The following is a 50,180-nucleotide window of genomic DNA, read 5'->3' as shown; positions in this document are numbered from 1 at the left end:
TGGTGGAGCTGAGGGGGATCGAACCCCTGACCTCCTCATTGCGAACGAGGCGCTCTCCCAGCTGAGCTACAGCCCCACGCCGCGACGGCGGCCGGACAATGCCGACCCACCCCAGCGAAGTCAAGGCCGGCCACGCCCGAGAGTCTCGAAGGACGCGGCACGGACTCGGCGCGCCGCGCACGACCTCAGAGCAGCCGCCAGATCCTGATCTCAGGCCGCCGATTCGGGTGCGCTCGGCCGTGGTCCTTCGCCGCGGGCGAGTTCGCCTCGTGGAATCTCGCCCCTTGGAATTTCCGCGCGGACGGTATCGCCGAGCATCTCGATCCGGCCGGTGATCTGTCCGCCATCTTCGACCTGCAAACGGCGGCAGCGAGCGGTACCGAGCACCCGCCCGGAGGCGCGAATGATCAGGCTGCCGCGCGCGGTCAGGGTGCCGTCGATGGTGCCGGCGATTTCCGCCTCCTCGACCTCGACCTCGCCCTTGAACACGCCACCAGGGGCGATCGCGAGTTCGGTCGCGTGGATCATGCTCGCTTCCACCGTGCCCTCGACCACCAGCCGCTCGGCGTCCTGCACCGTGCCCTGGACGCTGATCCCACGGCCGACGACGAGCGTGCGGCGTTCACCGCTCTCCTCGCGGCCGAGCCGACCGGCCGGCCGCGTCATCGCGCCGGCGGCAAGCCCGCCAGCAAGCGCACCCTGGCCTCCCGCCGGAGGCATGGTCGTTGGCGGCGGCGTGAGGGGGGTACGGCTCATGGGCGTCTCCTTCGAGGGGGCAGGGCGGAATGGCGGCACACCGATGCCGGGATCGGATGGCTGGCCGGTGAGGGCGGCGAGCGGGCCGGAGCCCGGCTCAGCCCGGCCGGCAGGCGGCGTGGTTTGCCCGTGCATCTGCCCGGCCAGAGCGGATCCAGCTTGGGTCGCGGCATGGGACTCCGTTTGACGGGAATCGCGCTTGGTGACACTGGCCGTCGGCACATCCTCGGGCTTGCGGCGTTTGAACACGGTAGCTCCCCCCTGGGGCTCCTATCGAGCCCCTCTGGTTGGCCATGCGAGATCTCCTGGCTATCATGGAGCCATAGCGCACGGCAACCCGGGTTGTGCCCTCGCCGAGGCGATGCTACCGCCGAACTTCGCCGGCTTTCGTGCCGGCCCGTCCTCTCGATCGGAGCCTGCCATGTCTTCCGCGACGCCTGTCGCCAACCCCTCCCCGTCTCTTGATCTCCTGTGCATCGGTAACGCCATCGTCGATGTCGTGGCCCCCGTCGCGGAGGATTTTCTCGGCCAGCACGGCATGACCAAAGGCGTCATGCAGTTGATCGACGCCACCGCCGCCGAAACGCTCTACGGCGCGATGCCACCGGGGATCGAAAGCAGCGGTGGCTCGGCCGCCAATACCGCGGCGGTCGCGGCCGGGCTTGGGGCGCGGGTCGGGTTTCTCGGCAAGGTCGCCGCCGATCAGCTCGGTGCGGTGTTCCGCCACGATATCATCGCCGCCGGCGTGCGCTATCCAACGCCGCCGCTCGCCGCGGGAGCACCGACGGCGCGTTGCCTCATCCTCGTGACCCCAGACGGGCAGCGGACGATGAACACCTTTCTCGGCGCCTCGGTGACGTTCAGCGAGTCTGATCTCGACCACGCTCTGATCAAGGCGGCGAAAACTCTCTATCTTGAGGGGTTTTTGTTCGACCCGGCACCGGCCCAGGCCGCCTTCCGCGCCGCCGCCAGCCTTGCGCGCGCGGCCGGCAATCAGGTCGCGCTCTCGCTCTCCGATCCGTTTTGCGTCGCCCGCCATCGCGACGCCTTCCGGGCGCTGCTGCCGACAATCGATATCCTTTTTGCCAACGAGGCGGAGATCACCAGCCTGTTCGAGACCGATGATTTCGACCGCGCCGCGGCGGCAGCACGGCAGGCGGTGCCGCTCGCGGTCCTGACGCGCAGCGAACGTGGCAGCCTGATCGTCCAGGGCGCGGAGCAGGCGATGGTGCCGGCGGCGCCGGCGGAGGTCGTCGATACCACCGGCGCTGGCGACGCCTATGCGGCGGGCTTCCTGACTGGCCTGAGCCAAGGGCGCGGTCTTGCCGCCAGCGGCTGGCTCGGCAGCCGCGCCGCGGCGGCGGTGATCGGCCATTACGGCGCCCGCCCGCGGATCGACCTCGCCGGCCTCGCGCAGGCCAGCCACTAGACGATAGACAAAGGTCATTGGCAGCGGCGGGACAGAGGGCGGGAAAGGATACGGTATGGGCGCGAGCGGATTTCCGATTGATCTGATCCTATTCGGGATGATCGCGTTGTTTCTCGTGCTCCGGCTGCGCAGCGTGCTTGGCCGGCGCACCGGCTTCGAGCGCCCGGCCTCGCCGCCGAGCCTCGCCGAGGGCGGCACCGTGATCGAGGGCCACGCCGAACCCGTCACCCCGCCGCCGGCGCCGACCCGCGGCTTTCCCCCGCCCGACAGCCCAGCGGCGCAAACGCTCGCGCAGATGCGCGGCATCGATCGCGGCTTCGACCCGATGGCGTTCCTGATCGGCGCCGAGGGCGCCTTTCGCCTCATCGTCACCGCCTATGCGAAAGGCGATCGCGCGACGCTGGCGCCGCTGCTCGGCCCGCAAACCCGCCAGGTTTTCGAGGCCGCGATCAGCGCCCGCGAAGCCGCCGGCGAAACCGTCGAAACCGAGATCAAGGCGCTGCTCGCCGCGACCATCACCGATGCCGCGCTCGCCGGCACACGCGCCAGCATCACCGTCCGCTTCGTCTCGGACCAGGTGAACCTGACCCGCGGACCAAACGGCGAAATCGTCCACGGCAACGAGGCGGTGACCGAGATCACCGATCTCTGGGTCTTCGAGCGCGATCTCACCAGCGCCGACCCGACCTGGCGGCTGACAGCAGCGCAAAGCCACTAATTCCCGGGGATTGCGATGAGTGAAGGCGAGATCTTGCGGCGCCGATCCTGGCTGGTGGCGGGACTGACCTTGTCGCTCATGCTGGCTGCCTGCGTTGCGCCGCCGCCGCCGTCATCGTCGTCCATGACGCTGGCGCCGGTCACCTTCGCCGATCTCCCGGGCTGGGCGCAGGATGACAGCGCCGCCGCCCTCACCGCTTTCATGCGGAGCTGCGCGCGGCTGGCCGTGATGCCGCCGGATCAGCGGCTCGGCGGCGAAGGGCTCGCGGCGACGCGCGGCGGTCGGGCGGAAGCCTGGCGCGGGCTCTGCGAACAAGCCCGTCACGTCTCTGCGGGAGATCAGAACGCGGCCCGGCAGTTCTTCGAAACCGGATTTCAGCCTTATCAAATCGGCGATGCAAGCCAGGGCGATGCCCTCTATACCGGCTATTATGAGCCGACCTTGCACGGTGCGCGCAGCCCCGGCGGCGCTTTTCAGACGCCGCTGCTCAGCCGCCCGCTCGATCTCGTCACCGCCGATCTCGGCGAGTTCGCCCCTGATCTCACGGGCCACCATATCGTCGGGCGGGTCGTCAATGGTCGGCTCGCCCCCTACCCGACGCGCGCCGAAATCGATGCCGGGGTGCTCGCCAGCCAGCGCCTAGATCTCCTTTGGGTCAATAGCCCGATCGATGCGTTTTTCTTGCAAATCCAGGGCGCCGGCCGCATCGCCCTGCCCGATGGCACGCTGGTGCAGGTGGCCTATGCCGGACAGAATGGCCGGCCCTACGTGCCGATCGGCCGCCTGCTTGCCGCGCGCGGTGAGATCAGCGCCGATCAGATCTCCGAACAAACCATCCGCGCCTGGCTGACCGCGCACCCGAAAGCGGCGCAAGCGGTGATGGAGGAGAACCCCAATTACGTCTTTTTCCGTGAATTACGCGATTATCCCGCCGATCTCGGCCCGCCCGGCACGCTCGGCGCACCGCTGACACCAGGGCGCTCGCTCGCCATCGACCGCGCGTTTATCCCGCTCGGCGCGCCCGTCTTCATCGCGACCACCGACCCGCTGAAACAGGCGCCACTCGCGCGGCTGATGGTCGCGCAGGATCTCGGCGGCGCCATCACCGGGCCGCTGCGCGCCGATATCTTTTTCGGCTGGGACAAAGACGCCGCCGATCGCGCCGGACGGATGAACGCGCGCGGGGCGGAATATCTGCTGCTGCCGCGCTGATCGGGGAATTTATTATCAGGCCGCGGGGGCAATATCATGGCACCGGCCATCATCGGCTGCGCGTGAAAGCGCGGCTCAAAACCGGCCAATAGCGTTCGCCGTCCCCCGCCGCGATGGCGCGCTCGAGAAGCTGCGCCGCGTTTTCCGCGCCGGCGACGGGGAGACCCTGCCCTCGCGCGAGATCGAGGGCGTAACCGAGATCCTTGCGCGCATAGAGCGCCGAAAACGCGCGTTCAGGAAACTCGCCCGGCAACAGCGCCTTCATCCCGTGATTGCGAAGCGCGAAACTATCGGCCGAACCCCGCGCCAGAGCCTCGAACAGCAACGCACCATCGACACCCTCGCTGCGCGCGATGGCGAGCGCCTCCGAAAGCGCGACGACGGTTTCGGCGAGCACCATGTTGTTGAGGATCTTCACCACCTGGCCGGCGCCGGGCGGGCCGCAATGGGTGATGTCGGTCGCGAAATTTTCGAGGAGCGGTCGCAAGGCCGCGAAAATCTCCGGCGCCGCGCCGACCATGACGCTGAGCTCACCCCGCTCGGCGGCGGCCCGGGTGCGCGCGACCGGGGCATCGGCGAACCCGGCGCCGCGCGCGGCGAACCGCTCGGTGAGATCGCGCGCCAGCGCCGGCGGCGAGGTGCCGAGATCGACGATGATCTGCCCGCGCTGGGCCTGCGCCGGCAATCCCTCATCGCCCGCGCACAGCGCCGCGACCTCGCGCCCGCTGGGAAGCGAGAGAAACACGAAATCGGCCTCGCGCATCACATCGGCAACCCCGACGGCGGCGCACACGCCATGGGCGGCGAGACGCGCGAGCGGCGCCTCCCGGGTATCGAAGCCGATCACCCTCCGCCCAGATTTCTGCACGAGATTGCGGCAAATCGGCTCGCCCATGACGCCGAGGCCGATGCAGCCGATCGTCCCGGCGGCGCTCATGGCGTGCCCCGGGATGCAACCAGGGCGCAACCGCCCTCGCTCGCGGGGCGAAACGCGGCGCCATCCGCCATCGCTGCGATCTCACGATAGACGTCGAACGGCGCCTTCGATTCGGCGGGCGATTTCACCTGCATCAGATACATCGCGCACATCAGGCGCCCATCGGCGCGAATGGTGACGTTGGTATTGTTCATGTCATTGACCGGGGTCTGGTGCATGCGCGCGGCGGTCGCGACGGGATCGCTGGTGCCGCCATCCTTGACCGCCTGCAGATAATGGCGAACGCCGCTATAGACGCCGGCTTGCAGCATGCTCGGCGGCTTTGGCTTATGGGTCATGAAGCGCTGCGACCAGGCCCGAGTCGCGGGCGTGCGGTCCCAATAGAACGCGGTCGTCAACACCAGACCTTGCGCCGTCGGCAGACCGATCGCAAGCACGTCGGTGATGAACATCACCAGCGCCGCGAGGCGCTGGCCGCCGCGGGCGATGCCGAATTCCGATGCCTGCTTCACGGTGTTTTGCGTATCGGTGCCAGCATTGCAAAGGCCGATGACTTTGGCGCCCGAGCTTTGAGCGGCGAGCAGATAGGAGGAAAAATCGGTGGCGCCGAGCGGGTGGCGAATACTGCCGAGCACCTTGCCGCCGCTTTGCTCAACGAAGCGCTGCGCATCGCGTTCCATCGCGGCGCCGAACGCGTAATCGGCGGTGATGAAGAACCAGCTCTCGCCGCCATTCTGCGTCAACGCCGTCGCGGTGCCCTTGGCCTGCGCGTAGGTGTCATAGCTGAAATGAAAGCCGAACGGCGAGCAGGCTTTCCCCGTGAGATCGGATGTCGCGGGGCCGGTGATGATGAAGATGCGTTGCTTTTCGCGGGTGACCTGCTGGATCGCGAGCCCAGCGGCCGATGACGCGCCATCGGCGATGACATCAACGCCCTGGCGATCGATCCATTCACGGGTTATGCCGGCGGCGAGATCGGGCTTGTTCTGATGATCGCCAGAAATCACCTCGATTTTCCGCCCGAGCACGGCGCCGCCGAAATCCTCCGCCGCCAATTGTGCGGCGATCACCGAACCAAGACCGCCATTATCGGCGTAAACACCATTGGGATCGTTCAAAACGCCGATCCTGATCGGACGTTCTTCGGCCGCGCGCGCGATACGCGGCGCGGCCATCATCGCGGCGCCGGCAAGCAATGTGCGCCGTCCGAAAGCGCTCATTGCCCGGTCTCCGGCTGGGCGCGGATGCGCTCGAGCACGGGCAGGATATAGCGGCGGAATTGCGCCGGGTTCTCGCTCATCGGGAAATGCCCCAGTTCGCTCATGATGGTGATCTCGGCGCCGGGAATTTGCGCTGCGGTGCGCTTGGTATCTTCGGGCGTGCAGGAAAAATCATAGTCTCCGGTGAGGAGATAGAGCGGACAGGTTCGGGTATCGATGCCGGCAACCCGGCCGCGAAGGTCGCCGTCGACACGGTAGAAATAGAGATCACCTTGAAAAATCCCCGGCCCACTCTGGAGATAATGCCAGAGTGTCTCGTGGCGCGCGGCCTCCGGGCTGGTCGGCGCGATCAGGCCGGAAACCAATGCCGCGCACACCGCGCCGCCATGCACGTCCGGCCGGTTGAGCCACGCGGTATCGTACCACGGCGTCTGGAAATCCGCCGCTTCGAGGCCGATGAGAGCGCGGAATTCGTGCGCATGCGCGATCGCGAGTTCGAGCACGATGCGCCCGCCGATCGAGCATCCCATCGCGACCGGGCGATCGAGGGCAAGCGCCGCGCAAAATGCGCGAATGGTCGCGACATAATCCGCCGTGGTTAGGCGATAAGTCTCGCGCTCATAGCCCTCCGGCGGGTTCGATTTGCCGTGCCAGGGAAGATCGAAGGCAAGAACACGGAAATGCCGGGATATCGCTTCATCGACCATGAGATGGCGCCATTGCCGGCCATCGGCGCCAGCGGTGTGCAGGCAGAGCAGGGGAATGCCGCTGCCCGCCTCCTCGAAATAAAGCCGCTGCCGGCGCCCGGCGATGCTGAGGTTGAGATAGCGGCCGATGATCGGCTCGATCGTCGCGCTCTCCGCCATGTCAAGCTCCTGCGCGCCGGCGCGGCAGAGCGAGAAGATCCTTCATCACCTGCAGATGCGCCATGAATGGATGCAAATCGCCCTCGATGGTCATCTCGCCGCGTTTGGTGAGGGCAAAAAGATCGTGCCAGCCCGGCGGCGGCACCGCCTGCCAGAACCGCGTCCACGCTGCCGCTGTACCGCGCACCGAAAAATCGAACGAACGCATCAAATGCGGCCCGCGCGCGAGATGCACGCTCATCCCCGGTGCCACGGTCAGGAGAAACGGGATCGCGGCGATGCCGATCAGGCAGGTCGTGCAAAATGCCATGCCGCGCCGGCGAAGATCGTCGTCTTCCGTGAGCAATGCGGGCAATGCCTCAAAGCGCCGTGCCAAGGCTTCCGCATCCGCGTCCCCCGCCTGCATCATCGCCCCTCCCCTTTTCTTCTCGTCATGAGCGTAGATTTTCGCGCTCTTTTCCGTCAAGCCGCGACCACGCGCCCGGCGCCGACATAGGCCGCGACCACGCGCGGATCGTCGCGCAATTCCGCCGCCGGCGCCGCGGCGACGATCGCACCGTCTGCAAGCACGATGGCGCGATCGGCAAAGCGCAAGGCAGCGCGCGCATTCTGTTCGACGACCAAGACGCCGACCGCAGCCAGACCAGCCAACGCCGCATAGAGTTCATGGACGATCCTTGGTGCAAGCCCGGTCGAGGGCTCATCGAGCAGCAACAGCCGTGGCCTGCCCATCAGGGCGCGGCCGATCGCGACCACCTGCTGCTCGCCCCCCGAAAGTAGCCCGGCATCGCGGCCGAGCAGATTGCCAAGACGCGGAAAAATCGCCAGCACTTCCTCACGCCGCCGCCGCCGCTCCGCCGCCACGACGCGCGCCGCCCCGAGTTCGAGATTTTCCGCAACACTCATCAGCGGAAAGAGCTGGCGTCCCTCCGGGCAGTAGCCGAGACCGGCACGCGCGCGCGCGGCGATCGAGGCGCCGTCGAGCGCCGCGCCGGCAAAGCGGATCCGCCCCGCGCTCAGCGGAATCTGGCCCATGAGGGCGCGCAGCAACGTGGTTTTGCCGGCGCCATTGGCCCCGACCACGGCAAGACGCTCGCCGGGCGCGAGCGCGAAGCTGATCGCATGCAGGATCGTGACCCGACGATATCCCGCCGAAATCGCCGCGACCTCGAGCAGCGCCCCCGCGTTCATCATGCAACCGCCATGTCGTCGCTGCCGAGATAGGCGGTGATGACCACCGGGTCGCTGAGCACCGCGGCAGGCACGCCTTCGGCGATGGTCTCGCCATTGTCGAGCACCTGCGCCCGCGAAGCCAGCGTCGCGATCGCCGGCAGCACGTGCTCGATCGCAACGATCGCGGTGCCGCGCTGCGCCGCCGCGCGCAACACCGCCTGCACGCGCGCGATTTCCGCCGCCGTCATCCCCGCCATCGCCTCATCGAGGAGCAAAACCGCCGGCGCGAGAGCCAGCGCCCGCGCGATCTCGAGCAAACGCTGGCGCCCCGGCGGCAACGCATCTGGAAACTGCTCGGCATCCTCCGCGAGGCCGATCGCAACCAGCAGCGCGCTCGCCGCGGACATGGCGTCCCGCCAGCGGCGATGGCGCGAGCAGGCGGCGAGCAGAACCGTCTCGAACACGGTGAGATGGGGAAAGAGCCGGCTGGTCTGAAATGTCCGCGCGAGGCCGGCGCGCGCCAGGAGATGCGGCGGCATCGCGCAAAGCTCGCCGCGAAAGCGGATCTCGCCACTGCTCGGCGCGGAAAATGCCGAGATCATGTCAAAGAGCGTGCTTTTGCCGGCGCCGTTCGGGCCGATCACGGCGAGGATCTCGCCCGGCGCGACCACGAGATTGACGCCGGTAACGGCAACGACGCCGCCAAAGCGCTTGCCGAGCGCGCGGCAAGCGAGAACCGCGCCGGCGCCATCGCTGGCCGCGGCGACGGGCGCCGGCGGCGGCGCGGCCACCGGCGCGAACGCGGCGAGCCTCGGCCGGCGGAGCCAGCGGCTGAGCGGCGGGAGAGAAGCGAGGCCACCCGGCATCGCGACCGCAAGCAAAAGGGTGAGCGCGCCGAGGATGATCTGCTGCTCGGTCGGAAATCTTGCCCAGAGCGCGGTGCTGAGCAGCGAGATCACGACCCCACCCAAAACCGGCCCCCACACCGTGCCGATGCCGCCGGCGAGCACCATCAGCACGGTCTGCAATTCGATCGTGCCGGCAAAACCGCTGGCGGGATCGATATAGCCGACATTGCGGGCATAAAGCGCGCCGGCGGCGGCGGCGAGGCCGGCGCTGAGACAAAATGCCGCGACCTTGACCCGTCCGGTATCGACCCCGGCGGCGGCAGCGGCGATCGCATCGTCGCGCAGAGCGGCAAGCCGCAGCCCGAAACGCGCGCGGCTGATCGCCACCGTCAGTGCGATGGCGCCGGCCGCCAGCGCCACCATCGCCATCGCCGTCGCCGCCGGCCCCTCCGCGGTCGGGATCGAGGTGCCCATCGGCCCGCCGGTGATCGCGAGCGCGTTGACGATGATCTGTAGAACGCGCGCCAGGCCGAACATGCCGAGCGCGAAGAAGATGCCCGAGAGCCGCAGCATGATCCGCCCGAGCGGCCAGGCGAGGAGGGCGGCGATGAGGGCCGCGAAGAGAATGGCGAGCGGCCAAGGCAGCGCCCAGTTCAGCATCGCGAGCGCGGCGGTATAGGCGCCGAGACCAAAGAACGCGACCTGCCCGAACGAGATATAGCCCGCCATGCCGCCGATCAGGTTCCAGCCCACCGCCAGCGTCACCGCGAGCGCGGTCGAGAACAGCACCTGCACGATATAGGCATTGGCACCGGTGGCGATCAGGAAGCCCGCGAGCGCAAGCCCGGCAAGGGCCGCGCTCTCGATCAGCAAGCGTGTCATGGCGCGCTCATATTCGCCCGACGCGGCCGAGCAGGCCTTGCGGGCGAAACAGCAGAACGGCGATGAACAGGAGATAAATCACCGCGCTCGCGATGTCGGGGCCGAGATAGTATTGCGACATGACTTCGGTGAGACCGAGAATCTCGGCCGCGATCCAGGCGCCGAGGTAATTGCCGAGGCCGCCGAGCGCGATCAGCGTGAAGGATTGCACGGTGAGATCGCCGCCGCTCGCAATCTGAAACGGCACCAGCGCGATCACCAACGCCCCGGCCGCGCCCGCCATCGCCGCCCCGAGGGCGAAAGCGGTGATGCGGATGCGCCCGATCTCGAGCCCGCAACTCGCGGCACCGAGGGGCGATTGCGCGGTCGCGCGGAGCGCCTTGCCGGCCATCGTCCGATGCAGCCAGAAATGAACGAGAAGGGCCGCAACGAAAGCCGCGAGCGAGCAGGCGAGCAGCCCCTCCGGGATCGCGAGTGGGCCGAGCCGGAGGGCTCCCTGCAAAAACGGGATCGATTGAAACTGCCCGCCCCAGAGCAGGAAACTCGTGTTCGAGACCACGTAGGAAAGCCCGAAGGTCGCAAGCAGGGTGCGCAATTCGCCCTCGGCGCCGCCGAGCGGAATGCGCTCGAGAACGCCCCACTGGATCACGGCGCCCAGCGCGAACAGAGCGAGGGCAACCGGCAGCAGGGCGGTGATCGGTGTCAGCCCGGCATGGGCGAACAGCGTGTAAGCGAGCAGGCCGCCGAACACGATCAGATCGCCATGCGCGAGATTGACCACTTTCATCACGCCATAGATCAGGTTCAGCCCTTCCGCCATCAGGAGATAGACGCCGCCCCAGAGCAGGCCGAGAATGACGAGCGCTGTGATGCTGGCCACGGCGCGCCGCTACCAGGCGCCATGCGGCAATTCCGGCGCGACGGTGGCCTGATCGGCGGGCCAGACCAGCGCCTGCTGGCCGTTCTGCCATTGCAGGACGTAGCTGGTATAGCCAATCTGAAGGCCGGTCGGGCTCAACTGAAAATGCCCAGCGACGGTATCGACCGACGTCGCGAGCAGGGCCTCGCGGATCTTATCCTGATCGAGACTGCCGACCTTGCGCACCGCGTCCGCCAGCACCTTGAGGCTCGCATAGGCGACGGCAGCGTGATAATCCGGTGCGCGGCCGAATTTCTCCTGAAATCCGGCAACGAATTCGGCATTGCCGGCGGTGTGCAGGCTCGGGAAATAGAGGGTCGTGCCAAACACGCCATTCGCCGCGTTCCCGAGACCGCGGCCGAATTCCGGCTCGACCGGGCCGATGCTGAAGGCAAACATCTTGGCGTTGATGTTTTGCGCCTTGGCCGCGCGCACGATGCCTTCGGAATCCGCGAGATAGGTCGCGCCGACGATCACGTCGGGATGGGTCTCGGCGGCTTTGAGAACGAGGGCGCTGAAATCGCTGGTGGTCGGCGGGAAGCTTTCCTTGAAAACGACGCGCATGCCCTTCGCCGTCGCCTCTTGCTCGATGCCGCGGGCGAGCTGTTGCGGAAATTGCGTGTTCTGGATGAGGAGAGCGATGGTCTTGTAGCCACGGCTGGCGGCGAGATCGATCGCCGGGCCCATATAGCGCGGGGTCTGCGTGATCGCCTGCACGAGATAGGGGAATTGCCCCTGAAACGCATCGACATTGGCCCCGAGCGAGGGCATCACTTTCTTCGCCCGTGTCACCAACGGCGCCACCGCCGACATCAGATCGGTCTCGTACGGGCTGAGCAGCAGATCGACGCGATCGGCATAGATCAGTTTCTGGTAGAGCTGCACCGCGGTCGAGGGATTGCCCTGATCGTCATAATTCACGATCTCAACCTTGCGCCCGAGCAGGCCGCCAGCTTTGTTGATCTCCTCGGCGGCGAGCCGATAGCCTTGCAATTCGAAAACCGCGGGCGGGGAATAGGGGCCGGTCTCGGTGATCGAGCAGCCGACCCGGATCGGCCCGTCTTCTGCCCGCGCCGCCGGGGCTGCGAGCGCGAGACACGCGGCGGCGAGAAAAGCGGCGCCCGCCCGACCCCATCCCTGCCTCGTCATGTTCAACCCTCCCTTGGTTCGCGCCGGTTTCGTCCGGCGATCATGATGATGGCGGCATCGCTCACGCGCCGCCGGCGGTCGAGACAATCTCCGCCCCGCGTTGGCGCCGGCCGAACGCCGGCTCCTTGTGCGGGATCGGCGGCAGCGCCCAGGCGCCGGTCGCCGGCGGACGCACCTCGGCATCGACATGAACATCGAGCACATAGGGCTTTCCGGACGCGATCGCCGCCGCCAGCGCCGGCGCGAGATCGCCGATCTTGGTGATGGTGACACCGGCGACGCCATGGGCGCGGGCGAGGGCGGCGAAATCGGGGTTGTAGGGGGCGCGGTTCTCGCCGGCATAAAACGCGGTGCCGATTTCGCGCCCGCCAAACAGGCCGTATTGGATGTCGCGGATAGCGCCCCAGGCGAAATTGTTCCAGATCACCCAGATGCAGGGAATATCATATTCGACCGCGGTGCAGAGCACATGCGGCGTCATGGTGAAGCCGCCATCGCCGCACACTGAGACGCAGACCCGCTCGGGAGCTGCAAGCTTGGCGCCAAGAATGCCGGAGACGCCAAACCCCATCCCGGAAAATCCCCAAGGATTGAGCATCGTCTGCGGCTGGCGGGCTTCCCAGAACTGCATGAACCAATTGTGATGAACCCCCGAGTCGAGCGAAATGATGGCGTCATCAGGCAACACCGCGCGGATCGCCGCGACCACCGGCTCGGGGCGGAGCGGCGTCGTGTCGAGCGCGAAATTGGGGCGGGTGAAGGCCTCCCATTCCGCGCGCCAATGGTCGATCTCGGCGAGCCATTCGCGCCGCTCGGGCCGCGCCTCGCCGCGCCGCTCGCACTCGGCCAGCATCTGGCGAAGAAACACCTTGGCATCGGCGATGATGCCGAGATCGGCGGGATAGTTGCGGCCGATCTCGCTGACATCGACATCGACATGGATGAGCTTGGTCGCCGGGAAATTCCACGAATATCCTTCCATCCACGACGATGCCGAGCGATCATCGAAGCGGGCGCCGACCGTGAGCACGAGATCGGCGTGGCGGCCGGCCTGATTGGCGGGATAGGCGCCGTTGCGGCCGATGAAGCCGAGCGAAAGCGGATGGCCCATCGCAAGACAACCCATGCCGTTGGGGGAGGCGATCACCGGAATGGCAAGACGCTCGGCGAGCGCCGTGAGTTCGCCGGACGCCTCGGCGAGCGTCACGCCATGGCCGATGAACAGCACCGGCCGCCGCGCCTGCGCCAGCATCGCGACAGCCCGCGCGACATCCTCGGGATCGGCGCCGGCGCGGCGTGCGCGCGGCGCCGGGTCCGGCTCGGGCGTGATGTCGGCCTCTTCCTGAAAGACGTTGAACGGCACATCGACCTGCACCGGCCCCGGCCTGCCGCCGAGCATGGTATCCATGGCGAGGCGGAGCGTGTGCGGCAGCATATCGACCCGCGTCGGCTGAAAGCTGCGCTTGACGACCGGCCGGCAGACCGAGGGGAAATCGGCTTCCTTATGGCGATAGAGTTCCTGGAACGGGCCGCGGTTGAATTGCTGGGTCGGGACGTCGCCGGTGATCGCGAGAAAGGCCGAAGAATCGGCGAAGGCATTGGCGAGCGCCATGACCAGATTGGCCGAACCCGGGCCGCAGGAGGTGAGCGTCGCGGCCGGGTGGTGTTTGACGCGGAAATAGGCGTCCGCCATGTGGCCGGCGGTTTGCTCATGGCGCGGCGAGATCAGCGCCACCTTGTCGCGCACGCCGTGCAGCGCATCGAGCATGCCGACATTGCCATGCCCGCAAATCCCGAAAACATGTTCGATCTTCTCGCGAACGAGAAATTCGGCGATCAGATCACCGCCCTTCCTGCGTGGCACGGCTGTCCCTCCCCTCGGCTGCGGTTAGCGGCGCGGCGGATCATCCGGCATTATTGGAATCTTTGCAAGATGGTGAGATGTGATTAAACTCCGCCGACCCCGTGAGGACAGAATGGCCGATCCCGCCCCGCCCGCCGAAGAGAAAGCCGAGCGCAACGGCATTCAGTCGATCGAGCGCGCTTTCGCAATCCTCGAGGAAATCGCCCGCAACCGCGCCGGCGTCAGCCTCGCCGAATTGAGCAAGCGGCTCGGCCTTCACAGCTCCACCGCGTTTCATCTCGTCCAGACCATGGTCGGGCTCGGCTATGTGCGCCAAATGCCAGACAGCCGGCGCTATCGCATCGGTCGGCCGATTTTCGCCCTCGCCAGCGCCTGTCTCGATGATATCGAACTCACCACCCTCGCAACGCCAGTGCTCGAAGCGCTTTCGGCCGCCACCGGTGAGACCGCGCATTTCGCCGTCCGCTCCGGCGGCGGCGAAATCGTCGTCGTCGCCAAAACGCCGGGCGCCGGCGCCTTCCAACTCACCGACCGGGTCGGCGTGGTGCGCCCGGCGCACGCGACAGCGCTCGGCAAGGCCTTGCTCGCGGCCCTGCCGCCGGCGCGGTTCGAGCGCTATCTCGCCCAGGCCAAGCTCACCGCGCTCTCACCCAAAACGATCACCGACCCGGAATGGCTGCGGCGCGAAATCGAGCGCATCCGCGAAGACGGAATAGCCTTCGACGATGGCGAATTGGACGCTGAAATCCGCTGCCTCGCCGCCGCGGTGCATGACTTCACCGGCAGCGTGATCGGCGCCATCGGCGTCTCCGGCCCGCTCTGGCGGCTTTCGCTCCCCGTCCTGCAACGCCACAGCCAGGCGGTCAAAGAAGCCGCCGCCAGCCTCGCGCACGCCATCGGGGCATCGAAATAAGAAAAACTGTTCTTTTTTGAAAAAAAGAACCAAAAAAACTTTTGTCCGTTGGGCAGTGCCTGCGGCACTCCCCGCTCCGAGATAACGGAACAAAAGTCTTTTTGCTTCTTTTTCTTCAGAAAAAGAAGTGTTTTACTCTTTTCTAACCTCGCTCTCGCAAAGCGCGCGCGCGACGAGATAGGCGAAGGTGAGCGCTGGGCCGAGGGTGATGCCGGGGCCGGGATAGGCGCCGTCCATCACCGAGGCCATGTCGTTGCCGCAAGCATAGAGCCCAGCGATCGGTGTGCCGGCGTCATCGAGCACCCGCGCCGCGGCGTCGGTCGCGAGCCCAGCGCTGGTGCCGAGATCAGCGGGGTAGAGGGTGATCGCGTAGAATGGCGGGGTCGCGAGCGGCGCAAGGCAGGGGTTGGGCCGCCGTTCGGGGTCGCCGAGATGGCGCTGATAGGCGTCGTTGCCGCGCCCGAAATCTCCATCCTCGCCGCGCGCCGCGTCTGCGTTGAAGCGGGCGAGGGTCGCCGCAAGCGCCGCCGGAGCGAGGCCGAGCGCCCGCGCGAGCCCGGCGATATCGGGTGACGCGGTGAGATAGCCGCGCCGGATCCAGCGCCGCGGGCGGGGAAACACCGGCGCGATCGGGCCGAGCCCGTAGCGGCGCAGAAACGCGTGATCGCAAATCAGGAACGCCCGCGCGAGGCCGGCGCGTAGCATGGCGCGGACGAATTCGTGATAAGAAAGTGCTTCGTTGACGAAACGCCGGCCGTGCTCATCGACGACGAGGCTGCCGGGCTTGCCGCGATCGGTGACGGTGTGGGGGAAAATCGCGGTGCTGCCGTCATCGCGGGTAAAGATCGAAACCGGGGTCCAGAACGCCGCATCGGCGCCACGCCGCGCCAACGCCGCGCCGACCGCGCGCGCCAGACGAATGCCATCGCCGCTATCACCGGCGAAAGCCGCGGAAAAACGCCGCGCCGGCGCCGGCAGGAACGCCGCCCGCAGCACTGGATCATGCGAAAACCCGCCGCTCGCGAGCACCACACCGTGCCGGACAGAAAGCGTCTTCCCGCCGGCGACCACGCCTTGCACCCGTCCTTCGGCGAAAATCAGCTTTGTTGCCGGAGTATCGAGGCGGAGATCGACGCCAAGGCGGAGCAGAGACAAAAGCAGCCGCCCGGCGAGCGCGTTGCCGAGCACGAGCCGGGTGCCGCGCGGCCAGGCCAGACGCTGCCCGGCATAGGCTGCGAGCCGACGCGCAACCACCAGCGCCGAGCGCAGCGAGCGGGTCACGCGGCGGAAATGCACGAGATCGCTGCGCTCGATCATCATGCCGCCGAACGGCGTGAATTCCGGGATCGGCGGGCGGAGCCGCACGAAATGCCGCCCCAACGCACGGCCATCGAAGGGCACCGGCTCGAACACCCGCCCGCCCAGCGTCGCCCCCGGGAGATCGGGGTAATAATCGGGATAACGCGCGACCGGCTGAAAACGAAGCTCGGTGCGGGCCGCAAGCGCGGTGATGGCGGCGGCGGCGTGGGCGAGGAAGCTTTCGCGCCGCGCGTCCGTCTCCTCGGCGCCGATGACGTGATCGAGATAGGTCCGGGCAGCGGCGGTATCCTCCGGCGCCCAGACCATGCCGCCCGAGGTCGCGGTGGTGCCGCCGACAGACGCGGTTTTTTCGAGCAGCACCACCGAAAGCCCCTCGGCCGCGCACAAGGCGGCTGTCGCCATGCCGGCGGCGCCGGCGCCGATCACCACGACGTCAATGCGATCGGGGGCGTCCCCCGGCATCAGGCGAGGCTGGGCGTCGGGAGCCAGGCGGCAGCCGGTTCGTTATGGCGGAGTGTGGGCAGATCGGCGCCCGCCGTGCTGCCGGCGAGCTTGCCGAACACGGCGCCGCTCATGAGCCCGGTGCCACCGGGATAGTTGAAATAAAAGAGGCCGCCGACCAGTTCGCCCGCCGCATAAAGCCCCGGAATCGGGCGGAGATCCTGATCGAGCACGCGCGCCCCGGCATCGATGCGCAGGCCGCCGAAGGTGAAGGTAATGCCGCAGCCGACCTGATAGGCCTCGAACGGCGGGTCTTCGAGCGGATTGGCCCAGTTGCTCTTGGGCACCGCCAATCCCTCGGTGCGGCGCCCGTCCTTGACGTTGGGATTGAACGGAATATCGCGGCGCACGGCGGCGTTATAGCCGCGGATTTCGGCCAGAAACGCCGCCTCATCGACGCCATCGAGCTGGCGGGCGAGCGCCTCCAGCGTCTCGGCGCGGCGCTTCGTCACTTGGCGAATGCGGTATTCGTCGCGCAACAGGTGCAAAACCTTGGAGTCAAAAATCTGCCAGGCGAAATTGCCAGGTTGGGCGAGAATGACGCGGCCATATTTGGCATAGGTGTAGTTGCGGAAATCGGCGCCCTCATCGACGAAGCGCTTGCCGTCGGCATTCACCATCACGCCGAACGGGTAGGAGTGTTTCTGAAACCCGTCGCCGACCGCGAGATCGCCGAATTCCGGGGCGTTGAAATCCCAGCCCACGGCGTGGCAGCCCGACCAGTTGCCGGCCGGTGAAGCGCCGATCGCAAGCGCCATCTTGATGCCGTCGCCGCTGTTGAAGCGCGAGCCACGCACCTTGGCCAATTCCCAGCCCGGGCCGAGATAGCGCGTGCGCATCTCGGGATCGGCCTCGAAACCGCCGCTGGCGAGGATGACGGTCGTGCCGCCGAGCGGGTAGCGCCGCTCCGGCGTCTTGACCTCGACGCCGCGCACCGCGCGGCCATCCGAGAGCAGCCGGACGGCGCGGCTCTCATAGCGGATATCGATCCCCTGCGTCTGGCACGCTTTGGTCAGCGCCGCGACCAACCCCGGCCCGCCGCCCCAGGCTTCCACCGTGAGGCCACCCCAGAATTTGAATTTTCCGTCGACCTTGAACGCCTGGCGGCCATAGATCGGCTGAAACCGCACGCCTTTGTCGCGCATCCAGCGGAGCGTCGGAAAGCTCGACCGCACCAGCGTCTCACAAAGCGCAGGGTCGGTGCGGTTTTGCGTCACGCGGAACATGTCGTCGAAGAATTGATCCTCGGGATAGGTGCCGAAATCGGTGCGGGCGATCTCCTCCTCGGTGAGATCGGGCATGACGGCGCGGAGATCCTCGATGCCGCGATAGGCAAAGCGAATGGCACCGGCGGTAAAGGCGCTGTTGCCGCCGGCCTCGGCCGCCGGCGCGCGCTCCAGCACCACGACGCGGGCGCCACTCTCCGCCGCCGCTAACGCCGCGCAGAGTGCCGCATTGCCCCCCCCGACAACGACCACATCGACCCGTTCCTCGCTCACGCGCCCTCCATCCCTTCTGCTCTCTCAGCCCGTATCTCGTAATATCGGTTGACATTTGTCAATGCCGCAGGTTTTCTCGCCCGCCGGAGGAGGCGCGATCATGGCACGCATTCTGGTCACCGGCGGCGCCGGGTTCATCGGCGCCGCCCTCTCTGCCGCGCTGGCCGCCCGCGGCGATCAGGTCATCGCCTTCGACCGCAGCGACAGTCCGGCGCTTGCCCGCAATCGCGCGTGCTTCCCAGAGATCACTTTCCGCCCCGGCGAAATCACCGAATGGCCGCATCTCGCCGCCGCGTTCCTCGGCCATCGTCCCGAAGCGGTGGTGCATTGCGCGGCGATCGTTGGTGTCGTCGCCGCGCAGGCGAGCCCGGCGGCGACGTTTCGGGTCAATGTCGAAGGCGCGCTCAGTGTTTTTGCGGCGAGCCGCCTGTTTGGCGCGCGCCGGGTGATCAACCTCTCGACCGAGGAAATCTACGGCCCTTTCCAGGCGCCGGAAATCGACGAGACGCACCCTTGCGCTCCGGTCGGCGCCTACGGGATTTCGAAATTCGCGGTCGAGCAATTGGCCCGCGATGACGTGCGCCGGCACGGTCTCCCGATCCTCCATCTCCGCACCTGCTGGGTTTATGGCCCCGGCCTGCCGCGCCCAAGGGTGCCGAAAACCCTGCTTGACGCGGCGCTTGCCGGCCGTCCCCTGCATCTCGCCAAAGGCGCCGATTTCCGGGTCGATCACGTCTATATCGATGATCTCGTCGCCGGCCTTCTTTGCGCCCTCGATGCGCCGCGGCCGCGCTTCGATGCCTATCACATCGCAAGTGGCGCCGCGCCGACACTCGGCGAGATCGTCGCCATCGTCCGCGATCTCGTCCCCGGCGCCGAGATCTCGGCCGGCCCCGGGGGCTATGACTTCGCCCCTGGCGTCTCGGTGGTGCAGAAGGGCGCACTCGCGGCCGGTCGCGCCCGTGACGATCTCGGCTATGCGCCGCGCTTTGACATGCGCGCCGGCTTGGCCGCCTGGATCGCCGCGCGGCACGCCGGCGAGGATTGATGTTTTCGAAAAACCAGAGGGGAAAAGACCATGGAACGTCACGCCAGCATCCGCAACATCGCCGAGACGCCCTGGCGGGAACTGCCCGGCCATCATGGCGGCGCGCTCTCGAAGCTGCTCGTCCACCCCGAGACCACGGGCGCGCGCCAGATCGATCATCGCATCTCGTGCTACGCGCCGATGGCGCGCGTTGCGGTGCATGCCCACAAGGTTCAGGAGCAGGTCTATCACGTGCTGGAGGGCGAGGGGCTGATGGAAATCGCCGGCGAGCGCCGCGTGGTGCGCCGTCACGACGTGATTTTTCTCCCTCCCGGCGTGCCGCATGGGCTCGAAAATACCGGCACCGGCAACCTCGTTTTCCTCGTCGTCACCGCCCCGGTCGTCGACGAACCCTGAGCGAACTGGCATTTGCGTGACGCGCGACGATGCCGGGCCGGTCACTCCCGCGTCATCACGTTGGGCAGGCGATCAAGAGGTTTCGCGGGATTCGGGTTGAGGGAGCGCTGCTGCCTCGCCTGCGGCATCCTCGTGCTCGCGGTGCGGTGCCGCGTGTTTGGCGTCGGCGGCCGGTGATTTTTCCGCACTGGTGGCAAGCAGACCCTGGGCGAGGGCGATGCGACGAAAATGAACAGAGAGCATTCCGATCCTCCGGTGCGCGTCGATCCCGCGCATTGAAGACCAGAAAGAGTAACCAAATCGTCTCCATCGGATGTCAAATTGGTCATTCCGCCGCCGCCCGGCGATTGTCTCACTGGCGCAAGATGGTACGCCCGGCATAGCGGCCGGCGCGGCCGAGTTCGGCTTCGATGCGGATCAACTGGTTGTATTTCGCTAGCCGGTCTGAGCGCGAGAGGCTGCCGGTCTTGATCTGGCCGGCGTTAGTTGCGACCGCGAGATCGGCGATGGTGGTATCCTCGGTCTCGCCCGAGCGATGGCTGATCACCGCATGATAGCCGGCGTGCTGGGCGATTTCGATGGTCTCCAGCGTCTCGGTCAGGGTGCCGATCTGGTTGAGTTTGACCAGGATCGCATTGCAGATGCCGCCCTGGATGCCGCGCCGCAGCCGCTCGGGGTTGGTGACGAAGAGATCGTCGCCGACCAGTTGCACCCGCTTGCCGAGGGCATCGCTCCCCTGTTTCCAGCCCGCCCAGTCATCCTCGGCGAAGGGATCCTCGATCGAGGTGATGGGATAGCGCGCCATCAGCGCTTCGAGATAGGCGATCATCCCGGCGGCATCGAGGGTCTTGTCCTCGCCGGCGAGGTGGTAGCGCCCGTCCTTGAAGAATTCGCTGGCGGCACAGTCGAGCGCCAGCGCGATTTCCTCCCCGGCGCGGTAGCCGGCCTTCTCGATCGCCCGGCTGATGAAGGAAAGCGCCTCGTCGGCGGAGCGGAGATTGGGCGCGAAGCCGCCCTCGTCGCCGACATTGGTGTTGTGCCCGGCGTCAGCGAGGATTTTCTTGAGGGCGGCGAAGACTTCGGCGCCCATGCGCACCGCGTCGGCGAGCGAAGGCGCGGCAAGCGGCTGGATCATGAATTCCTGGATGTCGATCGGATTGTCGGCATGTTTGCCGCCATTGACGATGTTCATCATCGGCACCGGAAGCGTCCGCGCAAAGCTGCCACCGAGATAGCGCCAGAGCGGCAGACCGTGTGCCGCCGCCGCCGCCTTAGCGGTTGCCAGCGAGACCGCGAGCATCGCGTTGGCGCCAAGGCGCGATTTGTTGGGGGTGCCGTCGAGATCGATCAGAGTCTCGTCGATGAGGATCTGCGCGGCGGGATCCATGCCGGCGATGGCGTCGAAAATCTCGCCCTCGACATGCGAGACCGCCTGGCGCACGCCCTTGCCGCCGAAGCGCGCGGGGTCGCCGTCGCGCAACTCCGCCGCTTCATGCACGCCGGTCGAGGCGCCGGAGGGCACGGCAGCGCGGCCCAAAATCCCGTCATCGAGGACGACATCGACCTCGATGGTCGGGGTGCCGCGGCTGTCGAGGATTTCCCGGGCGGTGATATCGGCGATCGCGGCCATGGCGTATGCTCCCTACGGTTCTCACGCCCTTGCCCGATACGGCGTTGGCGATCAGCAAACAAGGGGCACGCCGGCACCGACCCAAAGGACAAAAATTTTTGGTTCTTTTTTAAAAAAAAGAACCTTTGTTTTCGCCTCACGACGCCTGCGCGCTCGCCTCGCTGCGTGTCGCGCCAACGCGGGCGGCGAGCGCCCCGGCCATGAAGGCGTCGAGATCGCCATCGAGCACCGCGTCGGGGTTTGATTTTTCGACCCCGGTGCGGAGATCCTTCACCATCTGATACGGCGCGAGCACGTAGCTCCGGATCTGGTGGCCCCAGCCGATATCGGTTTTCGCGCTCTCGACCAACGCCGATTGCGCCTCGCGCTTCTGCAACTCCGCCTCGTAGAGCCGGGCGCGCAGCATATCCATCGCTTTGGCGCGGTTGCGGTGCTGGCTGCGGTCGGTCTGACAGGCGACGACGATGCCGCTCGGGATATGGGTGATGCGGATGGCGCTCTCGGTCTTGTTGACGTGCTGGCCGCCGGCGCCGGAGGAGCGATAGGTATCGACCTTGAGATCGGCTTCGTTGATCTCGACGGTGATGGTGTCGTCGATCACCGGATAGACCCAAACGCTGGCGAAGCTGGTTTGGCGGCGCGCATTGGCGTCGAACGGGCTGATCCGCACCAGGCGGTGAACGCCGGCCTCGGTTTTCAGCCAGCCATAGGCATTGGCGCCGGAGACCTGCAGCGTCGCCGATTTGATGCCGGCCTGCTCGCCGTCGTTGCGGTCGATGATCTCGGTTTTGTAGCCGCGCTTTTCCGCCCAGCGCAGATACATCCGCAGCAGCATCTCGGCCCAGTCCTGGGCTTCGGTACCGCCGGCGCCGGCATTAATTTCGACATAGGCGTCATTGCCGTCGGCTTCGCCAGAGAGCAGGCTCTCGATCTCGCGCTGTTTCGCGTCCTCGGCGAGGGCGCGAAGCGTGCCTTCGGCCTCGGCGATCATCGCGGCGTCTTGCTCGGCTTCGGCGAGTTCGAGCAATTCGCGGGCATCGTTGGTTTCGCGCTCGATGCGGCGGACGCTATCGACCCCGGCGGCGATATGGTTACGCGCGCGCATCAAGCTTTGCGCAGCGGCGGCGTTTTCCCAGAGCGCCGGGTCTTCAGCGCGGGCGTTTAGTTCGTCGAGGCGGGCGAGGGCGGCATCCCAGTCAAAGATGCCTCCTCAGCAGCGCGAGCGACTGCTGGATCTGCTGGACCAAGGCGTCGGTTTCGGCGGACATCGGGGCTCCGTTCGTTCGTTCGGGGGCGTTGTAATGGCCGCGGGCGCCGGCGGCAATCCCGCGACCGGCGCCTATCCCGCCTTGAGCAGGCGGGCCGCGGCCGGCGCAAAATAGGTCAGAACACCGTTGGCGCCGGCGCGTTTGAAGGCGAGCAGGCTTTCCATCATGGCGCGGTCATGATCGAGCCAGCCATGGCCGACCGCCGCCATGATCATCGCGTATTCGCCCGAGACCTGATAGGCGAAGGTCGGCACCCCGAAGCGGTCCTTCACCCGCCGCACGATGTCGAGATAGGGGAGACCGGGCTTGACCATCACCATATCGGCGCCCTCGGCGAGGTCGAGCGCGACCTCGCACAAAGCCTCGTCGCTGTTGGCGGGGTCCATCTGGTAGGTTTTCTTGTCCCCGATCAGCGCCCCGGCGGAGCCGACGGCGTCGCGGAACGGACCATAAAAGGCGGAAGCGTATTTCGCGGCGTAGCTCATGATCCGCGTGTGGATCAGGCCGTCGGCATCGAGGGCGGCGCGGATGGCGCCGATCCGGCCATCCATCATGTCAGAGGGCGCGATGATGTCGATCCCGGCCGCCGCCTGCACCACCGCCTGGCGGGTGAGGACGGCGAGCGAGGCGTCATTGGCGACATAACCCTCACGGATCACGCCGTCATGGCCGTGATCGGTGTAGGGGTCGAGCGCGACATCGCCGACCAGGACGAGGGCCGGGAATTCGCGCTTTAAGAGCCGCGCCGCCTGGCACATCAGATTGTCGGGGTTGGTCGCCTCGGTCCCTTCGGCGTCTTTTTTCTCGGGCGGGGTTGCCGGAAACAGCGCGACCGCCGGGATGCCGAGATCGACCGCAGGGGCGACATGGGCAATGAGGCGATCGAGGCTGACCCGCGCAACCCCCGGCATGGAGGCGACCGCCGTGGTCTCGCCGCGCCCCTCGATCACGAAGACCGGCCAGATCAGGTCATCGACCGCGAGCCGGTTTTCCGCAACTAGCCGTCGCGTTCCCGCATCCAGCCGGTTGCGCCGCATGCGTCGCGCCGGAAACTGCCCGAGCGTCATGGCCTTCCCCTCGCTCTCACCTTCCCCGAGCGGTTCTATCAATTCTCCGGCCGATAGACCAGGAGGGCGGCGGTCGCGGTGTTGGACATACCGTTGGGGCCAGGCAGTGACTGGCTGAGGACGTAGCCGGCGATGTCATGGGGCAGCGTGCCGGGGAAAGCGCCGGCGGGAGCGACGATGAACAGGCGATCGCGGTCGGGGACGAAAAGCCCGGTGCGCGCGCCCGGGAGAGAGGCGACCGGCGGCGCCGCGAAATAGCCGCCGGGCTGGCCGTCCTGAATGGTGAACACCGAGATTTCGCCCGAGCCGCAGGAGGCGTAGATGCGCTGATGGTTGGGGTCGAAGAACACGCCATCGGCGTCGCGGCAGGCGGGTGAGGTGCCGAGCACCTCACCCTTGTTGCGGTCATAGAGCACCATCAGCGGCGGATTGCGAAAGATGGTGGCAAGCAGCGGCCCCTTGGGGTCGATGGCGAGGGAATAATTATCGGCCCCGCGCAGATTGCGCCAGCGGCCGAGGATCTTGCCGCCATCGATATCGACGACATCGATCTCCTGCGCATCCGGGATATTGACGAAAATATGCCCGTTGGCGGGGTCGAGCGCGAAACCCTCGGGATGGGCGGGGAGATGGACATCGGCGACCTGCTTTCGCGTGCGCGCGTCGATGATCGCAAGGCCGCCACTGCCATAGCCGACGACGACGTGATCGTTGCGCGGGTCAATCAAGATGTTGTCGGCGTCCCCAGCGAGCTTGAGGCGGCCGATTTCCTTGGCGTTGTCGCCGCGATAGAGGCGCACGCTGCCGTCGCCGCCATTGGCGACATAGAGCGTATCGGTGGCGGCGGAAAATCCGACCCCCTGCGGCCGGTCGAGCCCGCTGATGCGGCGGACGACGTGGCGCTTCTGCCAATCGACGACATCGACCGTGTTGTTGCCGAATTCCGCGATATAAAGCAGTTGCCGCTTCGCATCGAGGGCGAGATGATCGATCCGCCCGAGGGTGTTGGGTAGCGGAATCGTCGCTTCGAGGGCCAGCGGCTGGCTCGCCGAGGAAACCGGGTGAGCGGCAAGCGCCAGCCCAAGAACCGTGGTGGCCCCGAGAAGGCGGGAAAAAATTTTGATCATTGTCGATTGAACCCCTGAAGCAAGCCCTGTTGGATCTAGCTCTTATCCTGTCCCAGCAAAAAAGACCGCACCACGCCAATGGTTTCGGCATCCATCAGCGCCGGCGCATGCCCGGTATCTTTCACCACATGCGGCATGGCCCCGGACTGGACCATCCGCTCGAAGGTTTTCGGCAGCAGGAGATCGCTGTTTTCGCCGCGTATGGCAAGCACCGGGATGTTAATCTTCTCCCACCATGGCCAGAGCTCGGTATCGATCGCAAGCGAGGTGCGGATCGGCTTGGCGATGCCGGGATCATAGTGCAGAGCGACCCGTCCATCCGGCAAATGCCGAGCTGAGGTCTTGGTCAAATGCTCCCAGTGCGCGTCCGAAAGCGGGCCGAAGCCAGCATGGACATGGCGGAGATGGGCCTCGAGCGCGAGCAGATCGGGGAATTCCGGGCGCACGCTCATGTAATCACGAATGCGCGCGATCGCCCGCCCCGGCACCATCGGCCCGACGTCATTGAGCACCATGCGCGAGATCGGCGCCCCCGGCGAAGACGCGATCATCATGCCGCAAATACCGCCCAGAGAGGTTCCGACCCACATCACCTGCTCGCCAAGCGTTGCGAGCAGATGGGTGAGCGCGATGACATAGGATTGCGGCTGATAAAGGCTCGCATCCGGCAGCCAGTCCGAAGCGCCGCGGCCGGGAAGGTCGGGGCTGAGCACATGAAACCGGTCGGCGAGGCCGGCGGCCAGCGCATCGAAATCGCGCCCGCTGCGGGTCAGGCCGTGGACACAAACCACTGTCGGGTGCTTGCGGCTGCCAACCTCGTGATAGCGCATGCGATAGAAGCTGCCGGCGAGAAAATAGCGGATTTCCCCCAAAAGGGGCCGCATTAAACCACCCCTTCGGCGCGCAGCCCGGCGATCGCCGCGTCATCGAGGCCGAGCAGTTCGCCGAGCACCGCCGCGGTATGCTCGCCAAGGAGCGGCGGCGGCAGCCGGTAATCGACCGGCGTCACATCGAGCCGCACCGGGTTGGCGATCACCTTGACGCGATCGTTTTCGGCGCCCGGACGCGCCATTTCGACGACGGCGCCGCGCGCGATCACCTGCGGGTCGGCGAACACCTCGGAAAGCCGGTTGATCGGCCCGCAGCCGATCTTGAGCGCTTCCAGTTTGTCGACCCACCACGCGGTCGGGTGCGCGGCGAGCACCGGGGCGAGACTCTCCGTAACCAAAGCGCGGTTTTCGACCCGCGCGGCGTTGGTTGCGAAACGCGGATCGGCCAGCAGCGGCGCGAGCCCGAACGCCTGGCAAAAACGCTGGAAGGTCGGGTCATTGCCGATCGAGAGCACGATGTGGCCATCCTCGGTCGCGAAAACCTGATAGGGGACGATGTTGGGATGCTGGTTGCCGAGGCGCGGCGGGTTCTCGCCGGTCGCAAGATAGTTCATGCCCTGATTGGCGAGCCAGGCGACATGGGTGTCGAGCATGCCGATATCGATCTGCTGGCCGATCCCGGTCTGCTCGCGATGGCGAAGCGCCGCGAGGATGCCGATGCAGCCATAGAGCCCGGCGAAAAGATCGGCAACCGGCACGCCAACCTTCTGCGGCAACCCCTCGGGCTCGCCGGTCAGGCTCATGACCCCGCCCATCGCCTGGATCAGGCTGTCATAGCCGGGGCGCGGCGCGTAGGGGCCGGTCTGGCCGAAGCCGGTGATCGAGCAATAGATCAGGCGCGGGAATCGCTCGTGGAGCTGGGCATAGCCGAGGCCATATTTGGCGAGCGCGCCGACCTTGAAATTCTCGACCAGGATATCACAGCGCGCGATCAGGGCGAGCGCCAGTTCCTGGCCTTTCGGGGTCGCGATATCGAGGGTGACGGAGCGCTTGTTGCGGTTGACGCCGGTGAAATAGGCACTTTCGCGACTGCCGGGCATGAAGGGCGGGGCGAAGCCGCGGGTGTCGTCACCGCTCCCGGGTTTTTCGATCTTGATGACCTCGGCGCCGAGATCACCGAGCATTTGCGTCGCTGTCGGCCCGGCGAGGACTCGGGTCAAATCGAACACGCGCAAACCCGCCAAGGGACCGCTCGCCGCCATGGTCGTCATCCTCGCTTCTCCGCCTGCAAACCGGCCGCCCCGTGGCGCTCGCCCTTGCAGGGCGCCGGCACTCGGTTCATCTTCGGCCGCCGTTTATAGAGACCCAATCACGGGAGGAAAACCCGATGCTCGACCAGCCCATGCCCACCCCGTCTGCCCCGACACTCGACCAGAACGCGTTGGCGCGCGCTCTTTCCGGCCATCATTTCATCGGCGGGCGGTTCGTCCCGGCCCAGTCCGGGCGTAGTTTCGCGGTGCATAATCCCGCGACCGGCGCCGAGATCGCCCGCGCCGCCGAGGGCGATGCCGCCGATGTCGACGCCGCGGTGGTGAACGCGGCGGCGGCGCAAAAGGACTGGGCGAAGCTGCCGGCGCGCAAACGCGGCGCTCTCGTCAGCCAATGCGCCGCTTTGATCGGCACGCATGCGGAGGAACTCGCGCGCCTGATCGCGCTCGAGACGGGCAAGGCGCTCCGCACCGAAAGCCGGGTCGAGGCGAATGTGGTCGCCGATATTTTCAGCTTCTTCGGCGGCCTCGGCAGCGAGCTGAAGGGCGAGAGCGTACCGTTCGCGCCGGATGTGCTTTCGGTCACGGTGCGTGAGCCGCTCGGCGTGGTCGGCGCGATCATTCCGTGGAACGTGCCGATGCTGCTGATGGCGCTCAAGATCGCCCCGGCCCTGGTCGCCGGGAACACGGTGGTGGTGAAATCGGCGGAGGAAGCGCCGCTCGCCGTCTTGCGTGTCTGTGAACTCATGAACCGCATCCTGCCGCCGGGCTGCTTTAACATGTTGTCGGGCTTTGGCCCGGAATGCGGCGCGCCGCTGGTCGCCCATCCCAAGGTGCGGAAAGTCACCTTCACCGGCAGCGTCGAGGTCGGGCGCATCGTCGCCGTCGCCGCCGCCGAGAAGCTGATCCCGGTGACGCTCGAACTCGGCGGCAAAAGCCCGATGCTGGTCTTCGCCGATTGCGATTTCGAGAAGACCGTGATGGGCGCGATCACCTCGATGCGCTTCACCCGCCAGGGCCAGAGCTGCACCGCGGCGAGCCGGATCTATGTCGAGCGGCCGATCTTCGACCGCTTCGTCGCCGCACTCGCCGAGAAGGTGAACGCCATGGTGATGGGCGATCCGCTCGATGAGAAAACCGATATCGGCACCATCATCAGCGAGGGGCAGTTCGAGAAGGTCAAGAGCTTCATCGCCGAGGGGGCGGCAACGCCAGGCGCCAAGGCGCTGGTCTGCAGCGCCCTGCCCACCGACCCCGCGCTGAAAAAAGGGCTTTTTCTGCAGCCGCATATCTTCACCGGCCTCACCCGCGAAAGCCGCCTGGTGCGCGAAGAGATTTTCGGCCCGGTCACCTGCGTTTTTCCCTTCGATGACGCGGAAGCAGTGCTCGCCGAGGCCAATGACAGCGAATACGGCCTCGCCGCCTCGCTCTGGACCAATAATCTCAAACGCGGCCTCGATCTCGCCCATCGGCTGGAAGCCGGCCTCGTGCAGATCAACCAGAACCTCGTCGTCCAGGCCAATCTTTCCTATGGCGGGGTGAAAAGCTCGGGGTTGGGCAAAGAAGCCTCGCTGGAAGCGATGCAAGAACACTTTACCCACAAAAAGACGATCATGGTGAATTACGGGTAACCTCAGCATAAGACCAAAATCGTTCTTTTTTGAAAAAAAGAACCAAAAAACTTTTGCCTGTTGGGCAGTGCCGTAGGCACTGCCCATGCTTGGGCATTGGCCGCTCCGAGAAACCGGGACAGAAGTCTTTTTGCTTCTTTTTCTTCCAGAAAAAGAAGTTTTTTATCTTTATTTGAAACCGCTGCGCGAGGGACGATGAACAAGGCACTGCGGCTGACGCGGCGGCTGATCGGCGGGGGCGCGAGCGTGCTGCTTTTCGCGCTCGTCATCGCCGGCGGGATGGCGTGGCATACTTTGCCGCCGGCGCGCGAAACGCTGCGCATCCCGGCACTCAACGCGCCGGTCGCGGTGAGCTTCGACAGCCACGGAATCGCGCGCATCGAGGCCGCGAGCGAGGCCGACGCCGCGCTCGCCCTCGGCTATGTCCATGCTCGCGACCGGCTGTTTCAGATGGAGCTGATGCGGCGCACGGTTTCCGGGCGGCTTGCGGAATGGGTCGGCCCTGCCGGCCTCGGCAGCGATCGCTTGATGCGCACCCTTGGTCTGCGTCAGGAGGCGGCGGTGGAATATCGCACGCTGCCGCCGGCGGTGCGTGCCGATCTCGACGCCTACGCCGCCGGCGTCAATGCCTGGCTCGATGCGCGCGGGCGCTATGCTTGTCTCGAATGTATTTTCTTCCGCCATCTCGATCCCTGGACCCCGGTCGATTCGCTGCTGTGGGGCCATCTCATGGGCTGGTATCTCGCCGCCAATGAGCGGGTGGAACTCGCCCGGATCGCGCTTGCCGCCAATCCCAAGCTGACGCCAGAGCGCATCCGGGCGCTATGGCCGGCGCAAGCGACCGCCGGGAGACCCGATGCGGCGGCGCGCGACGTGCGTTTCGCCGCGCTTGCCGGCCGAGTGCTCGCGGCGATGCCGCTGCTTCCGGCGCCGTTCAATGCGCCGGCCGAAGAGTCGAACGCCTGGGCGGTCGATGGCGCCCATAGCGCGACCGGGGCGCCGCTGCTCGCCGGCGATCCGCATCTCGGGTTTAGTTTCCCGGGCCTCTGGTATCTCGCGCGCATCGCAACCCCGGCAGGTGTCTGGACGGGGGCGACGGTTCCCGGCGTGCCGTTCCTCGTCCTCGGCCAGAACGGCCATATCGCCTGGAGCTTCACCTCCAACAGCGCCGATACCGAGGATGTGTTCGTCGAAACCCCGATCGATCCCGACCATTATCTCGGCCCGACCGGCCCGCTCGCGTTCGGCCTGCGCGAGGAGCGGATCAAGGTGCGCGGCGCGCCAGACGTGGTGCTGACGGTGCGCGCGACCCGCCACGGCCCGGTGATCAGCGATCTCATTCCCGGCGAGACGCGCCTTCTCGCCGTCGCGATGGCCAATCTCGCCGGCCTCGGGACCGCAGCCAGCGGGCTCTACGCCCTCGATCACGCGCAATCGGTCGAGGAAGCGGGCGAAGCGGCGCCGCAAATCAGTGCCCCGGTGCAGAATTTGATGGTCGCCGATCGCACTCGGATCGCCCTTTTCGTCACCGGCCGCGTCCCGATCCGCCGCCACCCCGAGGATTTCCCGCCGCAAAACGGCGCCGATACCGCCCATGACTGGATCGGCTGGGCTTCGGGCTTGGCGCTGCCGCATAGCATCGCCCCGGCGAGCGGCCACCTCGTCAACGCCAATGAGGAGATCGCGCCGCTGCCCGGCGGCGCCTTCCTCGGCGAGGATTGGCCAGGCGATTGGCGGGCCCGGCGCATCCGCGCCCTGCTCACCGCCAAGGGAAAGCTCTCGGTCGCCGATTTCACGGCGATCCAGGCCGACACCACCAGCGCTTTCGCCGCCGAAATCCTGCCGACGCTGCGGGCGCTGGCGCCGCCGCCGGGCCTGGCCGCAACCGCGCTCGCGCTGCTTGCCGAATGGCAGGGGCAGATGGACCTGGCGCGGCCGGAGCCCCTGATCTTCAACGCCTGGATGCGGCGCTTCGCCGCCTTGGTGCTCAGCGCGGCGGGCGTTACGCAAGGCGATCCGGCGGCGCCTTTCCTCGAATTCACCGCCTCCTTGTTCACGCCGGCGGGGGCTGCGACCTGGTGCGGCGGCGATTGCACGCCGCTCCTGCTGCGCGCTCTCGAGGACGCGACCGGCAATCTCGCCCGCGCCTATGGGCCCGATCCGCGCGCCTGGCGCTGGGGGGTCGCGCATCAGGCGGTTTTCGCCCACCCGCTGCTCTCGCGAATGCCGGGGCTCGGGCGGCTTGCGACCTTTCGCATCGCCGATGGCGGCGATAATGCGACCATCGACCGCGCGGCGATGGCGCCGGAGAGTCTCGATGCCGTCCACGGCCCCTCCTATCGCGGCGTCTATGACCTCGCGAACCCGGACAATAGCCGCTTCATCATCGCCCCCGGCGAGAGCGGAAATCTCCTCAGCCGCCACGCCGCCGATCTGCTCACGCCCTGGCGCGACGGTGCTGCGATCACCCTGCCCGCGACGCCGGACGCCATCACTGCGCGCCTTACCCTCACGCCGTGAGGGAAAAAGAGGGAGCGTTAGAAAAGACTTCTTTTTCTGAAGAAAAAGAAGCAAAAAGACTTTTGTCCGTTCGCGTTACGGCGCCACCGGCAGCCAGGGCTGGACGCTCGGCGCCTGCGGCGGCACGCCTTTCTGGATCAAGCAATTCTCCAGCGCCTGATTGCGGTCATAAACCGCGCCGAGGCCAGCACCGGAAACCCCCATCAGGCCATAGGTCGCGTTCGGCGCATCCCGCGTGCTGTTGGCATACATGTCCTGTTTATAGAGCGCATCGGGATTTTGCTGCATATAGGCCTTGTCGACCTGCTGGCGACATTCCTCGATCGCCGCCTGCTCGGCGGGACTTTGCTTTTGGGTGGCGCAGCCGCCGAGCCCGAGTAGGAGAAGAAAAGGCGTCATCACGCGCAGCGAAGTGACCATGATGTGAAGATCTCCGAGGGATACGCCCCTGCCCATGCGTGCAAAATGGACCTTGGCGCGTCGTTCCGCCAGCCCGATGATGCGGTGTCCCCAAGAATGCGGCGCACGCCTCGCCGCGGAAGGAGTCCCCGATGTCCGATCCCGCCGATCTCACCGCAAGCCAAGCGCTCCACCGCATCAATGCGGGAAGCCTGACCCCGGCGGCGCTGCTTGATGCCTGCCTCGCGCGCGCGGCGCAGCACGAGGCGCGGCTGCACATCTATGCCTATCTCGACCCCGCGCCACCCCCCCGGCGGCCAATGCCGGGGCCACTCCATGGCCTGCCGCTCGGGGTCAAGGATGTCTTCGACACTGCCGACATGCCGAGCGCCTATGGCTCGCCGATCTGGCACGGCCATCGCCCGCGCGCCGACGCCGCCGCCATCGCTTGGGCGCGGGCGAGTGGTGCTGTGGTGATCGGCAAAACCGTGACGACCGAATTCGCCTATCGCCATCCCGGCCCCACCGCCAACCCGCATGACCCGGCGCGCACCCCCGGCGGCTCGAGCAGCGGCTCGGCGGCCGGGGTCGCGGCCGGGTATTTCCCCTTCGCGCTCGGGACGCAAACCGCCGGTAGCGTCATCCGCCCGGCGGCCTATTGCGGCGTCGTCGGCTTCAAGCCGAGCTTCGGCACCATCAACCGCGCCGGGCTCAAGCCGCTCGCCGAAAGCCTCGATACGATCGGCGTCTTTGCCCGCAGCGTCGCCGATGGCGCGCTGCTCGCGGGAACGCTGAGCGGGCGGGCGCTCGGCGATCCCGAGCGCAAGCCGGAGCGCGCGCCGCGCATCGGGATCTGCCGCTCGCCCTCCTGGCCGCTCGCAGCGCCCGAGACCGTCGCCCTCCTCGCCGAGGCCGAAACCCGGCTCCGGCGTGCCGGCGCATTCGTCGAAGCGCGCGAATTGCCGGCCGAGTTCGCGGCGCTGGCGGAGGCGCATCCTTTGGTGATGAACGCCGAAGCGGCGCGGGCGCTGGCCTGGGAGTTGTTCACCCATCCCGCGAAACTCAGCCGCGCGCTCACCGAGCGGCTCACCGCCGGCATGGCGGCGGCGCCCGAGAGTCTGTTTGCCGCGCGGGCGACGCTGCGCCGCTGCCGTGCCGCTTTCCCAGCGGCGATCGAGGGGATCGACATTCTCGTCACCCCCGCCGCCCCCGGCGAGGCGCCGCTCGGGCTCGATTTCACTGGCGATCCGGCGTTCAATTACCTTTGGACCAGCCTTCATGTCCCGTGCGTCACCGTCCCCGCCGGCAAGGGGCCGAACGGCATGCCGCTCGGCGTGCAGATCGTCGGCCGTTTTGATGACGACGCGGCGACGCTCACTTGGGCGGAGTGGGTCAGGCAGGCGCTGGGATAGTCACAACGACGCGAGATCAGGGGGCGCGAGATCAGGCGGCGCGCGCGGTGGCCTCCGCGGTCTGGCGGGCGAGCCGCGCGAGATCGGCGGCGAGGGTGGCGATCGCCGGAGCCCACTCGCCGGGGCTCGGCTGGCGATAGACGCGGAGCGTCGGATACCATGGGCTATCGCTCCGCGCGCGGAGCCAGCGCCAACAGGCGTCAAAGCGCGACAGCATCCAGACCGGTTTGCCGAGCGCGCCGGCGAGATGCGCGACCGCGGTGTCGACCGAGATCACCAGATCGAGCCCGGCGATGAGGGCGGCGGTATCGGCGAAATCCCGCACCTCCGCCATGGGGTCGTTGATCGTGAAGGGCGGATTGGCAAGCTCGTTCGCCGGTGGGCCCTTCTGGAGGCTGACGAAAGCAATCCCCGACACCGCGCCGAGCGGGGCGAGGGCGGCCAGCGCCAGCGAGCGACGCGGATCGACCCGGTGGGCGTAGGCGCGTTGCGCTTGCGCATGCCCGGCCCAAACCAGGCCGACTCGCAACCCCGGGCCGGGTGGCAGACGGGTCGCCCACTCCCTGACGAGGGCGGGATCGGCGGCGAGATAGGGAATGGCGGCGGGAATGGTTTCGAGCGTGGTCCCAAAAACATGCGGCAGGCTGAGCAGCGGGCAATGGCAGTCAAACGCCGGCAACGCCGCACCGGTCGCGACCACCTGTGTTACCCCCGGCAGCCCGGCGCAGAGCCGGACCAGCGCCGGCGGCACTTCGAGGATGACGCGCGCCCCGCGGGCCGCGACCAGCGGTGCATAACGGACGAATTGCAGCGTGTCGCCGAACCCCTCCTCGGCATGGAGGAGGATCGTGCGCCCGGCGATATCCTCGCCCTGCCAGAAGGCTTCGGAAAATCCGCGCGGCGGGGCCGCCCCCTGCTCGCGGCGGCGCTCGAACAGGGCGAAGCCCTCCCGCATGTGGGTGCCGCTGGAAAGGAGCGCGAGGCCGAGATTGACCGCGATATCGGCGTCCGCCGGATTGGCGGCAACGCCCTCGCGCAGCGTCACGATCGCCTCTTCGAGCCGGCCGAGATAGAGGAGGGCGAGGCCTTTGTTGCCGACGATGCGGGCCAGGCCGGCGCGATCGGCGGGGGCAAGGTCGGGATGGTGTTCGAGGGCGAGATCGGCGGCGGCGATCGCGCGGTCATGGTGCCCCATGTCGCTGAGCGTCGCGGTCAAGGTCGCGTAGGCAGCGGCCTCGCCCGGGGCTTCGCGCAAAGCCTCGCTGCAGACCGCGAGCGCCGCTTCGAAACGCCCGAGGGCGCGGAGCGCGCTCGCCTGATTGACGAGGAGCGTGGGGCGATTGACGCCGGCGGCACGGGCCTCCTCGCAGGCGGCCAGCGCCGCCTCCGGCTGATCGGCGCGTTCGAGCATGAAAGCGAGATTGACCCAGGCTTCGGCATTGTCGGGCGCGCTGGTGACGGCGGCGCGGAAAGCGCGGGCGGCGTCGGCCGGGCGATGGAGCGCATAAAGCGCCATGCCGAGATTGAACCAGACCGCCGACGAATCTGGCCGCGCCGCCAAAACGTCCTGATAGGTGACGATGGCGGCCTCGATCTGGCCCATCATCTGCTGGCAGCGGCCAAGGCCGAATTTGGCCTCGACGAGATCAGGGGCGGCGGTGACCGCCACGCGATACGCGGCGGCAGCCGCCTGGGCCCGCCCATCGAGCTCAAGGGCGGCGCCGAGGGAAAGATAAAACCGCGGCGACGGGGCCAAAGCCAGCGCCTGGCGGAACAGGATCGCCGCGGTTGCCGCGCGGCTCTCTGCAAGATGCAAAAGCCCCCGCCGATAACGCGCCTCGGCGCTATCGGGAAAATGGCTGATGGCGAGGAGATAGGCCCGCTCCGCCGCATCCACGGCGCCGGATTGCTGCAGCGCGGAGGCGTTTTCGAGGATCTCATCAAGGGTCATGGGCCACCTGCGGCTTGCGGGAAGGCGATTTCATCACTGCAAGGTAAAGACCCGATTAATCCCACCCCTCAATCCCGCGCCGCTCTTGCTCCAGAGGCCCGCAAGGGAATATAGGGGCGAGACGCCAGGGCCACGCCGCGCGGGGCCGAAGGGCGCAAGGCCCGCCCGCCGGAAATCGGTTCACTGAGAAATGCGTTCGGTGAGGATGGGCCAAAGGACCAGGGCCGGGGGGCAAATCGGGGTAACCGACGAACATCATGCACGCTTTTCACGCGCTTTGCCATCAGGCCCTCGCCGATATCCGCGCCCAGGGCCGCTATCGCAGCTTCACCCCGCTCGGCCGCAACGCCGAACGCTTCCCGGTCTATGAATGGGAGCAGGATGGCCAGAAGCGCGATGTCACGGTCTGGTCTGCCAACGATTATCTCGGGATGGGCATTGCCGAAGTCACGAGGGAAGCCGCTTGCGCTGCGGCGCGGAGCCACGGCGTTGGCGCCGGTGGCACCCGCAACATCGCCGGCACCAGCCCGCTGCACGACGCGCTGGAGGCCGAACTCGCCGATCTCCACGGCAAGGAGGCGGCGCTTTTGTTCACCTCCGGCTATGTCTCGAACGACGCCGCGCTGACCACCATTCTCGGCAGCCTGCCGGGCTGGGAAGTGTTTTCGGACGCGAAAAACCACGCCTCGATGATCGCCGGCATGCGTCACAGCCCGGCCAAGCGGCATATTTTCCGCCACAATGATCTCGCCCATCTCGAGGATCTGTTGCGCGCCGCGCCGGCGGCGGCGCCGAAGCTGATCGCCTTCGAGAGTGTCTATTCGATGGATGCCGATATCGCGCCGATCGGCGCCATCGCCGCGCTCGCGCGCAAATACGGCGCCATGACCTATCTCGACGAGGTCCACGCCGTCGGCCTCTATGGCCCGCAAGGCGGCGGGGTTGCCGAGCGCGACGGCGTCGCCGGTGAGATCGACATCATCGAGGGGACGCTGGCCAAGGGGTTCGGCACCCATGGCGGCTATATCACCGGCCGCGCCGAGGTGATCGATTTCATCCGCTCGACCGCCGCCGGGTTCATTTTCACGACCTCGCTGCCGCCGGTCATCGCCGCCGCTGCCCTCGCTTCGATCCGCTATGTCCGCGCCCATCCCGAGCGGCGGGCGAAGCTTTTCGAGCGCGCCGAAACCCTGAAACGCCGTTTCGATGAGGCCGGGATCCCGCGTCTCCCCTCGGTGAGCCATATCGTGCCGGTGGAAATCGGCGATGCCGCGCGCTGCAAGGCGGTGAGCCGGCGGCTGCTCGACGAATTCGGCATTTACGTGACGCCGATCAACTATCCGACGGTGCCGCGCGGCACCGAGCGCCTCCGCTTCACCCCCGGCCCGTTCCATACCGATGCGATGATGGATGATCTCATCGCCGCACTTCGCACCGTACTCGCGATCCGGACGTCGCAGGCGGCATAAGCCAAGGCACCCCGAAAGGAGAGGCAGGGTGGCCGAACGAATTGTGATGGTAGCGCTGCTCGGCCTTCTGCTGGTGGGCTGCCTTTATGTGCTCTCGCCATTTTTTTCGGCCATTCTTTGGGCGGCGATCCTGGTGTTCGCGAGCTGGCCGGTTCATCTGCGTCTGCGCCGTTTCGGGCTGCCGCCGTGGCTCGCCGCGCTGACCATGGTGTTGGCGGCGACGGTGCTGGTGTTACTGCCGCTCGCCATCGCCTTGCCCGGTGGCGGCAAGGACGTCATGCATCTGCGTCTTGCGATCCAGGCTGGGCTCCAGAACGGGTTGCCGGCGGCGCCGCCCTGGGTCGCGCGGTTGCCCATCGCGGGGACGCTGCTTAGCGATCTCTGGAATAGCTGGGCGGATGACATCAACGTCATGGTGGCGTTTTTCCGCCCTTATTTCGGCACCATCATCGAGGAGGGCTTGCGGCTTCTGCTCGGCATCGCCAATGGCGTCGCGGGCTTCGGTTTCGCGCTTTTCATCAGCTTTTTCTTCTATCTGCATGGCGAGAAGATCGGGGTCTGGCTGGTCGCGGCGCTGGAGCGGGTGTTCGGGCCGCAAGCGGCGCGGCTGCGCGCCGTCATCGGCAAGACCGTGCGCGGCACCGTCTATGGCATTCTCGGCAATGCCATCGTGCAGGGGGTGTTGGTATTTTGCGGCCTCTGGCTTACTGCGGTGCCGCGGGCGCCGCTGCTCGGCCTGATCGCCGGCTTTCTCGCGACCTTGCCGATCGGCGCGCCGCTGGTCTGGATCCCGGTGACGCTTTGGCAGATTGGCATCGGCGAGACCGGGCATGCGATTTTTCTTGGGCTTTATGGCGTGATCGTGGTGGCTGGGCTGGATCACGTCATCCGCCCTTATTTCATCGCCCGCGGCGCGCAGCTGCCGTTCTTGCCGACCGTGCTCGGGGTGCTCGGCGGCGCCATCGGGTTTGGCCTGCTCGGGGTTTTCCTCGGACCGGTGCTGCTCGGCGTCGGGCTTTCTCTCCTCAAGGAATTCGCCAAAGGCGGCAAGCCCTATCCGAATGCCATGCCGGTGCCGCCGCCGCCGGTCCATGAACCCCCACGCGTCACCGCGGGCTGAGCGCGGCGCGCGCGCCGAGCGCCGCGGACGCGCCGCCGAGGACGCCGCGTCGGCGGCCCTCCTCGCCGAAGGCTGGACGTTGCTCGCGCGCCGGCTGCGGACCGACGCCGGCGAAATCGACCTGATCGCCGAGCGCGCCGGCGTGCTCGCCTTTGTCGAGGTCAAGACCCGTGCGAGCCTTGCCGAGGCCGCGGCCTCGCTTTCGCCCCGCCAGCGCCGCCGCCTGCTCGCCGCGGCCGAAATCGTGCTCGCAGCGCAGCCCGGCTGGGGCCGCGCCGGGGTGCGCTTCGATGTGATCGTGGTTGACCGCGCCGGGCGCCTGCGGCGGATCAGCGATGCGTTTCGCGCCGAAGACTAGAAATTTTCTCCCTCTCTTGCGCCCCGCTTTACGCAACGCGGTAGACATCGATCACCACCGCGCGCGGCGCGCGGGCGCCAGAGCAGACGAAGAGGCTTTCGCTGAGCCAGCGATGCGGCCCCGGCGGCGCCTCGAAGCTCGGCGCGCCGCGGAAATAATAATGCGCCGGATCGACCGCGTCCCCCGCCGCGAGCCGCTCGATGATCGCCGCCGGGGCGCGCCGGATGGCGCGGTTGACGATGGTGATGATCGTGCCGTCGCTCGCCCGCATGGCGTAGCGCGCGACCAGCCTCGTGATAGCCCCTTCTTCCTCGATCAGTTGCCAATCCGCCCCCATCGTCAATATCTCGCCGACCATGCGCGGCCCACGCACCGTGCCGCCGAGGATCGGGACGATGCGTCGCCGCGTGCCGGGAACACTCCCGGCGCCGACCTCGATCGCGGCGCCGACCGTGACCTCGGCGGTGAAAATGGCTTCCAGTGTTGGTTGCGTCGGCGTCATGGTTGCTTTCCTTCCGGCTTTGCCGCGATCCTGACTTCAGGCGCCATTGCGGTATAATTTCCCCATGATCTCGTCAAACCTGGGAGGAAAACATGATCGATACACGCGGCTTCGCCCCGCTCGGCCCGCTTGCGGACTGGGTCTATCCCGACCCCCGCGTGGAACGGCTGGAGCGGCGTTTTTCGGCGCTGATCGGCAATGGCTATATCGAGCGCATCGCGACCGGCTGCCGCTGGGCCGAAGGGCCGGCCTATTTCCGCGCCGGGCGCTATCTGGTGTGGAGCGACATCCCCAATAACCGCCAACTCCGCTGGCTGGAAGATGATGGCCATGTCAGCGTCTTTCGCGCCCCCTCGAACAACAGCAACGGCAACACCGTCGATCGCGAGGGGCGGCTGATCTCCTGCGAGCATGGCACGCGGCGCGTGACCCGCACCGAGCATGACGGCTCGATCACCGTGCTCATCGACCGGTTCGAGGGCAAGCGACTTAATTCCCCGAATGATGTCATCGTCGCGTCCGACGGCGGCATCTGGTTCACCGATCCCAATTACGGCATCAAAGGCCATTACGAGGGCAATAAGGGGGAAGACGAACTGCCGCACAATGTCTATCGCCTCGACCCCGCGACCGGGCGCGCCAAAGTGGTCGCGGATGATTTCGTGCAGCCGAACGGCCTCGCCTTTTCGCCGGATGAAAAGCGGCTCTACATCGTCGATAGCGGCGCGACCGAGGGCGGGCCCGCCCATATCCGCGTCTTCGATGCCGACGCAGCCAGCGGCAAGCTCCGCAAGAGCCGGGTTTTCGCCGAGGATTTCGCCCCAGGCTTCACCGATGGCCTGCGCACCGATTGCGACGGCAATGTCTGGTGCAGCATGGGCTGGGCGGCGGCGAGCGAGCACGGCGTGCGCTGCTATGCCCCGAATGGCGATCTGATCGGCAAGATCCACCTCCCCGAATCCGCCGCCAACCTCACCTTCGGCGGCGCCAAGCGGAACCGGCTGTTCATTTGCGCCAGCACCTCGGTCTATAGCCTCTATGTCGAGACCCAAGGCGCGGCGACGCCGTAAAGTAAAGACTCTTCTTTTGACTTCAGAAAAAGAAGCAAAAAGACTTTTCCTGCTGTGACAGTGCCGATGGCACTGTCACTCTAGAAAACGGATAAAAGTTTTTTGGTTCTTTTTTTCAAAAAAGAACTTTTTCCCCGTTATTCACTTTCCCCGGGTCCGATCAGGGGGATGACCCTGCCGATGAAAACATTGCCCCGAAGCCGGGCCGGGATGGGGGAGAGGTTGCGCACGAACACCGTCTCGGTCGGGCCGTCATTGGTGAAATGGTTGCCGGTGACGGTGATGGTGCCGTCGGGGTGCGTCACGCCTTCTTCGCCGATCGCGATGGCGGTGCCGGCGTTTTCGGTCTTCGGGCCTTTTTCGAGCGTGTTGTCCTGCATCAGAAGCGCGCCGCCATTGGGCAGATCGACGAGGTAACTCGATGTGCCGCGCGGTCCGTCGGTCAAGGTGTTGCCGATCAACTCGGTCACGCGGGCGCGCGATTTGACGTGATGGCCGTCATGGGTTTCGAAAAAGCGCGAGCGAATGACGGAAAGTTTGGCGAGGTCGTTGACATAGATGCCATGGGCGCAGACCGGGGCGCAGACGCCGTTGCCCTCGAACACGCTGTCCTCGACGCGGATGGTGGCGCGCGGGGCGGCGGCGGCGAGGATGCCGTCCTCGTTATCGAGGAAACGGACGGCGCGCAGGGTGAGATCGCCGCCCTCGGCGCGGATGCCGGCGCCGTTATGTTCGGGGGCGCGGGCGTGGCGGAGGGTGAGGTGGGCGATGGTGATGGCGGTGCCTTCGGTCACGAAAATCGCTTTGCCCTGGCAGATGCGGTTTTCGATGACGACGCCCGGCCCGGCGCCGGTGATGGTGAGGTGATCGGCGCGCCAGACGGCGCAATCCTCGTAAACCCCGGGGTCGATTTCGATCCGGTCGCCGGGCGCGGCAATGGCGGCGGCCCCGCTTGGGAGATGCAGGAGACGCCCCGGCCCGACGAGGAGCGTGCGCGCTTGGGCCGCGCCCGAGGCGATGAGACAGAAAATCCCGACAATGAACGCCCCCCGCCAGCCGGTTTCGCCCCGCATCGTCATGCCTCCGCCATGTGGCCGCGATTGCGCCGGCCGCCTGATGCCATTAATGCCGAATTTGCTATCGGTATGGAATAATGGTCTCACCGCCGCGCCGCCCGGCGCGGCGCGGTAACCGACGCGACGAACCGACAGAACGACATGAAACGAGCCCGCAAACGGTGAAACGCATTGCCCTGGTTGGCGCCGGCTATATCGCCCGCGTCCATGCGGATGCCCTGAAATCCCTCCAAGGTTTCACGATTGCCGCCGTCATCGATCCGAACGAGGCGGCAGCGCGGCGGCTTGCGCGCGCCTGTGCGACCGCGGCGGTGTTTCCCTCGGTCGAGGCAGCGCTGGCGGTCGGTGGGATCGATGCCGCCCATGTCCTGGTGCCGCCGCCGCTTCATCACGTGGTCGCGGAACCGCTGATCGCGGCCGGCATTCCGGTGCTGCTCGAAAAGCCGCTCGCCACCACGGCGGCTGACGCGCAGCGCTTGGTCGAACGCGCGGCGGCATGCGGGGTTGCGCTCGGCGTCAATCAGAATTTCGTCTACCACCCCGCCTTTGTTCGCCTCCGACGGGCGCTTTCCGCGGGTGAGATCGGGCGGCCGCGGTTTATGAGCTGCCTTTATCATGTGCCGCTCCGCCAACTCGCGGCGGGACAATTCGGCCACTGGATGTTCCAGGCGCCGGGCAACATCCTGCTCGAACAAGCGGTGCATCCGCTCTCGCAGATCGCCACGCTCGCCGGCCCGATCGGTGAGGTGCGGGCGCTCGCCGGGGCCGGCCTCGAACTCGCGCCGGGGGTGGATTTCTTCCCCACCCTCGAGGTCTCGCTCGCCGGCGCGCGGCTTCCGGCGCAGCTCCATTTCGCGGTCGGGCAGTCCTATCCGGTATGGCGGATCAGCGTCGTTGGCGATGATGGCGTGCTCACCGCCGATATCCTCACCAATCGCTACACCCGCGAGGGGCGGACGCGCTGGCTTGACGCCCTCGATCATGCGCTGTCGGGGACGCATCTCGCGGCAGAGACCGCCCGCGACAGTCTCGGCAATCTCGCCGCCTATGGGCTTGCGATGCTGCGGCTCCGCCGGCCGAGCGACCCGTTCTTTCTCAGCATGCAAGGCAGCATCGCCGCCTTTCACGCGGCGCTGGCGAGTGGCGCGCAACCGCCGCTGGATGGCGCTTTCGGTGCCGCGCTGGTTGCGACCTGCGAGCGGATCGCGGCGGTTTTCCCGCCGGCTTCGCCGGCGCCGGCGATCGAGCCCGCGGGTGACGGCGCGGCCGATGTCGCGGTGCTCGGCGGCACCGGGTTCATCGGCCGGCACCTGGTCGCGCGCTTGGTCGCAGACGGCAAGCGGGTCGCCGTCATGGCGCGCTCGATCCGCAATCTGCCGGCGATTTTTCACGACCCGGCGGTGTCGCTTCATCGCGGCGACATCAATGACGCCGCGGCCGTGGCGGAAGCGATCGGCGCGGCGCCGGTGGTCGTCAATCTCGCCCATGGCGGCGGCGGTGGTAGTTTCGCGGAAATCCGCCAGGCGATGGTCGGCGGCGCCGAGACGGTGGCCGCGGTCTGCCGCGCCCGTGGCGTGCGGCGGCTGGTCCATATCGGCTCGATCGCCGGGCTCTATCTCGGCCCGCAAGCAGCGCCAGTAACCGGCGCGACCCCGCCCGACCCCAAGGCCGAGAAGCGCGCCGATTACGCCCGCGCCAAGGCGATCTGCGATCGCGCTTTGCTCGCCGAAAACGGGCGCGAAGGGTTGGAGATCGTCATCCTCCGCCCCGGCCTCGTGGTCGGGGCCGGCACCTCGCCGTTTCATAGCGGGCTCGGCGTCTATAACAACGAACAGCACTGTCTCGGCTGGAATGACGGGCGCAACCCGCTCCCTCTCGTGCTCGCCGGCGACGTCGCGGCGGCGATCGCTAGCGCCTGCGCGGCGCGGGGGATCGGCGGGCGCGCTTTCAACCTGGTCGGCGATGTCCGGCTCAGCGCCCGCGACTATACCGAAGCCCTCGCCGCAGCACTCGGCCGGCCGCTTCGCTTTCATCCGCAATCGCCGCTTCGCCTCCTCTTGATCGAGCGGGGGAAATGGCTGATCAAGCGGCTCGGTGGGCGGCGCGCGGCGGCGCCGAGCTTTCATGATCTGCTTTCCCGCGGCCTGCGCGCGCGGTTTGACTGCACGGATGCGAAGGAAGCGCTCGGCTGGCAGCCGGTCGCTGATCGCGCGACCTTCCTCGCCGAGGCGTTTGGCGCGGCGGCGCGATGACGCCGCCGCGTCTTTTGCACGTGTTCTCGACCTTCGCGGTCGGTGGGCCGCAGATGCGCTTTGCGATGCTCGCCAATCATTTCGGCACCCGCTATCGCCATATGATCTTCGCAATGGACGGCAATACCGAATGCCGCGCCCGGCTCGCACCTGGGCTCGATGTCACGTTCGTCGAAAATCCGCTGCAAAAGGGCGAAACGCTCGCCAATCTCCGCCGCATCCGGGCGCTGCTCGGCGCGCTCCGCCCCGATCTTCTGGTCACCAGCAACTGGGGCACGATCGAGTGGGCGATGGCCAATCTCTTCGCCGGCGTCGCGCATCTCCACATGGAGGACGGGTTCGGCCCCGAGGAGCGGGCGCGGCAGCTCCGGCGCAGGATTTGGCTGCGGCGCCTCGTTCTCCGCCGTGCGACGGTGATGCTGCCCTCGGAAAATCTTTATCGCATCGCGACCGACATTTGGCGGCTGCCGCGGCGGCGGCTGCGCTATGTGCCAAACGGGGTCGATCTCGCCCGCTTCGCCCCCGGCCCGCGCGGGATGCCGCCCTGGGAGGGGCATGGCGCGCCGGTGGTCGGCACCGTCGCGGCGCTGCGGGCGGAGAAAAATCTTTCCCGCCTGATCGCCGCCTGCGCCGCTTTGCCGGCGCCGGTGCCACTGCTCGTCATCGTCGGCGACGGGCCGGCGCGGGCAGCCCTGGAAGCGGAGGCAGCGCAGCGCGGCGTGCGCGCCCATTTCACCGGCGCGGTCGCCGAACCCGCAGCACTTTATCGGTTTTTTGATGTTTTTGCGGTGTCATCGGATACCGAGCAGATGCCGCTTTCGGTTCTGGAGGCGATGGCGAGCGGGTTGCCGGTCGCGGCGACCGATGTCGGTGATGTGCGGACGATGCTGGCGCCGGAGAACGCGCCCTATGTCGTGCCGCTGGCCGCGGACGCACTGGCCGGGGCGATCGCGCGCCTCCTTGCCGAGCCGGCGGCGCGGGCGGCGATCGGGGCGGCGAACCGGGCGCGGGCCGAGCAGGTTTTCGACCAACAGGCGATGTTTTCCGCCTATGACGATTTATTCGGCGGTGCCGCGGCGCGCGCGGTAAAGGAGGGGGTATGAGCGAGACCTATCTGGTTACCGGCGGTGCCGGGTTCATCGGCTCGCACCTCGTCGCCGCCCTGCTCGCCGAGGGGCACCGGGTGCGGGTGGTCGATGATCTTTCCACCGGGCGGCGTGAGAACCTGCCCGAGGGGGTCACCTTCATCGAAGGCTCGATCACTGACCCCGCGCTGATGCGAAGCGCCGCCCAGGGCATCGCCGGCTGCTTTCATCTCGCCGCCATCGCCTCCGTCGAGCGCGGGATCGAGGCCTGGCTTGCGACGCATCAGGTCAATCTCGGCGGCTTGATCACGCTGTTTGAGGTGCTCCGCACCCTGCCGGCGCCGGTGCCGGTGGTTTATGCCTCCTCGGCCGCGGTTTATGGCGATGCGGCGGCCTTGCCGATCACCGAGCAGACCGCGACGCGGCCGCTTTCGGCCTATGGCGCCGACAAGCTCGGGTGCGAGCACCATGCGCGAGTGGCGAGCCACGTGCACGGTATCCCAACCCTTGGCCTGCGCTTTTTCAACGTCTATGGCCCGCGCCAGGATCCGCGCTCGCCCTATTCGGGGGTGATTTCGATTTTTTGCGACCGGCTGCGCGCCGGGCAACCGGTGGCGGTGTTCGGCGATGGCGGGCAGACGCGCGATTTCGTCTATGTCGCCGATGTCGTCGCCGCCCTTGCCGCGGCGATGCGGCAATTGCGGGGCGAACGGGTCGCGCCGGGCGCGGTCTTCAATGTCTGCACCGGGTGCGCGACCTCGGTGCGCGATCTCGCCGAGAGTATCGCCGGCCTTTGCGGGCGCGCGGCCGATATCCGCCCCGCGCCGGCGCGTAAAGGCGAAATCCGCCACTCCCTCGGCGCGCCGGAGGCATTGCGGACGGCGCTCGGGCTCGGCGAGCCGGTGCCGCTGCGCCAGGGGCTTGCCGCGACGCTGAATTGGCTGGAGACGGTTGCGGTCAGATGATTGCGCTCAGCAGCCGTTCGGCGGCAACGATGATCACCGCCCAAAGCAGGAACGAAAGCGCGACGATCAGCGGCAGGGCGAATTTCCACGGCAGCGGCGCCTCGCGCCGACCCACCTGGCTGAGGGCGCGCCGTTCCCGCTTGCGGCCGGGCTCGCCGCGGGCGGCAAACGGCACGACCATCCCAGACAGCGAAGGGAACTTGAACATGTGCAAGCGTGTATACATGGCCAATGGTTAATCTCCGGTTACGATCACCCCCCGCTTGCGGTCCGCGCCCCGCGTGGACCGTGGATTTCGCATTCTCTGGACAACAGACGTAATAACATGAGAAGGCAAATCAAGTTAATGCCAGCGCCCAACGCCGCAATGTCTCCTTCAAATACTTGCGAGAAAGCAGGCTCGTCTGGAAAAATATCGGGACACGTCGTTATACCAACCGGAAACGACTGCGTCTTGATCTCAATCAATTATTTCTCTCCGGCGCGGCTTTTTTGCACCGCGATCAGCCGCTAGCCCGCCGCCATGGACGAACCCGTGATCCGACAAGGCGTGATTCTCGCCGGCGGGATGGCGAGCCGTCTTGGTGCGCTCGCCGAGACCACCCCGAAACCGATCCTTCCCATCGGCGATCGGCCGTTCCTCGCCTGGCTGATGCGCGAGATGATCCGCTTCGGCATCGATGATTTCGTTCTCCTCGCCGGCCATCTCGCCGAGCGGCTGCGCGACGCCATCCCGGCAATTCGCCGCACCTTGCCGCGCGAGGTCGGCATCACGGTCTCGGAAGAGCCCGAGCGCGCCGGCACTGGCGGCGCGGTGTTTCACGCGCGCGACCTGCTGGCGCCGCGGTTTCTGCTGTGCAACGGCGATTCTTTGTTCGACTGCAACCTCGCCCCTCTGCTCGGCGCGCCGCCGGCGGGGCTCGCGCGCATGGTGCTGCGCGCCATCCCCGATGCCAGCCGCTATGGCGTCGTCACCTTGGAAGGCGAGCGCGTCACCGCCTTCGCCGAGCGGCCGGCGCAGGCGGGTCCGGGGCTGATCAATGCCGGCCTCTATCTGATGTCTCGCGAGATCGTTGCGCATCTCACGCCGCGTTGTTCGCTGGAGCGCGACGTGCTGCCGGCGCTGGCGGCGCGCGGCGCGGTGCGCGGGATGGTCGCACGCGGCTATTTCCGCGACATCGGCATCCCCGCCGATCTCGCCCGCGCCGCCGCCGAAATCCCTCGCCAATTGCACCGCCTTGCCCTCTTTCTCGACCGCGACGGGGTGATCAATGTCGATCACGGCTATGTCGGCACGCGCGCGCGGTTCGAATGGATACCGGGCGCGCCGGCGGCGATCCGAGCGGCGACCGAAGCCGGCTTTCATGTCTTCGTCGTCACCAATCAGGCCGGCGTCGCGCGCGGCTTCTACGACGAGGCGGCGGTCGCTGATCTGCACGCCTGGATGGTCGCGGAACTGCGGCGCGCCGGCGGCAATATCGATGATATCCGCTTTTGCCCGACCCACCCGGAGGGGTCTGTTGCCGCCTATCGTCGCGAAAGCGACTGGCGCAAGCCCGGGCCGGGGATGATCCTCGATCTGATGCGCGCCTGGGAGGTCGATCCCGCCCGGGCGCTTCTCGTCGGGGACAAGGAAAGCGATCTCGCCGCCGCCGCTGCGGCCGGCGTGCGCGGGCTTTTGTTCCCGGGCGGCGATCTGTTCGCCTTCCTTGCCCCCCATCTTGCCTCTCTCACCCCCGAAGCGGAGGTTTGACCATGCTCGCGACCTCGCAACCCGCCCCCGGCGCAGTGGTGCGCGCGCGCGTCCCGCTTCGCCTCGGGCTTGCCGGCGGTGGCACCGATCTCAACCCGTATAGCGAGGCGCATGGTGGCGCCGTGCTCAACATCACCATCAATCGCTTTGCCTATGCCTTCATCGAGCCCTCGGCGGATGGGCGCAGCCATTTCCTCGCCCCCGATCTCGGCATCGAGGAGGATTTCGCGGCCGATGACGTGACCTTCGCCGGCGCCCGCCTCGCGCTTCATGCCGGGGTCGCGCGGCGGATGATCGCAGAGCACGCCGGCGGGCGGATGGCGCCGTTCCGCCTCACCTCCTTCGTCGATGCGCCGCCGGGCTCGGGCCTCGGTTCCTCCTCGGCGCTGGTCGTCTCCCTCGTCGAAGCGTTCGTCGCGCGGCTCGCGGCCCCGCTCGGCCCCTATGACATCGCCCATCTCGCCTATGAGATCGAGCGGATCGATCTCGGCCTTGCCGGCGGCAAGCAGGATCAATACGCGGCGACGTTTGGCGGCGCCAATTTCATCGAGTTTCTTCCCGGTGACCGGGTGATCGTCAACCCGCTGCGGGTGGCGCCGGCGATGCTGAACGAGCTGGAGGCTTCGATGGTGGTCTGTTTCACCGGTGTGTCGCGCGCGTCGGAAAAAATCATCGCCGAGCAGCAGCGCAACATGGCCCTCCCCGATGGCGCCGCGCTCGAGAACCTGCATCGGCTCAAGCGTGACGCCATCGAGATGAAGCTCGCGCTGCTGCGCGGCGAGATTGCGCACATGGCGGAGATTCTGAACCGCTCCTGGCGCGCGAAAAAGGCCACCGCCGCCGGGATCAGCACAGGCGCGATCGACCGCCTGCTGGAGGAAGCCTTCGCCGCCGGCGCCATCGGCGGCAAGGTTTCCGGCGCCGGCGGCGGCGGCTTCATGATGTTCATCGTGCCGCCGACGCGCCGCATGGCGGTGCTGCGCGCGCTCCGCGCCGCCGGCGGCGAGGCGGGCGGCGTACATTTCACCCAGGGCGGCGCGGAATCCTGGATCGCGTAAAGGGGAAAAGTTTTTTGGTTCTTTTTTTCAAAAAAGAACAAGAAAGCGCTTCTTTTTTATAAAAAAGAAGCAAAAAATTTTCTACCCGAAGTCAGGGAATTTTTCCGCGACCAACGCGGCATAGCCGGCGGCCAGCGCGGCCGGATCGCGGCTTGCGCGCGCCGCACCGAGGGCGGCTTGCCAGGCGGCATAGCCTGCCTGATCGGGAGTTTCGATCAGCGCGGCGACAGCGTCCGCCATCGCGTCGGTGTTCTCGACGAGGATGCCGAGATCGCCGAAGCGGGCGAAGAGATCGGCAAGGATGGGCAGGCGAAAGCCGATCATCGGTTTGCGCCAGGTGATAGCATCGATCACCGCGCCGCTCGCCGAAAGCGCGTAATAGCGCGGCGCGAGCGGCATCAGGATGTAATGCATCGCGGCCAGCCGGGCGGTGAAATCGGCGCGCGAGAGGCCGCCATGATCGGGCGGATGGGCAAGCACGGCGAACGGCGCCTGATCGGCGTCATGGCGGATCATGCCGATGACGTAGAATTCGACGCGTTCGCCAAACCGCGCCTTCATCCGCCGGGCGATTTCGAGAAACACCTCGATCCCCTTGTCGCGCGTCGCCTGGCCGATCAGGCCGAAGCGCCAAGGCGGGGCAAAAGGCGGCGGCGCACTTGCCACCTCGCCGAGATTGACCGGGAGCGACAAAACATCGGCACGCGCCCCAGCACGCGGCAAAATCCGCGCGAGTTCCCGCCGGATCGCCTCTTCGAGGACCAGAAAGCGGAGCTTGTTCCCAAGCGGCGCCGCGAGCGCCGCGCGGAGGTCAAAGGCGCGGACGATCGGGTTGCGCGAGCGCCAGCCGCTGATTTCGTTGAGATTACCATGCAGCCCGATATGAACGCCCTTGATTCGGCGCTCGCGCCGGGCCAGCAGCGCGACGGCGAAAATCGCGGTCGAGGTCGCGGAAAGCAGAAACAGGAACAGGTGTTCCCCCGCCGGCGCGCCGGCCAGCGCCTGGCGCAATGTTGCGAACTCGCGCGCGAAACGGCGGGCGGAGACGATATGCGTCTTGCCCTGGAGATAGGCAGGGTCGGCGGCAGGGAAAAACTCGATCTTTTCGCCGAAATTCCGCGGCTCAAGCAGAGCCCTGAGCCCGTCGAGATGCTCGGCCTCGGCGAACACGCGAATCTTTTGGTCGGGAAAGGCGCGGGCGATGGTGTCGATGGTCGCGGCATTGCCGGGAACATGCGCGCGCGCGCGCCAGGTCATCTCGAAAATCAGGATCACGAAACACTCGCGCGACATTGGAAGATAGTCGGTTTATCGCTTATCCTCGCGCAACGTGAAGGGGGAATGAACGCATGGCGGAGGAAACAGGCGGCGCCGAGCATCCGGTTTTCGCCTATATCGACGCGGTCCGCGGCTATGCCATCCTGCTCGTCATCACCTGCCATCTCACGTTCAGCTATCCTGAACTGCCGTATCCGGTCCATCGCCTCACCGTCCTCGGCTGGCATGGGGTGCAGCTTTTCTTTCTCGCGAGCTGTGTCACGCTTTTGCTTTCCTGGCATGGCGAAGTCGCGCGGCGCGGGCGAGCCGATATCGGCGCGTTTTTCCTCCGCCGCGTCTTTCGCATTCTGCCGGCCTATTATCTCGGCGGCCTGTTTTATTGGTGGCTCGACCCGCCGGCGCATGGGTTCGACCTCGGGCAATTCCTCACCGCCTATGGCTTCATCAATCTCTGGCACCCGCTGACCGCGCCGACCGTGATGGGCCAATGGTCGGTGATCCCGGGCGGCTGGAGCGTCAGCGTGGAGTTTACCTTCTACGCCCTGTTTCCGCTCATCGCCTCTCTCATCACCTCGCTCCGGCGCGCGATCGTCTTCACGCTCGCGGCATTGCTGTTTGCCATCCTCACCAACCGGGCGGGCTTCGTCCTGTGGGGCGGGAGCTATTCGATGCGCGCCGTCGAAGACATTCTCTATTTCTGGTTTCCCAACCAATTGCCGGTCTTCGCGCTCGGCACAATGGTGTTCTTCCTCTTGCGGCCAGCGGCGATCATCCCGAGGCACCTCGCCGGCGCCATCGCCGGCCTGGCGCTGGCGGGATTCTTCGCGCTCGCCTGGGCCCCGGTGCCGCAATGGGCGGGGGAGGCGGGCTGGCCGCTCGGGCACGCGCAAGCCGCCAGCCTGCCGCTCGCGCTCTTCGTCCTCGCCCTCTCGCGCGCCGCGCCGGGCGGCCTCTTCGTCAATCCGCTCGTCGCCTGGGTCGGGAAAATCAGCTTCAGCGCCTATCTGATCCACTATGCCGCGATCGAGCTTCTCCCTGGGCGCTTCCCGCATCTATTCCACACCGGGGCCGGCGGTCTCGCGGCGATCCTGGCCTATGCCGGCGGCTGGCTTGCGGTCACCGGCGCGACCTGTCTCTGCGCCTTCTGCACCTATCACGCCATCGAGCGGCCGATGATCGCCCTCGGCCGCCGCCTGATCAATGCCCGCCGGGCGCGGCTTGCGGCGCTGGCGGCGGAGGGAATGTGAAAGAAAAAATGTTCTTTTTTGAAAAAAAGAACGAAAAAACTTTTATTCCCTGGCGCCGGCGCCTGCACGACCCCTCGCCGGCCAAGCGCGAGATCGATGCGGGCTTGCCATGCGCAAGCACATGCGCATAATAATTGTTGATCGATATGCGCATGAGAATCCGCGTTCGGAAATTCCGAGGAGCCCGCCATGCC

43 protein-coding genes and 1 tRNA gene are annotated in these 50,180 nt (G+C 66.9%); 19 read left to right on the top strand and 25 right to left on the bottom strand.

The features are described 5' to 3' along the window. Positions 1 to 76, bottom strand: a tRNA-Ala gene (locus ACP5M5_RS07655). Positions 77 to 210: 134 nt separating this feature from the next. Continuing rightward, the gene (locus tag ACP5M5_RS07650; RefSeq protein ID WP_427936539.1) at positions 211 to 1,005 is read right to left on the bottom strand and encodes a bactofilin family protein; all 795 of its coding nucleotides are present in this window, start codon (positions 1,003 to 1,005) and stop codon (positions 211 to 213) included. A gap of 172 nt (positions 1,006 to 1,177) precedes the next feature. Between ACP5M5_RS07650 and ACP5M5_RS07645 the strand changes: the two genes are divergently transcribed. The 3 genes from ACP5M5_RS07645 to mltA are packed head-to-tail and all read left to right on the top strand — an operon-like array spanning position 1,178 to position 4,115. Then, positions 1,178 to 2,185, top strand: a complete 1,008-nt coding sequence (locus tag ACP5M5_RS07645) for an adenosine kinase (protein ID WP_427936538.1) — start codon at positions 1,178 to 1,180, stop codon at positions 2,183 to 2,185. Between the two features lie 55 nt (positions 2,186 to 2,240). Beyond that, positions 2,241 to 2,903 (top strand): Tim44/TimA family putative adaptor protein, encoded by a 663-nt coding sequence (locus ACP5M5_RS07640; RefSeq protein ID WP_427936537.1) that lies wholly within the window; start codon positions 2,241 to 2,243, stop codon positions 2,901 to 2,903. Between the two features lie 15 nt (positions 2,904 to 2,918). Then, positions 2,919 to 4,115 (top strand): murein transglycosylase A, encoded by a 1,197-nt coding sequence (gene mltA, locus ACP5M5_RS07635; protein WP_427936536.1) that lies wholly within the window; start codon positions 2,919 to 2,921, stop codon positions 4,113 to 4,115. Positions 4,116 to 4,164: 49 nt separating this feature from the next. On the opposite strand, the gene ACP5M5_RS07630 is transcribed toward mltA, so the two are convergent. The 9 genes from ACP5M5_RS07630 to ACP5M5_RS07590 all read right to left on the bottom strand — a co-directional run bounded on the left by ACP5M5_RS07630 (position 4,165) and on the right by ACP5M5_RS07590 (position 13,973). After that, complete coding sequence (locus tag ACP5M5_RS07630; RefSeq protein ID WP_427936535.1) at positions 4,165 to 5,052, bottom strand: NAD(P)-dependent oxidoreductase; 888 nt, start codon at positions 5,050 to 5,052, stop codon at positions 4,165 to 4,167. Next, complete coding sequence (locus ACP5M5_RS07625; protein WP_427936534.1) at positions 5,049 to 6,272, bottom strand: ABC transporter substrate-binding protein; 1,224 nt, start codon at positions 6,270 to 6,272, stop codon at positions 5,049 to 5,051. Before ACP5M5_RS07625 ends, ACP5M5_RS07630 begins: the two co-directional genes overlap by 4 nt. Next, complete coding sequence (locus ACP5M5_RS07620; RefSeq protein ID WP_427936533.1) at positions 6,269 to 7,138, bottom strand: alpha/beta fold hydrolase; 870 nt, start codon at positions 7,136 to 7,138, stop codon at positions 6,269 to 6,271. The genes ACP5M5_RS07625 and ACP5M5_RS07620 overlap by 4 nt, the downstream gene beginning before the upstream one ends. A 1-nt stretch (position 7,139) precedes the next feature. Then, the gene (locus ACP5M5_RS07615; RefSeq protein WP_427936532.1) at positions 7,140 to 7,547 is read right to left on the bottom strand and encodes a hypothetical protein; all 408 of its coding nucleotides are present in this window, start codon (positions 7,545 to 7,547) and stop codon (positions 7,140 to 7,142) included. Between the two features lie 53 nt (positions 7,548 to 7,600). Beyond that, positions 7,601 to 8,332 (bottom strand): ABC transporter ATP-binding protein, encoded by a 732-nt coding sequence (locus tag ACP5M5_RS07610; protein ID WP_427936531.1) that lies wholly within the window; start codon positions 8,330 to 8,332, stop codon positions 7,601 to 7,603. Then, positions 8,329 to 10,041: an ABC transporter permease subunit gene (locus ACP5M5_RS07605; protein WP_427936530.1), complete on the bottom strand. Its 1,713-nt coding sequence runs from the start codon at positions 10,039 to 10,041 to the stop codon at positions 8,329 to 8,331. The genes ACP5M5_RS07610 and ACP5M5_RS07605 overlap by 4 nt, the downstream gene beginning before the upstream one ends. A gap of 7 nt (positions 10,042 to 10,048) precedes the next feature. After that, positions 10,049 to 10,921, bottom strand: a complete 873-nt coding sequence (locus ACP5M5_RS07600; protein WP_427936529.1) for a branched-chain amino acid ABC transporter permease — start codon at positions 10,919 to 10,921, stop codon at positions 10,049 to 10,051. 9 nt (positions 10,922 to 10,930) lie between these two features. Next, the gene (locus tag ACP5M5_RS07595; protein WP_427936528.1) at positions 10,931 to 12,109 is read right to left on the bottom strand and encodes an amino acid ABC transporter substrate-binding protein; all 1,179 of its coding nucleotides are present in this window, start codon (positions 12,107 to 12,109) and stop codon (positions 10,931 to 10,933) included. A gap of 61 nt (positions 12,110 to 12,170) precedes the next feature. After that, a complete protein-coding gene (locus tag ACP5M5_RS07590; protein ID WP_427936527.1) occupies positions 12,171 to 13,973 on the bottom strand; it encodes a thiamine pyrophosphate-binding protein in 1,803 nt (600 codons plus the stop codon). A gap of 112 nt (positions 13,974 to 14,085) precedes the next feature. Between ACP5M5_RS07590 and ACP5M5_RS07585 the strand changes: the two genes are divergently transcribed. Then, a complete protein-coding gene (locus tag ACP5M5_RS07585; RefSeq protein WP_114911230.1) occupies positions 14,086 to 14,886 on the top strand; it encodes an IclR family transcriptional regulator in 801 nt (266 codons plus the stop codon). A 132-nt stretch (positions 14,887 to 15,018) separates the two neighbouring features. On the opposite strand, the gene ACP5M5_RS07580 is transcribed toward ACP5M5_RS07585, so the two are convergent. Together ACP5M5_RS07580 and tcuA are read right to left on the bottom strand one after the other, a co-directional pair. After that, the gene (locus ACP5M5_RS07580) at positions 15,019 to 16,668 is read right to left on the bottom strand and encodes an FAD-dependent oxidoreductase (RefSeq protein ID WP_427936526.1); all 1,650 of its coding nucleotides are present in this window, start codon (positions 16,666 to 16,668) and stop codon (positions 15,019 to 15,021) included. Next, positions 16,668 to 18,206 carry an FAD-dependent tricarballylate dehydrogenase TcuA gene (gene tcuA / locus ACP5M5_RS07575; protein ID WP_427936525.1) on the bottom strand — a complete coding sequence of 513 codons (1,539 nt, stop codon included), beginning with the start codon at positions 18,204 to 18,206 and terminating at the stop codon, positions 16,668 to 16,670. The genes ACP5M5_RS07580 and tcuA overlap by 1 nt, the downstream gene beginning before the upstream one ends. A 100-nt stretch (positions 18,207 to 18,306) precedes the next feature. Here tcuA and ACP5M5_RS07570 point away from each other — a divergent pair, with 100 nt between their 5' ends. After that, positions 18,307 to 19,254 carry an NAD-dependent epimerase/dehydratase family protein gene (locus ACP5M5_RS07570; protein WP_427936524.1) on the top strand — a complete coding sequence of 316 codons (948 nt, stop codon included), beginning with the start codon at positions 18,307 to 18,309 and terminating at the stop codon, positions 19,252 to 19,254. 30 nt (positions 19,255 to 19,284) lie between these two features. Beyond that, complete coding sequence (locus tag ACP5M5_RS07565; protein WP_114911227.1) at positions 19,285 to 19,650, top strand: cupin domain-containing protein; 366 nt, start codon at positions 19,285 to 19,287, stop codon at positions 19,648 to 19,650. 352 nt (positions 19,651 to 20,002) lie between these two features. On the opposite strand, the gene eno is transcribed toward ACP5M5_RS07565, so the two are convergent. The 6 genes from eno to ACP5M5_RS07535 all read right to left on the bottom strand — a co-directional run bounded on the left by eno (position 20,003) and on the right by ACP5M5_RS07535 (position 26,843). Beyond that, on the bottom strand, positions 20,003 to 21,280 hold the full coding sequence (eno, locus tag ACP5M5_RS07560) for a phosphopyruvate hydratase (RefSeq protein ID WP_427936523.1): 1,278 nt from the start codon (positions 21,278 to 21,280) through the stop codon (positions 20,003 to 20,005). A gap of 136 nt (positions 21,281 to 21,416) precedes the next feature. Then, a protein-coding gene (gene prfB / locus ACP5M5_RS07555; RefSeq protein ID WP_427936522.1) for a peptide chain release factor 2 occupies positions 21,417 to 22,548 on the bottom strand; the annotation gives its coding sequence in 2 pieces (ribosomal slippage) (positions 21,417 to 22,478 and positions 22,480 to 22,548; 1,131 coding nt in all). A 71-nt stretch (positions 22,549 to 22,619) separates the two neighbouring features. Next, positions 22,620 to 23,615: a porphobilinogen synthase gene (hemB, locus tag ACP5M5_RS07550; RefSeq protein WP_427936521.1), complete on the bottom strand. Its 996-nt coding sequence runs from the start codon at positions 23,613 to 23,615 to the stop codon at positions 22,620 to 22,622. 38 nt (positions 23,616 to 23,653) lie between these two features. Beyond that, positions 23,654 to 24,742, bottom strand: a complete 1,089-nt coding sequence (locus ACP5M5_RS07545; protein ID WP_427936520.1) for a YncE family protein — start codon at positions 24,740 to 24,742, stop codon at positions 23,654 to 23,656. Positions 24,743 to 24,777: 35 nt separating this feature from the next. After that, positions 24,778 to 25,626 (bottom strand): alpha/beta fold hydrolase, encoded by an 849-nt coding sequence (locus ACP5M5_RS07540; RefSeq protein WP_427936519.1) that lies wholly within the window; start codon positions 25,624 to 25,626, stop codon positions 24,778 to 24,780. After that, positions 25,626 to 26,843 (bottom strand): CaiB/BaiF CoA transferase family protein, encoded by a 1,218-nt coding sequence (locus tag ACP5M5_RS07535; RefSeq protein ID WP_427936518.1) that lies wholly within the window; start codon positions 26,841 to 26,843, stop codon positions 25,626 to 25,628. Before ACP5M5_RS07535 ends, ACP5M5_RS07540 begins: the two co-directional genes overlap by 1 nt. Before the next feature lie 116 nt (positions 26,844 to 26,959). Between ACP5M5_RS07535 and ACP5M5_RS07530 the strand changes: the two genes are divergently transcribed. Together ACP5M5_RS07530 and ACP5M5_RS07525 are read left to right on the top strand one after the other, a co-directional pair. Next, a complete protein-coding gene (locus tag ACP5M5_RS07530; RefSeq protein ID WP_427936517.1) occupies positions 26,960 to 28,471 on the top strand; it encodes an aldehyde dehydrogenase family protein in 1,512 nt (503 codons plus the stop codon). A 195-nt stretch (positions 28,472 to 28,666) separates the two neighbouring features. Continuing rightward, positions 28,667 to 30,991 carry a penicillin acylase family protein gene (locus ACP5M5_RS07525; protein ID WP_427936516.1) on the top strand — a complete coding sequence of 775 codons (2,325 nt, stop codon included), beginning with the start codon at positions 28,667 to 28,669 and terminating at the stop codon, positions 30,989 to 30,991. Between the two features lie 75 nt (positions 30,992 to 31,066). On the opposite strand, the gene ACP5M5_RS07520 is transcribed toward ACP5M5_RS07525, so the two are convergent. Continuing rightward, entirely contained in the window at positions 31,067 to 31,411 is a 345-nt protein-coding gene (locus ACP5M5_RS07520) for a hypothetical protein (protein WP_427936515.1), read from the bottom strand. A 131-nt stretch (positions 31,412 to 31,542) separates the two neighbouring features. On the opposite strand from ACP5M5_RS07520, the gene ACP5M5_RS07515 reads away from it, so the two are divergent. Continuing rightward, the gene (locus ACP5M5_RS07515; RefSeq protein WP_427936514.1) at positions 31,543 to 32,802 is read left to right on the top strand and encodes an amidase; all 1,260 of its coding nucleotides are present in this window, start codon (positions 31,543 to 31,545) and stop codon (positions 32,800 to 32,802) included. Between the two features lie 31 nt (positions 32,803 to 32,833). Here ACP5M5_RS07515 and ACP5M5_RS07510 read toward each other — a convergent pair whose 3' ends face one another. Next, on the bottom strand, positions 32,834 to 34,753 hold the full coding sequence (locus tag ACP5M5_RS07510; RefSeq protein WP_427936513.1) for a tetratricopeptide repeat protein: 1,920 nt from the start codon (positions 34,751 to 34,753) through the stop codon (positions 32,834 to 32,836). A gap of 257 nt (positions 34,754 to 35,010) precedes the next feature. Between ACP5M5_RS07510 and hemA the strand changes: the two genes are divergently transcribed. From hemA to ACP5M5_RS07495, 3 genes are read left to right on the top strand one after another with little or no spacing between them, the layout of a single operon-like run. Next, positions 35,011 to 36,222, top strand: coding sequence for a 5-aminolevulinate synthase (hemA, locus tag ACP5M5_RS07505; protein ID WP_427936512.1), 1,212 nt, complete (start codon positions 35,011 to 35,013; stop codon positions 36,220 to 36,222). Positions 36,223 to 36,250: 28 nt separating this feature from the next. Beyond that, the gene (locus tag ACP5M5_RS07500; protein WP_427936511.1) at positions 36,251 to 37,342 is read left to right on the top strand and encodes an AI-2E family transporter; all 1,092 of its coding nucleotides are present in this window, start codon (positions 36,251 to 36,253) and stop codon (positions 37,340 to 37,342) included. Further along, positions 37,314 to 37,700: a YraN family protein gene (locus ACP5M5_RS07495; RefSeq protein WP_427936510.1), complete on the top strand. Its 387-nt coding sequence runs from the start codon at positions 37,314 to 37,316 to the stop codon at positions 37,698 to 37,700. Before ACP5M5_RS07500 ends, ACP5M5_RS07495 begins: the two co-directional genes overlap by 29 nt. Positions 37,701 to 37,728: 28 nt before the next feature. Here the strand turns inward: ACP5M5_RS07495 and ACP5M5_RS07490 are convergent, their stop codons facing one another. Next, positions 37,729 to 38,202 (bottom strand): DUF3237 domain-containing protein, encoded by a 474-nt coding sequence (locus ACP5M5_RS07490; RefSeq protein WP_427936509.1) that lies wholly within the window; start codon positions 38,200 to 38,202, stop codon positions 37,729 to 37,731. 92 nt (positions 38,203 to 38,294) lie between these two features. Here ACP5M5_RS07490 and ACP5M5_RS07485 point away from each other — a divergent pair, with 92 nt between their 5' ends. Then, positions 38,295 to 39,272, top strand: a complete 978-nt coding sequence (locus tag ACP5M5_RS07485) for an SMP-30/gluconolactonase/LRE family protein (protein WP_114911182.1) — start codon at positions 38,295 to 38,297, stop codon at positions 39,270 to 39,272. 137 nt (positions 39,273 to 39,409) lie between these two features. Here the strand turns inward: ACP5M5_RS07485 and ACP5M5_RS07480 are convergent, their stop codons facing one another. Further along, positions 39,410 to 40,345, bottom strand: coding sequence for a hypothetical protein (locus tag ACP5M5_RS07480; RefSeq protein WP_427936508.1), 936 nt, complete (start codon positions 40,343 to 40,345; stop codon positions 39,410 to 39,412). Between the two features lie 164 nt (positions 40,346 to 40,509). Between ACP5M5_RS07480 and ACP5M5_RS07475 the strand changes: the two genes are divergently transcribed. From ACP5M5_RS07475 to ACP5M5_RS07465, 3 genes are read left to right on the top strand one after another with little or no spacing between them, the layout of a single operon-like run. Continuing rightward, complete coding sequence (locus ACP5M5_RS07475) at positions 40,510 to 42,600, top strand: NAD-dependent epimerase/dehydratase family protein (protein WP_427936507.1); 2,091 nt, start codon at positions 40,510 to 40,512, stop codon at positions 42,598 to 42,600. After that, positions 42,597 to 43,703, top strand: coding sequence for a glycosyltransferase family 4 protein (locus ACP5M5_RS07470; protein ID WP_427936506.1), 1,107 nt, complete (start codon positions 42,597 to 42,599; stop codon positions 43,701 to 43,703). The genes ACP5M5_RS07475 and ACP5M5_RS07470 overlap by 4 nt, the downstream gene beginning before the upstream one ends. After that, positions 43,700 to 44,650, top strand: coding sequence for an NAD-dependent epimerase/dehydratase family protein (locus ACP5M5_RS07465; protein ID WP_427936505.1), 951 nt, complete (start codon positions 43,700 to 43,702; stop codon positions 44,648 to 44,650). Before ACP5M5_RS07470 ends, ACP5M5_RS07465 begins: the two co-directional genes overlap by 4 nt. Here ACP5M5_RS07465 and ACP5M5_RS07460 read toward each other — a convergent pair. Beyond that, complete coding sequence (locus ACP5M5_RS07460) at positions 44,643 to 44,858, bottom strand: hypothetical protein (RefSeq protein ID WP_427936504.1); 216 nt, start codon at positions 44,856 to 44,858, stop codon at positions 44,643 to 44,645. The genes ACP5M5_RS07465 and ACP5M5_RS07460 overlap by 8 nt on opposite strands. Positions 44,859 to 45,173: 315 nt before the next feature. On the opposite strand from ACP5M5_RS07460, the gene ACP5M5_RS07455 reads away from it, so the two are divergent. Further along, the gene (locus ACP5M5_RS07455; protein ID WP_427936503.1) at positions 45,174 to 46,403 is read left to right on the top strand and encodes an HAD-IIIA family hydrolase; all 1,230 of its coding nucleotides are present in this window, start codon (positions 45,174 to 45,176) and stop codon (positions 46,401 to 46,403) included. A 2-nt stretch (positions 46,404 to 46,405) separates the two neighbouring features. Continuing rightward, positions 46,406 to 47,461, top strand: coding sequence for a hypothetical protein (locus tag ACP5M5_RS07450; protein ID WP_427936502.1), 1,056 nt, complete (start codon positions 46,406 to 46,408; stop codon positions 47,459 to 47,461). 81 nt (positions 47,462 to 47,542) lie between these two features. Here ACP5M5_RS07450 and ACP5M5_RS07445 read toward each other — a convergent pair whose 3' ends face one another. Beyond that, positions 47,543 to 48,736, bottom strand: a complete 1,194-nt coding sequence (locus tag ACP5M5_RS07445; protein ID WP_427936501.1) for a hypothetical protein — start codon at positions 48,734 to 48,736, stop codon at positions 47,543 to 47,545. 74 nt (positions 48,737 to 48,810) lie between these two features. On the opposite strand from ACP5M5_RS07445, the gene ACP5M5_RS07440 reads away from it, so the two are divergent. Further along, on the top strand, positions 48,811 to 49,986 hold the full coding sequence (locus tag ACP5M5_RS07440) for an acyltransferase family protein (protein ID WP_427936500.1): 1,176 nt from the start codon (positions 48,811 to 48,813) through the stop codon (positions 49,984 to 49,986). Positions 49,987 to 50,180 lie beyond the last annotated feature (194 nt).

Origin of the sequence: Acidibrevibacterium sp., assembly GCF_049965395.1 — a bacterium.
Taxonomy (GTDB): Bacteria; Pseudomonadota; Alphaproteobacteria; order Acetobacterales; family Acetobacteraceae; genus Acidibrevibacterium; species Acidibrevibacterium fodinaquatile.
Note: the sequence above shows the minus strand (reverse complement) of the source record. Positions and strands in the feature narration are given on the sequence as shown.

What these genes read in the sequence shown, in the direction of transcription:
- ACP5M5_RS07470 (WP_427936506.1), top strand. Translation starts at nt 42,597, where the DNA reads ATGACGCCGCCGCGTCTTTTGCACGTGTTCTCGACCTTCGCGGTCGGT.
- ACP5M5_RS07580 (WP_427936526.1), bottom strand. Translation starts at nt 16,668, where the DNA reads ATGCCGGGGGACGCCCCCGATCGCATTGACGTCGTGGTGATCGGCGCC.
- ACP5M5_RS07565 (WP_114911227.1), top strand. Translation starts at nt 19,285, where the DNA reads ATGGAACGTCACGCCAGCATCCGCAACATCGCCGAGACGCCCTGGCGG.
- mltA (WP_427936536.1), top strand. Translation starts at nt 2,919, where the DNA reads ATGAGTGAAGGCGAGATCTTGCGGCGCCGATCCTGGCTGGTGGCGGGA.
- eno (WP_427936523.1), bottom strand. Translation starts at nt 21,280, where the DNA reads ATGGCCGCGATCGCCGATATCACCGCCCGGGAAATCCTCGACAGCCGC.
- ACP5M5_RS07480 (WP_427936508.1), bottom strand. Translation starts at nt 40,345, where the DNA reads ATGCGGGGCGAAACCGGCTGGCGGGGGGCGTTCATTGTCGGGATTTTC.
- ACP5M5_RS07520 (WP_427936515.1), bottom strand. Translation starts at nt 31,411, where the DNA reads ATGGTCACTTCGCTGCGCGTGATGACGCCTTTTCTTCTCCTACTCGGG.
- ACP5M5_RS07495 (WP_427936510.1), top strand. Translation starts at nt 37,314, where the DNA reads ATGAACCCCCACGCGTCACCGCGGGCTGAGCGCGGCGCGCGCGCCGAG.
- ACP5M5_RS07485 (WP_114911182.1), top strand. Translation starts at nt 38,295, where the DNA reads ATGATCGATACACGCGGCTTCGCCCCGCTCGGCCCGCTTGCGGACTGG.
- ACP5M5_RS07545 (WP_427936520.1), bottom strand. Translation starts at nt 24,742, where the DNA reads ATGATCAAAATTTTTTCCCGCCTTCTCGGGGCCACCACGGTTCTTGGG.
- ACP5M5_RS07595 (WP_427936528.1), bottom strand. Translation starts at nt 12,109, where the DNA reads ATGACGAGGCAGGGATGGGGTCGGGCGGGCGCCGCTTTTCTCGCCGCC.
- ACP5M5_RS07630 (WP_427936535.1), bottom strand. Translation starts at nt 5,052, where the DNA reads ATGAGCGCCGCCGGGACGATCGGCTGCATCGGCCTCGGCGTCATGGGC.
- ACP5M5_RS07490 (WP_427936509.1), bottom strand. Translation starts at nt 38,202, where the DNA reads ATGACGCCGACGCAACCAACACTGGAAGCCATTTTCACCGCCGAGGTC.
- ACP5M5_RS07570 (WP_427936524.1), top strand. Translation starts at nt 18,307, where the DNA reads ATGGCACGCATTCTGGTCACCGGCGGCGCCGGGTTCATCGGCGCCGCC.
- ACP5M5_RS07455 (WP_427936503.1), top strand. Translation starts at nt 45,174, where the DNA reads ATGGACGAACCCGTGATCCGACAAGGCGTGATTCTCGCCGGCGGGATG.
- ACP5M5_RS07535 (WP_427936518.1), bottom strand. Translation starts at nt 26,843, where the DNA reads ATGACGACCATGGCGGCGAGCGGTCCCTTGGCGGGTTTGCGCGTGTTC.
- ACP5M5_RS07615 (WP_427936532.1), bottom strand. Translation starts at nt 7,547, where the DNA reads ATGATGCAGGCGGGGGACGCGGATGCGGAAGCCTTGGCACGGCGCTTT.
- ACP5M5_RS07620 (WP_427936533.1), bottom strand. Translation starts at nt 7,138, where the DNA reads ATGGCGGAGAGCGCGACGATCGAGCCGATCATCGGCCGCTATCTCAAC.
- ACP5M5_RS07640 (WP_427936537.1), top strand. Translation starts at nt 2,241, where the DNA reads ATGGGCGCGAGCGGATTTCCGATTGATCTGATCCTATTCGGGATGATC.
- ACP5M5_RS07510 (WP_427936513.1), bottom strand. Translation starts at nt 34,753, where the DNA reads ATGACCCTTGATGAGATCCTCGAAAACGCCTCCGCGCTGCAGCAATCC.
- ACP5M5_RS07645 (WP_427936538.1), top strand. Translation starts at nt 1,178, where the DNA reads ATGTCTTCCGCGACGCCTGTCGCCAACCCCTCCCCGTCTCTTGATCTC.
- hemA (WP_427936512.1), top strand. Translation starts at nt 35,011, where the DNA reads ATGCACGCTTTTCACGCGCTTTGCCATCAGGCCCTCGCCGATATCCGC.
- ACP5M5_RS07610 (WP_427936531.1), bottom strand. Translation starts at nt 8,332, where the DNA reads ATGATGAACGCGGGGGCGCTGCTCGAGGTCGCGGCGATTTCGGCGGGA.
- ACP5M5_RS07460 (WP_427936504.1), bottom strand. Translation starts at nt 44,858, where the DNA reads ATGTTCAAGTTCCCTTCGCTGTCTGGGATGGTCGTGCCGTTTGCCGCC.
- ACP5M5_RS07530 (WP_427936517.1), top strand. Translation starts at nt 26,960, where the DNA reads ATGCTCGACCAGCCCATGCCCACCCCGTCTGCCCCGACACTCGACCAG.
- hemB (WP_427936521.1), bottom strand. Translation starts at nt 23,615, where the DNA reads ATGACGCTCGGGCAGTTTCCGGCGCGACGCATGCGGCGCAACCGGCTG.
- ACP5M5_RS07440 (WP_427936500.1), top strand. Translation starts at nt 48,811, where the DNA reads ATGGCGGAGGAAACAGGCGGCGCCGAGCATCCGGTTTTCGCCTATATC.
- ACP5M5_RS07515 (WP_427936514.1), top strand. Translation starts at nt 31,543, where the DNA reads ATGTCCGATCCCGCCGATCTCACCGCAAGCCAAGCGCTCCACCGCATC.
- ACP5M5_RS07465 (WP_427936505.1), top strand. Translation starts at nt 43,700, where the DNA reads ATGAGCGAGACCTATCTGGTTACCGGCGGTGCCGGGTTCATCGGCTCG.
- ACP5M5_RS07605 (WP_427936530.1), bottom strand. Translation starts at nt 10,041, where the DNA reads ATGACACGCTTGCTGATCGAGAGCGCGGCCCTTGCCGGGCTTGCGCTC.
- ACP5M5_RS07625 (WP_427936534.1), bottom strand. Translation starts at nt 6,272, where the DNA reads ATGAGCGCTTTCGGACGGCGCACATTGCTTGCCGGCGCCGCGATGATG.
- ACP5M5_RS07450 (WP_427936502.1), top strand. Translation starts at nt 46,406, where the DNA reads ATGCTCGCGACCTCGCAACCCGCCCCCGGCGCAGTGGTGCGCGCGCGC.
- ACP5M5_RS07525 (WP_427936516.1), top strand. Translation starts at nt 28,667, where the DNA reads ATGAACAAGGCACTGCGGCTGACGCGGCGGCTGATCGGCGGGGGCGCG.
- ACP5M5_RS07540 (WP_427936519.1), bottom strand. Translation starts at nt 25,626, where the DNA reads ATGCGGCCCCTTTTGGGGGAAATCCGCTATTTTCTCGCCGGCAGCTTC.
- ACP5M5_RS07585 (WP_114911230.1), top strand. Translation starts at nt 14,086, where the DNA reads ATGGCCGATCCCGCCCCGCCCGCCGAAGAGAAAGCCGAGCGCAACGGC.